The organism is Streptomyces spirodelae (genome assembly GCF_017676385.1).
Taxonomy (GTDB): Bacteria; Actinomycetota; Actinomycetes; order Streptomycetales; family Streptomycetaceae; genus Streptomyces; species Streptomyces spirodelae.
The window spans coordinates 1-56,398 of sequence record NZ_JAFFZN010000005.1 but is presented as its reverse complement, the minus strand read 5'-3'; the positions used below and the strand labels follow the sequence as shown (position 1 = coordinate 56,398).

Annotated in this window: 53 protein-coding genes and 1 pseudogene (1 of these 54 cut by a window edge); 38 read left to right on the top strand and 16 right to left on the bottom strand. The window is 71.3% G+C overall.

Annotated elements, in window-relative coordinates; genetic code table 11:
• Together JW592_RS07820 and JW592_RS07815 are read left to right on the top strand one after the other, a co-directional pair.
• A protein-coding gene (locus JW592_RS07820) for a nucleobase:cation symporter-2 family protein (RefSeq protein WP_229375399.1) crosses the window boundary here: on the top strand, positions 1-469 show its 3' end. Its footprint begins 887 nt before the window's first position; the window shows 469 of its 1,356 coding nt (coding positions 888-1,356); its start codon lies beyond the left edge, outside the window; its stop codon occupies positions 467-469.
• 239 nt (positions 470-708) lie between these two features.
• Positions 709-1,248, top strand: coding sequence for an RICIN domain-containing protein (locus JW592_RS07815; protein WP_209264187.1), 540 nt, complete (start codon positions 709-711; stop codon positions 1,246-1,248).
• A gap of 43 nt (positions 1,249-1,291) precedes the next feature.
• Here JW592_RS07815 and JW592_RS07810 read toward each other — a convergent pair whose 3' ends face one another.
• The 3 genes from JW592_RS07810 to JW592_RS07800 all read right to left on the bottom strand — a co-directional run bounded on the left by JW592_RS07810 (position 1,292) and on the right by JW592_RS07800 (position 4,449).
• On the bottom strand, positions 1,292-2,593 hold the full coding sequence (locus JW592_RS07810; RefSeq protein ID WP_209264186.1) for a hydroxymethylglutaryl-CoA reductase: 1,302 nt from the start codon (positions 2,591-2,593) through the stop codon (positions 1,292-1,294).
• Between the two features lie 182 nt (positions 2,594-2,775).
• Positions 2,776-3,471, bottom strand: coding sequence for a helix-turn-helix domain-containing protein (locus tag JW592_RS07805; protein WP_209264185.1), 696 nt, complete (start codon positions 3,469-3,471; stop codon positions 2,776-2,778).
• A 90-nt stretch (positions 3,472-3,561) separates the two neighbouring features.
• Positions 3,562-4,449 carry an NAD(P)-dependent oxidoreductase gene (locus JW592_RS07800; protein WP_209264184.1) on the bottom strand — a complete coding sequence of 296 codons (888 nt, stop codon included), beginning with the start codon at positions 4,447-4,449 and terminating at the stop codon, positions 3,562-3,564.
• Between the two features lie 106 nt (positions 4,450-4,555).
• Here JW592_RS07800 and JW592_RS07795 point away from each other — a divergent pair, with 106 nt between their 5' ends.
• Entirely contained in the window at positions 4,556-4,888 is a 333-nt protein-coding gene (locus tag JW592_RS07795; RefSeq protein WP_209264183.1) for a winged helix-turn-helix transcriptional regulator, read from the top strand.
• A gap of 98 nt (positions 4,889-4,986) precedes the next feature.
• Here JW592_RS07795 and JW592_RS07790 read toward each other — a convergent pair whose 3' ends face one another.
• On the bottom strand, positions 4,987-5,457 hold the full coding sequence (locus JW592_RS07790) for a GNAT family N-acetyltransferase (RefSeq protein WP_209264182.1): 471 nt from the start codon (positions 5,455-5,457) through the stop codon (positions 4,987-4,989).
• A 119-nt stretch (positions 5,458-5,576) separates the two neighbouring features.
• Here JW592_RS07790 and JW592_RS07785 point away from each other — a divergent pair, with 119 nt between their 5' ends.
• Together JW592_RS07785 and JW592_RS07780 are read left to right on the top strand one after the other, a co-directional pair.
• Positions 5,577-7,100 (top strand): YfcC family protein, encoded by a 1,524-nt coding sequence (locus JW592_RS07785; RefSeq protein WP_209264349.1) that lies wholly within the window; start codon positions 5,577-5,579, stop codon positions 7,098-7,100.
• Between the two features lie 114 nt (positions 7,101-7,214).
• Positions 7,215-7,886, top strand: coding sequence for a GOLPH3/VPS74 family protein (locus JW592_RS07780; protein ID WP_209264181.1), 672 nt, complete (start codon positions 7,215-7,217; stop codon positions 7,884-7,886).
• Positions 7,887-8,006: 120 nt separating this feature from the next.
• Here JW592_RS07780 and aceB read toward each other — a convergent pair whose 3' ends face one another.
• Together aceB and JW592_RS07770 are read right to left on the bottom strand one after the other, a co-directional pair.
• A complete protein-coding gene (aceB, locus tag JW592_RS07775; protein WP_209264180.1) occupies positions 8,007-9,635 on the bottom strand; it encodes a malate synthase A in 1,629 nt (542 codons plus the stop codon).
• A gap of 238 nt (positions 9,636-9,873) precedes the next feature.
• Positions 9,874-10,527, bottom strand: coding sequence for a nucleotidyltransferase family protein (locus tag JW592_RS07770; RefSeq protein WP_209264179.1), 654 nt, complete (start codon positions 10,525-10,527; stop codon positions 9,874-9,876).
• A 211-nt stretch (positions 10,528-10,738) separates the two neighbouring features.
• On the opposite strand from JW592_RS07770, the gene JW592_RS07765 reads away from it, so the two are divergent.
• Positions 10,739-11,080, top strand: coding sequence for a DUF5955 family protein (locus JW592_RS07765; RefSeq protein WP_372446463.1), 342 nt, complete (start codon positions 10,739-10,741; stop codon positions 11,078-11,080).
• Between the two features lie 39 nt (positions 11,081-11,119).
• Here the strand turns inward: JW592_RS07765 and JW592_RS07760 are convergent, their stop codons facing one another.
• The gene (locus JW592_RS07760; RefSeq protein ID WP_209264177.1) at positions 11,120-11,929 is read right to left on the bottom strand and encodes an IclR family transcriptional regulator; all 810 of its coding nucleotides are present in this window, start codon (positions 11,927-11,929) and stop codon (positions 11,120-11,122) included.
• A gap of 387 nt (positions 11,930-12,316) precedes the next feature.
• Between JW592_RS07760 and allB the strand changes: the two genes are divergently transcribed.
• The 7 genes from allB (at position 12,317) to JW592_RS07725 (ending at position 19,356) form a co-directional block, all read left to right on the top strand.
• A complete protein-coding gene (gene allB / locus JW592_RS07755; RefSeq protein ID WP_209264348.1) occupies positions 12,317-13,660 on the top strand; it encodes an allantoinase AllB in 1,344 nt (447 codons plus the stop codon).
• Positions 13,657-14,799 carry an allantoicase gene (gene alc / locus JW592_RS07750; RefSeq protein ID WP_209264176.1) on the top strand — a complete coding sequence of 381 codons (1,143 nt, stop codon included), beginning with the start codon at positions 13,657-13,659 and terminating at the stop codon, positions 14,797-14,799. The genes allB and alc overlap by 4 nt, the downstream gene beginning before the upstream one ends.
• A gap of 139 nt (positions 14,800-14,938) precedes the next feature.
• Complete coding sequence (locus JW592_RS07745; RefSeq protein ID WP_209264175.1) at positions 14,939-15,370, top strand: guanyl-specific ribonuclease; 432 nt, start codon at positions 14,939-14,941, stop codon at positions 15,368-15,370.
• 386 nt (positions 15,371-15,756) lie between these two features.
• Positions 15,757-16,686 carry a sugar kinase gene (locus JW592_RS07740; protein ID WP_209264347.1) on the top strand — a complete coding sequence of 310 codons (930 nt, stop codon included), beginning with the start codon at positions 15,757-15,759 and terminating at the stop codon, positions 16,684-16,686.
• 118 nt (positions 16,687-16,804) lie between these two features.
• Positions 16,805-17,458 carry a bifunctional 4-hydroxy-2-oxoglutarate aldolase/2-dehydro-3-deoxy-phosphogluconate aldolase gene (locus tag JW592_RS07735; protein WP_209264174.1) on the top strand — a complete coding sequence of 218 codons (654 nt, stop codon included), beginning with the start codon at positions 16,805-16,807 and terminating at the stop codon, positions 17,456-17,458.
• Positions 17,459-17,517: 59 nt separating this feature from the next.
• The gene (locus JW592_RS07730; RefSeq protein ID WP_209264173.1) at positions 17,518-18,747 is read left to right on the top strand and encodes a cytochrome P450 family protein; all 1,230 of its coding nucleotides are present in this window, start codon (positions 17,518-17,520) and stop codon (positions 18,745-18,747) included.
• A gap of 114 nt (positions 18,748-18,861) precedes the next feature.
• On the top strand, positions 18,862-19,356 hold the full coding sequence (locus JW592_RS07725) for a GNAT family N-acetyltransferase (RefSeq protein WP_209264172.1): 495 nt from the start codon (positions 18,862-18,864) through the stop codon (positions 19,354-19,356).
• A 63-nt stretch (positions 19,357-19,419) separates the two neighbouring features.
• Here JW592_RS07725 and JW592_RS07720 read toward each other — a convergent pair whose 3' ends face one another.
• On the bottom strand, positions 19,420-20,445 hold the full coding sequence (locus tag JW592_RS07720; RefSeq protein ID WP_209264171.1) for a Gfo/Idh/MocA family protein: 1,026 nt from the start codon (positions 20,443-20,445) through the stop codon (positions 19,420-19,422).
• Positions 20,446-20,588: 143 nt separating this feature from the next.
• Between JW592_RS07720 and JW592_RS07715 the strand changes: the two genes are divergently transcribed.
• The 9 genes from JW592_RS07715 (at position 20,589) to JW592_RS07675 (ending at position 29,817) form a co-directional block, all read left to right on the top strand.
• Positions 20,589-21,308: a GntR family transcriptional regulator gene (locus JW592_RS07715; protein WP_307805336.1), complete on the top strand. Its 720-nt coding sequence runs from the start codon at positions 20,589-20,591 to the stop codon at positions 21,306-21,308.
• A gap of 259 nt (positions 21,309-21,567) precedes the next feature.
• On the top strand, positions 21,568-22,554 hold the full coding sequence (locus JW592_RS07710; RefSeq protein ID WP_209264345.1) for a sugar ABC transporter substrate-binding protein: 987 nt from the start codon (positions 21,568-21,570) through the stop codon (positions 22,552-22,554).
• The gene (locus JW592_RS07705; protein ID WP_209264170.1) at positions 22,551-23,642 is read left to right on the top strand and encodes an ABC transporter permease; all 1,092 of its coding nucleotides are present in this window, start codon (positions 22,551-22,553) and stop codon (positions 23,640-23,642) included. Before JW592_RS07710 ends, JW592_RS07705 begins: the two co-directional genes overlap by 4 nt.
• A complete protein-coding gene (locus tag JW592_RS07700; RefSeq protein WP_209264169.1) occupies positions 23,639-24,463 on the top strand; it encodes an ATP-binding cassette domain-containing protein in 825 nt (274 codons plus the stop codon). The genes JW592_RS07705 and JW592_RS07700 overlap by 4 nt, the downstream gene beginning before the upstream one ends.
• 615 nt (positions 24,464-25,078) lie before the next feature.
• Positions 25,079-26,170 carry an ROK family glucokinase gene (locus JW592_RS07695; protein ID WP_209264344.1) on the top strand — a complete coding sequence of 364 codons (1,092 nt, stop codon included), beginning with the start codon at positions 25,079-25,081 and terminating at the stop codon, positions 26,168-26,170.
• Positions 26,167-26,829, top strand: coding sequence for a hypothetical protein (locus JW592_RS07690; protein WP_307805324.1), 663 nt, complete (start codon positions 26,167-26,169; stop codon positions 26,827-26,829). The genes JW592_RS07695 and JW592_RS07690 overlap by 4 nt, the downstream gene beginning before the upstream one ends.
• Before the next feature lie 194 nt (positions 26,830-27,023).
• On the top strand, positions 27,024-28,322 hold the full coding sequence (pcaDC, locus tag JW592_RS07685) for a bifunctional 3-oxoadipate enol-lactonase/4-carboxymuconolactone decarboxylase PcaDC (protein ID WP_209264168.1): 1,299 nt from the start codon (positions 27,024-27,026) through the stop codon (positions 28,320-28,322).
• Positions 28,312-28,989 (top strand): MBL fold metallo-hydrolase, encoded by a 678-nt coding sequence (locus JW592_RS07680; protein ID WP_209264167.1) that lies wholly within the window; start codon positions 28,312-28,314, stop codon positions 28,987-28,989. The genes pcaDC and JW592_RS07680 overlap by 11 nt, the downstream gene beginning before the upstream one ends.
• Before the next feature lie 48 nt (positions 28,990-29,037).
• A complete protein-coding gene (locus JW592_RS07675) occupies positions 29,038-29,817 on the top strand; it encodes an exodeoxyribonuclease III (RefSeq protein ID WP_209264166.1) in 780 nt (259 codons plus the stop codon).
• 64 nt (positions 29,818-29,881) lie between these two features.
• On the opposite strand, the gene JW592_RS07670 is transcribed toward JW592_RS07675, so the two are convergent.
• Positions 29,882-31,753, bottom strand: a complete 1,872-nt coding sequence (locus JW592_RS07670) for an SGNH/GDSL hydrolase family protein (RefSeq protein ID WP_209264165.1) — start codon at positions 31,751-31,753, stop codon at positions 29,882-29,884.
• A 177-nt stretch (positions 31,754-31,930) separates the two neighbouring features.
• Here JW592_RS07670 and JW592_RS07665 point away from each other — a divergent pair, with 177 nt between their 5' ends.
• The 5 genes from JW592_RS07665 (at position 31,931) to JW592_RS07645 (ending at position 35,757) form a co-directional block, all read left to right on the top strand.
• Entirely contained in the window at positions 31,931-32,374 is a 444-nt protein-coding gene (locus JW592_RS07665) for a DUF6278 family protein (protein WP_209264164.1), read from the top strand.
• A gap of 77 nt (positions 32,375-32,451) precedes the next feature.
• A complete protein-coding gene (locus JW592_RS07660; RefSeq protein ID WP_209264163.1) occupies positions 32,452-33,234 on the top strand; it encodes an amino acid ABC transporter ATP-binding protein in 783 nt (260 codons plus the stop codon).
• A gap of 13 nt (positions 33,235-33,247) precedes the next feature.
• Positions 33,248-34,183, top strand: a complete 936-nt coding sequence (locus tag JW592_RS07655; protein WP_209264162.1) for a glutamate ABC transporter substrate-binding protein — start codon at positions 33,248-33,250, stop codon at positions 34,181-34,183.
• Positions 34,184-34,210: 27 nt separating this feature from the next.
• Complete coding sequence (locus JW592_RS07650; protein ID WP_209264161.1) at positions 34,211-34,855, top strand: amino acid ABC transporter permease; 645 nt, start codon at positions 34,211-34,213, stop codon at positions 34,853-34,855.
• Entirely contained in the window at positions 34,852-35,757 is a 906-nt protein-coding gene (locus JW592_RS07645) for an amino acid ABC transporter permease (RefSeq protein ID WP_209264160.1), read from the top strand. The genes JW592_RS07650 and JW592_RS07645 overlap by 4 nt, the downstream gene beginning before the upstream one ends.
• Positions 35,758-35,780: 23 nt before the next feature.
• Here JW592_RS07645 and JW592_RS07640 read toward each other — a convergent pair whose 3' ends face one another.
• Positions 35,781-36,512: a hypothetical protein gene (locus tag JW592_RS07640; protein WP_209264159.1), complete on the bottom strand. Its 732-nt coding sequence runs from the start codon at positions 36,510-36,512 to the stop codon at positions 35,781-35,783.
• A gap of 110 nt (positions 36,513-36,622) precedes the next feature.
• Here JW592_RS07640 and ggt point away from each other — a divergent pair, with 110 nt between their 5' ends.
• Positions 36,623-38,611, top strand: coding sequence for a gamma-glutamyltransferase (gene ggt, locus JW592_RS07635; protein WP_229375375.1), 1,989 nt, complete (start codon positions 36,623-36,625; stop codon positions 38,609-38,611).
• 298 nt (positions 38,612-38,909) lie between these two features.
• Positions 38,910-41,279, top strand: a complete 2,370-nt coding sequence (locus tag JW592_RS07630; RefSeq protein WP_209264158.1) for a serine/threonine-protein kinase — start codon at positions 38,910-38,912, stop codon at positions 41,277-41,279.
• Between the two features lie 127 nt (positions 41,280-41,406).
• On the opposite strand, the gene JW592_RS07625 is transcribed toward JW592_RS07630, so the two are convergent.
• Positions 41,407-43,002, bottom strand: a complete 1,596-nt coding sequence (locus JW592_RS07625; protein ID WP_209264157.1) for a CocE/NonD family hydrolase — start codon at positions 43,000-43,002, stop codon at positions 41,407-41,409.
• A 243-nt stretch (positions 43,003-43,245) separates the two neighbouring features.
• Here JW592_RS07625 and JW592_RS07620 point away from each other — a divergent pair, with 243 nt between their 5' ends.
• The 4 genes from JW592_RS07620 (at position 43,246) to JW592_RS07605 (ending at position 47,975) form a co-directional block, all read left to right on the top strand.
• A complete protein-coding gene (locus JW592_RS07620) occupies positions 43,246-44,088 on the top strand; it encodes a nitrilase-related carbon-nitrogen hydrolase (protein WP_209264156.1) in 843 nt (280 codons plus the stop codon).
• On the top strand, positions 44,085-45,419 hold the full coding sequence (locus tag JW592_RS07615) for an aspartate aminotransferase family protein (RefSeq protein WP_209264155.1): 1,335 nt from the start codon (positions 44,085-44,087) through the stop codon (positions 45,417-45,419). The genes JW592_RS07620 and JW592_RS07615 overlap by 4 nt, the downstream gene beginning before the upstream one ends.
• Positions 45,420-45,521: 102 nt before the next feature.
• Positions 45,522-46,925 carry a dihydropyrimidinase gene (gene hydA / locus JW592_RS07610; RefSeq protein WP_209264154.1) on the top strand — a complete coding sequence of 468 codons (1,404 nt, stop codon included), beginning with the start codon at positions 45,522-45,524 and terminating at the stop codon, positions 46,923-46,925.
• Between the two features lie 30 nt (positions 46,926-46,955).
• On the top strand, positions 46,956-47,975 hold the full coding sequence (locus JW592_RS07605; protein WP_209264153.1) for a TIGR03842 family LLM class F420-dependent oxidoreductase: 1,020 nt from the start codon (positions 46,956-46,958) through the stop codon (positions 47,973-47,975).
• Between the two features lie 19 nt (positions 47,976-47,994).
• On the opposite strand, the gene JW592_RS07600 is transcribed toward JW592_RS07605, so the two are convergent.
• The gene (locus tag JW592_RS07600; RefSeq protein WP_209264152.1) at positions 47,995-48,300 is read right to left on the bottom strand and encodes a GNAT family N-acetyltransferase; all 306 of its coding nucleotides are present in this window, start codon (positions 48,298-48,300) and stop codon (positions 47,995-47,997) included.
• Positions 48,301-48,609: 309 nt separating this feature from the next.
• Here JW592_RS07600 and JW592_RS07595 point away from each other — a divergent pair, with 309 nt between their 5' ends.
• Positions 48,610-49,464 (top strand): SDR family oxidoreductase, encoded by an 855-nt coding sequence (locus tag JW592_RS07595; RefSeq protein ID WP_209264151.1) that lies wholly within the window; start codon positions 48,610-48,612, stop codon positions 49,462-49,464.
• 28 nt (positions 49,465-49,492) lie between these two features.
• Here JW592_RS07595 and JW592_RS07590 read toward each other — a convergent pair.
• The 4 genes and pseudogenes from JW592_RS07590 to JW592_RS07575 all read right to left on the bottom strand — a co-directional run.
• A pseudogene (locus JW592_RS07590) lies at positions 49,493-49,627 on the bottom strand (lipoate--protein ligase family protein); the annotation flags it as partial.
• Positions 49,628-49,661: 34 nt separating this feature from the next.
• Positions 49,662-50,138, bottom strand: coding sequence for a hypothetical protein (locus tag JW592_RS07585; RefSeq protein ID WP_209264150.1), 477 nt, complete (start codon positions 50,136-50,138; stop codon positions 49,662-49,664).
• Positions 50,139-50,179: 41 nt separating this feature from the next.
• Positions 50,180-50,734, bottom strand: a complete 555-nt coding sequence (locus tag JW592_RS07580; RefSeq protein ID WP_307805323.1) for a COG4315 family predicted lipoprotein — start codon at positions 50,732-50,734, stop codon at positions 50,180-50,182.
• 128 nt (positions 50,735-50,862) lie between these two features.
• A complete protein-coding gene (locus JW592_RS07575) occupies positions 50,863-51,627 on the bottom strand; it encodes a 3-oxoacyl-ACP reductase family protein (protein WP_229375389.1) in 765 nt (254 codons plus the stop codon).
• Between the two features lie 195 nt (positions 51,628-51,822).
• On the opposite strand from JW592_RS07575, the gene JW592_RS07570 reads away from it, so the two are divergent.
• The 4 genes from JW592_RS07570 to JW592_RS07555 all read left to right on the top strand — a co-directional run bounded on the left by JW592_RS07570 (position 51,823) and on the right by JW592_RS07555 (position 56,189).
• The gene (locus JW592_RS07570) at positions 51,823-52,512 is read left to right on the top strand and encodes a B3/B4 domain-containing protein (protein WP_209264147.1); all 690 of its coding nucleotides are present in this window, start codon (positions 51,823-51,825) and stop codon (positions 52,510-52,512) included.
• A 94-nt stretch (positions 52,513-52,606) separates the two neighbouring features.
• Positions 52,607-53,476 (top strand): inositol monophosphatase family protein, encoded by an 870-nt coding sequence (locus JW592_RS07565; protein ID WP_307805322.1) that lies wholly within the window; start codon positions 52,607-52,609, stop codon positions 53,474-53,476.
• Between the two features lie 34 nt (positions 53,477-53,510).
• A complete protein-coding gene (locus JW592_RS07560; RefSeq protein WP_209264146.1) occupies positions 53,511-54,941 on the top strand; it encodes a phytoene desaturase family protein in 1,431 nt (476 codons plus the stop codon).
• Between the two features lie 114 nt (positions 54,942-55,055).
• Positions 55,056-56,189: a glycerate kinase gene (locus tag JW592_RS07555; protein ID WP_209264145.1), complete on the top strand. Its 1,134-nt coding sequence runs from the start codon at positions 55,056-55,058 to the stop codon at positions 56,187-56,189.
• Positions 56,190-56,398: the final 209 nt, after the last annotated feature.

The following is a 56,398-nucleotide window of genomic DNA, read 5'->3' as shown; positions in this document are numbered from 1 at the left end:
GAACATCGGCCTGGTGGCGATGACGCGCATCCGCAGCCGGTTCGTGGTCGCCACCGGAGGCGGCATCCTCGTCCTCATGGGCCTGTGCCCGCTCGCGGCCGGCCTGGTGGCGGCCGTACCGCAGCCCGTCCTCGGCGGGGCCGGAGTGGTGCTGTTCGGCTCCGTCGCCGCGAGCGGCATCCAGACCCTGCTCAAGGCGGACCTCGGCAAGGACAACAACGTACTCATCGTCGGCACGGCGCTGGCCGTCGGCATCATCCCCATCGCGGCGCCGGACTTCTACCACGCGTTCCCCGAGAGCGCGAAGATCATCCTCGACTCCGGGATCTCCACCGGGTGTCTCACCGCCGTCGTCCTCAACCTGGTCTTCAACCACCTCGGCCGCTCCCGCCGCGACGAGGAAGTGGTGGCCCATCCGATGGAACCGGGTGAAGGCATCCCCCACCCTCGTGAGACCACCCCGGCCTGAGGGCAGCTCCCCACCGCTTCACCGCCGCGCCGTCTTGCGTCATGACGGCGCGGCGGCTCGATGACGACGCGTGCGACGGCGCGCGGGGAGCGTGCCCGCTCGCGAGGGACGTTCGAGCAACCAAATCACTCTTACGGTCAGTTCAGCGGAGAAGAAGGCTAAATGGTGTAAACACGGGCCAGTTATGCAGGTGTCTCGGCCAGACGGAAGCTCTGGCCCCACCTGAAAGGGTTGGTGAAGTGCCCAAGAAGCGACGCGTACTGCTGAGCGCCACCGCACTGCTCGGCCTCGCCATGACGGGACTGGCCACGTCGGTGCCCGGTGCCTCCGCTGACGACCGGGCGGCGGCTGAGGACACGGTGATCATCCACTCGGCGAAGAACTCCCGCCTCGTCATGGATGTCCAGGGTGCGTCCAAAGCGAACGGCGCCCGGATCATCCTCTATCCCCGGCACGGCGCCGCCAACCAGCGCTGGCAGATCGTCCGCGGCCAGGGCGACTGGTTCCAGCTGCGCAGTGTCAACAGCGGCCGGTGCCTGGTCAACGCCTACCACAGCGTGCAGAACGGCCATGGCCTGACGCAGATGGGCTGCAACTCCAACTACGAGGACCAGCTCTGGGCCCGGGTGCCGGTCGGCAACGGTGACAAGTTCACCCTCGTCAACAAGTACAGCGGCAAGTGTGCCGACCAGACGCTCGACGGCAGGCCGCGCACGCAGGTGACCCAGTGGACCTGCCACGGACTCTCGCAACAGCTCTGGACGGCCGAGAAGGTGTAGCTCCGCTGGAAGTCAACGGCGCCCCCGGTCCTCCGGCGGTGCCCTATCCGCCCCGGCACCGCCCAGGCCCCATCGGGGCGGCGGTGCCGGGGCGTCCGGCTGGACCGCGCGCGGGAGTCTCCGTTCGGGCGGGGGCCGTTGACGATGGGCGATTGCGTCCCAGGCGTTCATGCGCGGCCACGAATTCGTCGGCGCTGACGGCGGACATCGTGGACAGGTCGAGCGCCAGCGCGAACCCGGCGACGATCTCGGCGAGACGGGGTGATCCTCCGGGCCCGGCGCAGCCGAGCATGTCCAGGAGGGCGTGCTGGGCGGGAAGCCGGGTACCGCCGCCGACCGTGCCCACGATGAGGGCGGGGAGCACCATCGTCGCCCGTACGCCGTCGCCTGCGGGCTCCAACTCCAAGTGGCCCAGGCTGGATTCGTGCACCGAAGCGATGTCCTGGCCCAGGGCCGTGAACATCCCGCCGATGACATTGGCGATGCAGATGTCGTTGCCGACCATCCCGCCGTGCACAGCGCCGCCGCGCTGGAAGCGGTGCGTCTCCAGCAGCCTGTCCCGGGTGGTCTTGAGTACGCCACCGAGGACTTCGGCTGATACCTCGGCCTCCGCGACCACGCGGGTGCCGCGGCCGTTGAGGAAGCTGTGGTACGTGACCTTCTTGTCGCCGCTCAGGTTCCCCTCGACCCGGAACCGGACGATGTCCGTCGCGGTCTCCGCGGGGAAGCGGGTGAGAATCCACTGACAGGCGTGCCATGTGCACGCCGAGGTCATGTTCTGGCCGGCGGCATCGCCGGTCTCGTAGGAGAAGACCACATGCACGGTGCGGCCCGTCATGACCGGACGGACGTTCACGAGCGCGGCATGTCCGGAGACCTGAGCCGCCTGGGCACGCAGCTGAGCCACGCGGTCGCTGATCCACTCCGCGAACGCGGCGGCCCGGTCGAGTGAGCCGAGTTGGAATACCGGGGCCCGGGTCATGACCTGCGCGACCGCGTGCGTACGCACACCACCGGACTGTGAGAGGGCGGTGGCCCCACGCGAGGCCGACGCGACAAGAGCTCCCTCAGTTGTGGCCAACGGGGCATACAGACAGCCGGAGACGTGCGTCCCCGAGAAGACCAGCGGCCCGGCCAGTCCGACCGGGACCTCCACCGCCCCGATGAGGTTCTCCACGTTGCCGACCAGGTCTTCCGCGCGTGTCCGCATGTACTGCACCGGCGTCAGCGGCGCTCCCGCCTGCGTGCGCAGCCAGTCCAGCCGCCGTCGCCGTGCGGCCTCTGTGTGGCTGTCACGCTCGGGGATGGCGGACATGTCGCCAGGATCGGGCTCGGTGGGGCACATGGGGACTCCACGTCGTGTCGCTCGCTCTGCTCTGCATGAGCCCCTCGCCGAACGGAGACGGCTGAGCGGCCCTGTTCCCACCGCTCTCACATGCGGAAGCCGAAAAGGGAGCCACTTCAGGGCGCGAGTGCGTGAACGCGTTGAACGCGCCCTTGGAGAACCGCAGGAGGACTCCTCCACCCTCAGCCCTCGACGGCCTGCCAGAAGTGGGTGAGGATCTCCTCCAGGAAGGCGCGTCCCGCGTCCCGGGACGAGGCCGAGGCGGGCTGTCCCCAGCCCAGCGAGGCGGCGGTCGTGGAGTGGTACGCCCCGTGCAGGGCGCGCAGCCCCTCCTCGACGTACTCGCGCGGCAGCGGAACCAGTTCCCGGACGGCACCGACGTACGCCTGCCACCGGGTGGTGGCGGCCTCGCGCAGGAGCTGCGCCAGCTCCTCGTCCCGGCCGGTGAACTCGATCAGCGCGGGTACCGGCAGCCGCAGCACCTCGGCCAGTGCTTCGGCCTGCCGGGCGCTGCCGGTCCACGCGCCGGTCTCCTCGATGTGGGCGTACTCCTGAGGCGCCATACCGAGCTCACGGGCGACGTCGGTGGCCGAGGCGCCGCGTGCCAGCCGGTACTCCCGCAGGGTCCCGGGCCGGCCCATCAGGTCGGCCGCCGAGCACCACAGGGCGCCGGCGAGCGCGGTCAGCTGCCCTTCGTCGGGTGCGGCGTCGCCCGCCTCCCATGCCGCGACCGTCCGCGCGTCGATCTCCAAGCCGTACGCGGCACGCATCCCGTACGCGACATCCTCGGGCGACAGCCGCAGCCCTTCGCGCAGTCGCCGCGCGGCCGAGCCGTCGAACGAACTGCCTGCCTGCCCCCGTGACGTGCCGTAGTGCATCGGCACACCGTAGGGAGCGGGGCGACCGGCTGCCTACCGTGCGTTCAGCCGAAGCTCGAGGTCGTAGGAACCTCCGTCGCCGGGGCCGGCTCAGCGCTGTCGCAACATGTCCACCAGCCCGGCCAGTCCCTCGTCGCCGTATCCCGTCGCGACCCGCTCCCGCATGGACGCCATGAAGGGGTCCAGCAGTTTCCCGCTCACGCCCTGTTCCTCTGCGGTGGCCTCCAGGGTGGCGTTGCCGGCGGCCATCATGGCCAGGTTGGAGGTGACCCCCTCGGCGTAGTCGCCGCTCTCCAGCTGCTGGGCCATGGACTCGGCCATCCCGAGCATGGCGCGCAGCCACTCGGCCAGCAGTGGGGCGAAAGCCGTCGGCTTCACCTCCTGCTCGGGCCGCATCAGGGCGAAGGCGTGGGTGATGCCCGCGAACATACCCGTCATCGCGCTCAGCAGCGCCACATCGTGGAGCGCGGCGTGCCCGGGGTCGGAGCCGACGTAGCGGGTGGCCGCCGGGACGGCCAGCGTGTCGCGGTGCTGCTCGAACAGCGCGTGGTCGCCGCTGTAGAAGATGTAGCCGCCCGCCTGCGGTGTGCCGATCATCGGGGGTACGGCCATGATGCCGCCGTCCAGGAAGCGGGCTCCGCGCTGCCCGGCCCACGAAGCGCGCTCCCTGGCCTGCGCCGGGGTGCCGGTGGTGAGGTTGACGACGTCCTTGCCGGTCAGCTCGGCCGCCGCCAGGGCCTCGCCGACCGAGGCGTCGTCCAGCAGGCAGACGACGACGAGGTCGGCTGCCGCCACCGCCTCGGCGGCGCTCGCCGCGACCCGAGCGCCCTCCGCGACCAGGGGTTCGGCCTTGGCGGCTGTGCGGTTCCAGACGGTGAGGGGGTGGCCTGCGGTGAGCCAGGCGCGGGCCAGTGCGGTGCCCATGTCGCCGAGTCCGAGCAGGGCGAGCGGGCTTGCGGAAGTGCTGTCCGTAGTCATGCAGAACAGGCTCCTGCCGGCCCGGACCATGATCAAGTACGCACTGTTCCGTGCGTGGTTACCGTAAAGTGAGTGCTCGGCCGGAGGACCGGGGGAGGCGACAGCCATGACCAGGCGCGACACATACGTATGCGGCATCGACGCCGCGATCGATGTGGTCGGCGGCAAGTGGAAGGTCCTCATCCTCTGGGCGCTGGCTCAGCAGCCGTGCCGCTTCGGCGAGCTGCGGCGGGGCATCCCCGGGGTCACCGAGAAGGTCCTCGCTTCGCATCTGCGCGAGTTGGAGGCGGACGGGATCGTCTGTCGCGAGGAGTCCTACGAGGGGGCGGTGCGCCGGGTGACGTATGCGCTGACCCCACTGGGCGCCTCCCTCAACGAGGCGCTGGCACCCCTTGGCGCGTGGGGGAGAGAACATTTGCTGGGTGAGGGCGCCTTGTAAGGGCGCGGGGAACGGCGCGCGCGACCACCACCGGAGCCGCAGCCCGCATGCCTCGGACAGGGGCACCCCCTCGCCGGCCCGAGAGCGCAGGGCAAGCGCTACGCGCCCAGCGCCTTCAGCGCGTCGTCCGTCAGACGGTAGACCGTCCATTCGCTCTGCGGCCGCGCGCCCAGCGACTCGTAGAAGGCGATGGAGGGGGCGTTCCAGTTGAGGACCGACCACTCCAGGCGCTCGTAGCCGCGCTCGACGCACAGCCGCGCGAGCTCGGTCAGCAGCGCCTTGCCGTAACCGCCGCCGCGCGCCGTGGGGCGGACGTACAGGTCCTCCAGATAGACGCCGTGCACGCCGCGCCAGGTGGAGAAGTTGAGGAACCACAGGGCGAAGCCCACGGGGTTGCCCTCCGCGTCCTCGGCCAGATGCGCGTACGCGGCCGGACGCTCGCCGAACAGCGCCTCGCGCAGCTGCTCCTCGCTCGCCCTCGCCTCCTCCAGCGCCCGCTCGTACTCGGCGAGCTCGCGGATCATGGCGTGGATGACGGGGACGTCGGCGGGGACTGCGCTGCGAATCATGCCCACAGCGTATGCGGCGCGGCCGGCAGAGGCGCGGGCATTACACATGCCCGGCATGCAGTGCATTGCCCGTTATGCTGCGGTTTTCCCTGCAGGTGACCGAGGAAGGGGCGCGCGGCATGCCGACCGAGGCCGAGTCCCGAGAGGCTGAGCAGCAGCGCGGGTTCACCTTCCCGAGCGCGCTCACCGTGCTGGCGATCGTCACACTGGTCGTCTGGGTGCTGGCGTTCTTCGTGCCCTCCGGCAGCTACGAGCGCGGGCCCGACGGTGCGCCGAAGCAGGGCACCTACCATCGCGAGCCGGCCGGACTCGGTGTGCTGGGCCGGTTCGACGAGCTGTTCCTCTCCCCGGTCAATGGCCTCTACGGCGTACAGGACCAGCAGACCGGGCAGGTGGGCCCGGACCTCACCGGCGAACTCTACGGAGCCGCCGGGGTGTTCTTCTTCGTACTGGCCATCGGCGCCTTCATCACCGTCGTCTTCGCGACCGGCGCCATGGACCGGGGCATCGGCCGCCTCGCGCACCGGCTGCGGCACCGGGGCGCGCTGCTGATCGTCGCCGTGATGCTGGTCTTCTCGCTGCTGGGCACCGTGGAGGGGTTCGCCGAGGAGACCCTGGGCTTCTACGGGCTGCTCGTCCCGCTGATGCTCGCGCTGGGATACGACCGGATGGTGGCGACCGGCACCATCATCCTCGGCGCCGGGATCGGCGTGCTGTGCTCGACCGTCAACCCCTTCGCGACGGGGGTGGCCTCCTCGGCAGCGGACATCTCGCTCGGCGACGGAATCGGACTGCGGGCCCTGATGTGGCTGGTGCTGACGGCGGTCACCATCGGCTATGTCGTCCGGTACGCGCGCCGGGTACGCGACCACCCCGAACGCTCGCTGTCCGGCCACCGTCCCGGCGACCTGGACCTGTCCGCCGCACGCGACGACACCGACGAGCCGCCGCCGCTCACCGGGCTGCACAAGGTCGTCCTGGTGACGGTGGCGCTGGTCTTCGCCTTCATGATCTTCTCGGTGATCCCCTGGGCGAGCGCACTCAGCGGAGAGGCGGACGCGGCACCGTACGGCTGGGAACTGGGCTGGTCCTTCCCGCGGCTGGCGGCGCTGTTCATCTGCGCGGCGATCCTGGTGGGCCTGCTGACCCAGATGGGAGAGCAGCGCTTCACCAGCACCTTCGTGCGGGGGGTCGGCGAGTTCGCCTCGCCCGCGCTGGTGATCGTCCTGGCCCGGGGGGTGACGACGATCATGAACAACGCGAAGATCACCGACACCCTGCTGCACTCCATCGAAGGGGCGGTCACCGGAGTACCCTCCGCGCTGTTCACCGTCATGATCTTCATCGTCGACCTCCCCCTCGCCTTCCTCATCCCCTCCACCTCCGGCCACGCCACGCTGGCCATGCCGATCCTGGCGCCGCTCGCCGACTTCGCCGGCGTCTCGCGAGCGGTCGTCGTCACGGCCTGGCAGGCGGCCAGCGGCTGGATGAACCTGTGGGTGCCCACCACCGCCGTCGTCATGGGCGGCATCTCCCTCGCCAAGGTCCGCTACGACCGGTACCTGCGCTTCGCTGTTCCGCTGCTGGGTCTCCTCGCCCTGCTGATCACGGGCTTCGTCGCGCTGGGCGCGGTGCTGACGTAGGGCGGCAGCGGTACGAGACCGCCGTCCGAGCCGAGGGCCGTACGGCCACGTTTGCCCCGCCCGAACGTGGGCAGCGGAATCCGGATGAGTACGGGGACGGGCGAAGGGGGACTCATGGTGGTCACACTCGGTGAGGAAGTCACGCTGCTGGCGCTGGAGGATGACACCGGCGCCGCGAAGAGCCGTTCCGCCGCCGGGTGGGCCGTTGCCGGCGGCATCCTGCTGGACCTGAGGCTGGCCGGGCGGCTGGCCGTCACCGACGGACGGCTCACCGTGAGCGACCACACGCCGACGGGCGACGACCTGCTGGACGGCCGCCTGGAGAAGATCGCCGAATGGACCGCGCGTGACACCAAGAGCGCGGTCGGCGACTGGCTCGCCAAGGACCAGCCCAAGGCGCTCGACGCCGCCGTGGAACGCCTCTGCGCCCGGGGTATCGTCACCGAGCACAAGCGCCGTACGCTGGGGATCTTCACCACTCGCCGCTACCCGGAGGTGGACGGCTCGGCCGAACGCGAGCTGCGCCACCGGCTGGAGGACGTGGTGCGCTATGGCGCGGAGCCCGACGAACGCACCACAGGACTGATCGCCCTGCTGCACGCGGCGCGACTGTACGAGGTGGCCTTCCCCGGCGTCCCCCGCAAACAGGTTGCTCCGCGGATGGAGGCGATCGCCGAGGGGCAGTGGGTCACCGAGGACGTCCGCGAGGCCATCAAGGAGATGGAAGAGGTCCTGGTGGCCGTCATGGTGGCCACCACGGTCGCGACGACGGTGGCAACGATGTAGGACGCAGTGCCTCGCGCCCCGCCAGGGGCGCGAGGCACTGCGCGCTCGATCACAACTGAGACGCGGTCTGCAACGGCGGAACAGGAGCCCCTCGGCAGCCTCCCGACAGCAGCCCGGGATTCAGCCCCGCAGCATCTGGTACGCGGGGGTGGTCAGGAAGTCCTCGTACTGCTCGTCGAGGGCGACCCGCAGCAGCAGGTCGTGGGCCTCCTGCCAGCGGCCCGCGGCGAAGGCATCCTCGCCGATCTCCGCCCGTACGGCGGCGAGTTCCTCCGCGGCGACCTGCCGGGCCAGCTCCGCGGTCACCTTCTGGCCGGTGTCCAGGACGACCTCCGCGTTGATCCACTGCCAGATCTGGGAGCGGGAGATCTCCGCCGTCGCCGCGTCCTCCATCAGATTGAAGATGGCCACCGCGCCCAGTCCGCGCAGCCACGCCTCGATGTAGCGGATCCCCACCTGCACGGCGTTGCGCAGCCCCTCGGATGTCGGGCGGGCCTCCAGCGAGTCGACGGCGATCAGGTCGGCGGCCTTGACGTCGACGTCCTCACGCAGCCGGTCCTTCTGGTGCGGCCGCTCTCCCAGCACGGCGTCGAACGACGCCTTGGCCACCGGCACCAGGTCGGGGTGCGCCACCCAGGAGCCGTCGAAGCCGTCGCCGGCCTCCCTGTCCTTGTCGGCCCTGACCTTCTCGAAGGCGACCTCGTTGACCTTCGGGTCCTTGCGGGAGGGGATGAAAGCGGCCATGCCGCCGATGGCGTGCGCGCCGCGCTTGTGGCAGGTGCGCACCAGCAGTTCGGTGTAGGCGCGCATGAACGGCGCGGTCATCGTCACCGCGTTGCGGTCGGGCAGCACGAAGCGCGAGCCCGCGTCCCGGAAGTTCTTGACGATGGAGAAGAGGTAGTCCCAGCGGCCCGCGTTCAGCCCTGCGGCGTGGTCGCGCAGCTCATAGAGGATCTCCTCCATCTCGTAGGCCGCGGTGATCGTCTCGATCAGGACCGTGGCGCGGATGGTGCCCTGCGGGATGCCGCAGTAGTCCTGCGCGAAGACGAAGACCTCGTTCCACAGCCGCGCTTCGAGGTGCGACTCGGTCTTGGGCAGATAGAAGTAGGGGCCCTTGCCCAGGTCGAGCAGCCGCTGCGCGTTGTGGAAGAAGTAGAGCCCGAAGTCGACCAGCGCGCCGGGCACCGGCCTCCCGTCGCAGACCAGGTGCCGCTCGTCCAGGTGCCAGCCGCGCGGCCGCACCACGACCGTGGCCAGTTCCTCGGCGGGGCGCAGTGCGTAGCTCTTGCCGGTGCGGTCGTCGGTGAAGTCGATGCGCCGCTCGTAGGCGTCGGTGAGATTGAGCTGACCGCCGATCACGTTCTCCCAGGTGGGCGCCGAGGCATCCTCGAAGTCGGCGAGCCACACCCGCGCGCCGGAGTTGAGCGCGTTGATCGTCATCTTGCGGTCGGTGGGGCCGGTGATCTCGACCCTGCGGTCCAGGAGCGCGGGCGGGCAGTCGGCCACCTGCCAGTCGCCCTCGCGCACATGCGCGGTCTCCGGGAGGAAGTCCAGGGTGCTCGTACGTGCGATCTCGGCGCGCTTCTCGGCGCGGCGCGCGAGCAGTTCGTCGCGACGCGCGGCGAACTTCCGGTGCAGCGCTGCGACGAACTCCAGCGCGGCGCCGGTCAGAACCTCGTCCTGCCTGGCGGGCCGCTGCCCGGGGTCGACGCCGACGATTTCCAGCGGGGAGGGCGCTGGTGCGGACATGGTGGGTCACTCCTTCGACGAGCGGTGATCTGCGGCCGCCGGGCGATGTGCGGCGCGAGGCGGCGCGGTGTGGCACGGGGTGTCGCGCCCCGCGCCGGGCACGCGGGACACGTTCAAGGCACCTTCGGGACAGGAAGGTGCTTCTGATCAGTGGAGATTAGTTTCCTCATAGTGGAACTTCAAGAGTTTGTTGACGTCGAGATATCTCTCACGCCGATTCGCCCCCGGAACCGGCCCCTCACTGGCCCCGGGTGCCACCCCCGGGCCCGCGCAGTCGGTGCAGGTCCTGCGGGGTGTCGATGTCGGTGGGGTCGGCGATGTCGGTGCACTCGACCAGCGTCAACTCGCTCTCCCGCGCGCGCAGATAGCCGCGCGCCCCTGCGTCCGCCGACGCGCTGCGGGCGATCTCGTCCCAGTGCGCGGCGCCCAACAGCACGGGGTGGCCGCGGCGGCCGCCGTACGCGGCCGAGGCGAGCGTGTCCTGGGAGCGGTAGGCGGCCCGCACCCGTGCCACCGCTCGGGCGCCGATACCGGGTTGGTCCACCAGCAGGACCAGCACCGCGTCAGCTCCGGAGACCGCTGTCAGCCCGGCCCGCAACGAGCCGCCCATCCCCTCCGCCCAGTCCGGGTTGTCGACCAGGACGCAGCCGGACAGCTCCGCCGTCTCCCGCACCTGCTCGGCGCCCGCACCCACCACCACGTACACCGGTGTGCAGCCGCCCTCCCGCAGTACCCGCACCGCGTGCTCCACCAGCGGCCGGCCGCCGTGCCGCAGCAGCGCCTTAGGGCGGCCGCCCAGTCGCCGCCCGCCACCGGCGGCCAGCAGGAGCCCGGCCACGCGCTGCTGTGCGGCGACCCCGCGGTCATCCGATGTCTGTTCCCGCTGCGTCATATGTTCATGGATATCGCACGTGAGAGGGACCTCGGCCGTCATCCTTGGGGACGATCATCCGAAAAGGCACCCTGAAATCTCGCGTTCCGTGTGGCGCCACACGCGTAGAGTGGCGTTTACTGTCGGAATCTCCGACAGGAGCGGCCAACTCCTTGGAGGAAAGCGGTACTCGCGCTTCACGGGCGCGGGACATCCCATGTGGGGGGAGAACGTGCGAAGCGAGACTGTGGGGAAACGGCGGGTGGTGGCCGCCGGGCACGACGCCGGCGCCGACCCGCGTATCGAGGCGCTGAGCCGGGCCGTGCACCGGATGCGGCGCGCGTTGGACGGGCATCCCGCCGAGTTGCGTGACCGGCGAGAGGCCGAACGGGAGCTGGAGGCCCTCGCCGCAGCGGCCCGTTCCGAAGCCCCGGTGGCGGAGGAGCTGAGGCACTCGCTGCTGCTGCTGGCGGCCGCTGTCGGCTCGGTGAGCGCCCTCGCGCGCCCGCTGGCCGCGGTCCGTGAGGCCGTCGAGCTCTTCGGCACCGGCCGGCCTCCGACGGGCACCGGCTGACGGAGACGGCGGGCGCCGGGCGCGAAGGCCGGGGGCTCCCTACTGGCTCCCGGCTGAGCTGGCCAGCGCGGCCGAGAGGTCGGCGGCGACCTCGTGCAGAAGAGGGACGAACTTGTCGGTGGCCGCCTCGGTGACGCGGCCGGCCGGGCCCGAGATGGAGATGGCCGCCGAGGTGGGGGAGTCGGGCACGGAGACGGCGATGCAGCGTACGCCGATCTCCTGCTCGTTGTCGTCGGTGGCGTACCCGGCCTCGCGGACGTGGGCGAGCGCCTCCAGGAAGCCCTCCGGAGTGGTGATCGTCTTCTCGGTGGCCGCGGGCATGCCGGTACGGCTGAGCAGGGCGCGGACCTGGTCGTCCGGGGTGTGTGCGAGCAGCACCTTGCCCACCCCGGTGGAGTGCGGCAGCACCCGGCGGCCCACCTCGGTGAACATCCGCATCGAGTGCCTGGAGGGCACCTGTGCGACGTAGACGACCTCGTCGCCGTCCAGCAGTGCCATGTTCGCCGTCTCGCCCGTCTCCTCCACCAGCCGGGCCAGATAGGGGCGGGCCCAGGTGCCCAGCAGCCGTGCCGCGCTCTCCCCGAGCCGGATCAGCCGGGGGCCGAGCGCGTAGCGCCGGTTGGGCTGCTGGCGGACGTAGCCGCAGGAGACGAGGGTGCGCATCAGCCGGTGGATGGTGGGCAGCGGCAGCCCGCTGGCGGCCGAGAGCTCGCTGAGCCCGACCTCGCCCCCGGCGTCGGCCATCCGCTCCAGCAGGTCGAAGGCCCGCTCGAGGGACTGCACCCCGCCGGAGTTGGCGGGTGCCGTGGCAGCCTGGGGAGTGGTTGTGTGCTCTGCGGACGGCGGCACGTCGCGTTCCTTTCCTGGCCTGCGGTCAGGCGCATGGTATCGAGGGCGGGACGCCCGGGGGTCTTCCCCGGGAAGTTCGCCCTCCTTGTACACGCCCGGGCGCGGGCGCCGGTTTCCGTTCACGTCCCGTCTGTGTCGCGCACCTTGAGAACGCCCGGGGTCGCGCCGGTCTCCTGCTGTGCGGGCGGCCGGGTCTCCTCCGTATGACGGCCGCGCGTCCTTCGGTGGAGCGACGTCCTTTCCTTCTGTATGGCGAAATTCTAGTTCCATTTTGCGGACTTCTCCAGAGGGAACCCCTTGACGGGCTCACCTGGCCGCACGAAGATTCGTACGACCGAACCTTTCAACAGAACGTTGAAGGTGCTGCTGGATCCGGAGGAGGTCGGTTTGTCCGACGTGCGGCTCGTCCTGCGCTCACGGCGCGTACTCACCCCTGGGGGAGAGCGTCCGGCAACCGTGACGGTGAACGGCGAGGGCCGGATCGCCGCGGTGCTGCCGTACGACGCCGAGGTACCGGCCGGGGCGGCGCTGGAGGACGTCGGCGAGGACGCGCTGCTGCCCGGCCTGGTCGACACCCACGTCCACGTCAACGATCCGGGGCGTGCCGAGTGGGAGGGCTTCTGGACCGCCACCCGGGCCGCCGCGGCAGGCGGCATCACCACGATCATCGACATGCCGCTCAACTCACTGCCGCCGACCACCACGGCCGAGAACCTGCGGATCAAGCGCGCGGTCGCCGAACCCAAGGCCCACGTCGACGTCGGCTTCTGGGGCGGAGCCGTCCCCGGGAACGTCGCCGAGCTGCGGCCGCTGCACGAGGCGGGCGTGTTCGGCTTCAAGTGCTTCCTCTCCCCCTCCGGCGTGGAGGAGTTCCCCGAACTCGACCGCGCGCAACTGGCCGCCGCCATGGCCGAGATCGCCTCCTTCGACGGGCTGCTGATCGTGCACGCCGAGGAACCGGGCAGACTGGCCGCAGCGCCGCAGAAGGGCGGCCCCGCCTACGCCGACTTCCTCGCCTCCCGCCCCCGGTCGGCCGAGAACGACGCCATCGCGCTGCTCCTCGAACTCGCCGCCGAGCACGGCACCCGGGTGCACGTACTGCACCTCTCCTCCGCCGACGCGCTGCCGATGCTCGCCAAGGCCAGGGCCGAGGGGCTGCCCGTCACCGCCGAGACCTGCCCGCACTTCCTCACCCTCACGGCCGAGGAGGTCCCCGACGGCGCCACCGAGTTCAAGTGCTGCCCGCCCATCCGGGAGAAGGAGAACCAGGACGCGCTGTGGCAGGGCCTGGCCGACGGCACCCTCGACTGCGTCGTCTCCGACCACTCGCCCTGCACCACCGACCTGAAGACCGGCGACTTCGGCACCGCCTGGGGCGGTATCTCCTCCCTTCAGCTCGGCCTGCCCGCCGTCTGGACCGAGGCACGCCGCCGCGGGCTCACCCTCACCGACGTCGCCCGCTGGATGTCCGAGGCACCGGCCAGGCTGGCCGGCCTGCAGAGCAAGGGAGCCATCGCACCGGGCCTGGACGCCGACTTCGCTGTCCTCGCCCCCGAGGACAGCTTCACCGTGGACCCGGCCCGCCTCCACCACCGCAATCAGGTGACCGCCTACGCCGGCAGGACACTGCACGGCGTCGTCCGCTCCGCATGGCTGCGCGGCGAACGCGTCGCCGACCACGGGGTGCCCACTGGCAAGACCGGACGACTCATCGAAAGGAAGACCGCATGACAGCGGCGCAGACCGCAGGCATACCCGGCTACACCGGCTACACCGGAGACGCCGCGCCCTACCAGGGCGGCGACACCTACGCCGACTACCGCGCGCCACAGGGCGGTTTCCCCTTCGCACACCTCCCCGATCTGGCCGACCGCAGGCTGGGCGCCACTGTCATCGCCGCCAACGACGAGTTCTTCGCCGAGCGGGAGAATCTGCTCAACCCCGAGCGCGCCGAGTTCGACCCGCACGCCTTCCAGCACAAGGGCAAGGTCATGGACGGCTGGGAGACCCGCCGCCGCCGCGGAGCCTCGGCCGAGCACCCGCACCCGGCCGACGGAGAGCACGACTGGGCGCTGGTCAAACTCGGCGCGCCCGGTGTGATCCGCGGCCTGGTGGTGGACACCGCGCACTTCCGCGGCAACTACCCGCCCGCCGTCTCCGTCGAGGCCACCTGTGCTCCCGGCGCTCCCTCGCCCGAGGAACTGCTGGCCGACGACGTGAAGTGGACGACGCTCGTCCCGCGCACCCCCGTCGGCGGCCATGCGGCCAACGGCTTCCTGGTCACCGAGGAGCGCCGCTTCACCCACCTGCGGCTGCGCCAGTACCCCGACGGCGGCATCGCCCGGCTGCGGGTGCACGGCGAAGTGGTGGCCGACCCCGAGTGGCTGGCGGCGCTGGGCACCTTCGATCTGGTGGCGCTGGAGAACGGCGGACTGGCTGAGGACGCCTCCGACCGCTTCTTCTCACCGCCGGTCAACAGCATCCTGCCGGGCCGTTCGCAGAAGATGGACGAGGGCTGGGAGACCCGCCGCCGCCGCGACAAGGGTCACGACTGGGTCAGCTACGTCCTCGCCGGGCAGGGCCGCATCCGTGCCGTCGAGGTCGACACCGCCTGCTACCGGGGGAACTCCGCCGGCTGGGTGGGCCTGGTGGGCAAGGACGGCGAGACGGGGAAGTGGACGGAACTGCTGCCCCGTACCCGGCTCCAGCCCGACACCATCCACCGCTTCCTGCTGACCGACGCACCGCCGGTCACCCATGTGCGGATGGACATCTACCCGGACGGTGCGGTGGCCCGGCTGCGGCTGCACGGCTCGCTGACCGGGGAGGGCGCGAGCCGACTGCGCGCCCGCCACGCCGAGTTGAGCTGACGGCTGCGGTCCTCGACGGGGAGGGCGGCGGCCATGCGCCGCTCGCCTTCTCCGTCTCGTCTCTCTTACGTGTGAACGAGCGGCAAAATTCCGTGAGTTGGCGTTGACATGCCGTCTACGCGCGTCACCATAGGGTGACATGAGATTCCCCCCACGCCTCAGCCGTATCGGTGCCGTCTCAGCACTCGCCGCCGCCGTGTTCGTCGGCGGCCCCGCCCTCACCACCGGGCCCGCGTCCGCGGCGCCGGTGGCGCACTCCGCGGTCGCGGCACCGCAGATCACCGACGTTGGCGACATCTGTCAGTCCAAGCTTCCGCCGGAGGCCCACGACACGCTCGACCTCATCGAGCAGGGCGGCCCCTACCCCTACCCCCAGGACGGCACCGTCTTCGAGAACCGCGAAGGCATCCTGCCGGACCACGACCAGGGCTACTACCACGAGTACACCGTCAAGACGCCGGGCTCCGACGACCGTGGCGCGCGCCGCATCGTCACCGGCGAGAAGGATCAGGAGGACTACTACACCGCCGACCACTACGCGTCCTTCGACCTGGTCGACTACACCTGCTGATTCCGCAGACGTTGTGCTCCGCGGCTCTGCTGCGGAGCACACTCGTGTGTCGGGCGGACACGTGCCCCCTCAGGGGCGCGGGGAACTGCCCCCACAACCACGACGCACCGGCAGTCCGCAACCGACGGACAGGGGCGCCCCCTCCCCGGAGCCAGACGAGGCGCACCCTCCCCTCGCCACGAGGCCGTCACTCGGCGGTTGTCCTGAATGGGAGAACCGCCGCCACTTTGCGGGTAACGTACGGTCCTTACCCAGTGTCCCGCCCCCGGGGGGTGGCTTACCCGGCGTAAACGGGTAACGTTCCCCACAGAGAGTGATGCGTGGGCGGTAGATATGGGGAGTTACCGGTGAGAAACGGCCCGGAAGCGGTCACCTGCGGTGAGGCCATGCTGCTGATGCTCGCCGAGCCCGGCCTCCCATTGGAACGCGCGGCACACTTCCGGCGTTCCGTGGCGGGTGCCGAGTCCAACGTGGCGGCAGGACTCGCCCGGCTGGGCCACTGGGCCCGCTGGATCGGCCGCGTCGGGGACGATCCGGCCGGCGAGGCCGTGCTGCGGGAACTGCGCGCCGACGGCGTGGACGTCTCCTGCGCCGAGATGGACCCCGAATCACCGACCGGCCTCCTGCTGCGCGACAGCCATCCTCATCGGGCCATCGACGTGCAGTACTACCGCACCGGTTCGGCCGCCTCCCTGCTCAGCCCCGCCCAGATCACCCCCGAAGCCCTCGCCGGAGTGCGGCTCGTCCACGTCACGGGTATCACCCCGATGCTCTCCGAGGACGCCGAGCAGGCAACCTACGCGCTCATCGAAGGAGCCCGGCAGACCGGCGCCACCGTCTCCTTCGACCCCAACGTCCGCCGGAAGCTGGGCAGCGACCACGAGTGGATACGGCGCGTCGGTCCGCTGCTGCGCGAGGCCGACCTGGTCCTCGCGGGTGAGGACGAGATCGAACTGCTGCTGGGCGCGGGACCCGAGGAGGGTGCCAAGGCCCTGCTGACCCTCGGCCGCGCCGGCACGGTCGTCATCAAGCACCGCGACCACACCGCCGTCGCGCACACTGCCGAAGGCCAGTGGCGCCAGCCGCCCTTCGAGGTTCCGGTGGTCGACCCGGTCGGAGCCGGCGACGCGTTCGCGGCCGGCTGGCTCTCGGCCCGGCTGCGCGGACTCGACCACCAGCGGGCGCTCGCCGAAGCGGCCTGCGTGGCCGCGCTCGTCGTCCAGGCGCCCGGCGACACCGACGGGCTGCCCACGGCTGCCGCGCGCGACCGCGCCCTCGAGGCATTCACCCGGGGCACCGACCCGGTGCACCGCTGACCGCATCCCAGGCACCCCAAGCACCTCAGGCACCCCAAGCATCCAGGCACACCCCAGTAGGCCCGGTACGGCGAGGGCCGGCCCCCATCCGACAGATCAAGAGAGGCGGCGAACTGCCGTGTACCGCTGGGAGATCACCAGAGCGGCGCTGGAACAGCGCGTCATCGCCATCGTCCGCGCGGACAGCTACGAGAAGGCCACCGCGACAGCAGACACCCTGCTCGGCGCGGGGCTGACCAGCCTGGAGATCTCACTGACCACTCCCTACGCGCTGGACGCGATCAGCACCCTGCGCCGCGAGACCGGCGACGACTCGGTGATCGGCGCCGGCACCGTCCTCGACAGCGCCTCGGCCCGTCTCGCCATCGACGCCGGCGCCCGCTACCTGGTCTCGCCCAGCCTCGACGAGGAGGTCATACGCACCGGACACCGCTACGGCGTACCGGTCTTCCCCGGTGTCTCCACCCCCACCGAAATGGTCAGGGCGCTGGAGATGGGCGCCGACGGGCTGAAACTCTTCCCCGCCTCGCTGCACGGGCCCGGCTGGCTGCGGGACGTCACGGCCGCGCTGCCGCAGGCACCCGTGGTGCCCACCGGCGGGGTCACCCTGGAGTCGGCGCCAGAGTGGATCGCGGCGGGCGCCGTCGCCTGCGGAATGGGCTCGGCCCTCACCGCGGGGGACGAGTGGGAGCCGGTCGCCAAGCGGGTCACCGAACTCCTCCAGCGCCTGGAGGACGCCGCGCCGGGTGAGCGGGGACCGGGCGCTCACTGACGGCCCCTGGCCGAAAATGCCCCGGTGAAGTTCCGGAAGACCGCTCCTACGCTCACCGTATGGCCGACCGGAGCGTGCTGGAAAAGATCCCGGAAACCGACGGCATCGTCGATCTCGCCGCACTGGGGGACGACTACGTCCGCGACCCCTACCCCGTATACGCCGCCCTGCGCCGCCGCGGGCCCGTCCACCATGTACGCACCCCGGAAGGGGTGCTCGCCTGGCTGGTGGTCGGCCACGACGCGGCGCGGGCGGCCCTGACCGACGAACGGCTCTCCAAGAACTGGGCCAACGCCTCGCCCGAGGCCGGCCCCCTCACGGTCTCGCCCGGCCGCCACATGCTGATCAGCGACCCGCCCGACCACACCCGGCTGCGCAAGCTGATCGCCAAGGAGTTCACCCCGCGCCGTATCGCCGCGCTGGAGCCGCGTATCCGGGAGCTGACCGACGGGCTGCTGGACACGATGCTGGCACACCCCGGGGGACGGGCCGACCTGGTCGCCTCCCTGGCCTTCCCGCTCCCGATCGCGGTGATCTGCGAGCTGCTGGGCGTGCCCGACCTGGACCGGGAGGCATTCAAGAAGTGGTCCGACCACGTACTGAGCTACGCGCCCGAGGAGGAGAAGCGGGACTCGGTACAGGCACTGGCCGGATATCTGACGCAGCTGCTGGACCACCAGCGCGCCCACCCGGGCGACGACCTGCTGAGCACGCTGATCCGCACCAGCGACGAGGACGGCGACCGGCTCTCCACGAACGAACTGCTCGGTATGGCATGGCTGTTGCTGATCGCCGGATACGAGACGACCGTCGGGCTGATCGCCAACGGCACCCTGGCGCTGCTGCGCCACCCCGACCAGCTCGCCGCGCTGCGCGCCGACCCCGCGCTGCTGCCGGACGCCGTCGAGGAGATGCTCCGCTACGACGGGCCTGTGGAGGTGTCCACCTACCGCTTCACCCTGGAACCGATCGAGATCGGCGGCACGCTGATCCCCGGGGACGGCCAGCTCGTCCTGCCGGTGCTGGCCGACGCGGACCGCGACCCGGACCGCTTCCCCGACAGCGACAGCTTCGACATCCGCCGCCGGACGCGCGGCCACCTCGCTTTCGGCCACGGCATCCACTTCTGCCTGGGCGCCCCGCTGGCCCGACTGGAGGCGCGGGTCGCCTTCGAGTTGCTGCTGAGGCGCACAGCCCGGCTGGAGCTCGACGCCCACCCCGCCGCTCTGGAGTGGCGGAGGGGCACGGTGCTGCGCGGGGTGAAGAGCCTGCCGGTGCGTTTCGGGTGAGTACGCTCCACTTGTCCCGGTGGGGTACGGGTGAGGTGCGTCGGTGGGGTGTCGGCCGGGGAACGTGGTGTGAAGCCTGGACCACCGCCCGGACCTGGCTCGTAGGCTACCGGCATGCGGATCAGTCAGTGCCGGCAAGAAGACCTCGAGCTGCTCGACCAGCACCTGCCGTTCCGCGGGGCGGCCGCGCAGTACGAGGCACGCTACGCGCGGCAGCGGGAGGGGCGCGCCACCGTTCTCGTCGCTTGGCGGGAGCGGCGGCCGGTCGGCAGCTGCGAGGTCCGCTGGGAGGGGTGCGAAGCGCCCGAGGTACGGGCTGCACACCCCGGCTGCCCCGAGGTGAACGGGCTCAGCGTATGGCCCGAGGCGCTGCGTTCGACGGGCGTCGGCACCGCCCTCATCCGTGAGGCTGAGCGGCTGGCCGCCGAGCGGGGAGCTCGCGCCATCGGACTCGGCGTCGAGAAGAACAACCCGCGCGCCAGCGCGCTCTACGGCCGCCTCGGCTACCGCGCCTCCGTGCCGTATCTGGACTGCTGGAGCTACCAGGACGGTGCCGGGGTCGCGCACCGGGTGGCCGACGCGTGCGTCTTCATGGTGAAGCCGCTGTAGCCACCTCGTGCTGCGGCGCCCCCCGGTCCGGGGCGAGCCGGACCGGGGCGCGCCGCAGCAGGTTCAGTCGGCAGGCGCCGGCTCGGGTGCGTTCGCCAGGGTGGCGACCTCCACCGGGGTGCCCGTCGCACGGGACACCTCGCAGGCTTCAGCGGTCAGCAGAGCGGCGAGGGCTTCCCGGCCGTCGCAGGGGTTGGGCACCTCGCCGCGTACGGCCCGGATGAAGGTGGCGATCTCCGCCTCGTACGCGGGGCCGAAGCGGTCGAGGAAGCCGGGCCAGGGCTTCTCAGGCGCCCAGGGCGCCGTCGGCTCCAGCGAGGTGAGGGGCGTACGCGCGTCCAGGCCGACGGCGAACTGGTCCAGCTCGCCCGCGAGTTCCATGCGTACGTCGTACCCGGCGCCGTTCATCCGGGTCGCGGTCGCCGTGCACAGGGTGCCGTCGTCCAGAGTGAGGAGCGTGGCGGCGGTGTCGACGTCGCCCGCCTCGCGGAACATCGCGGGCCCCGCGTCGGAGCCTGCCGCGTAGACGGAGACGATCTCGCGTCCGGTCACCCAGCGGACGGCGTCGAAGTCGTGGACGAGGCAGTCCCGGTAGAGCCCTCCGGAGTGCGGCAGGTACTCGGCGGGCGGCGGCGCCGGGTCCGAGGTGAGGGCCCGCACGGTGTGCAGCCGTCCGAGCCGGCCGCTGCGTACGGCCTCCCGCGCCGCCGAGTAGCCGGCGTCGAAGCGCCGCATGAAGCCGATCTGCAGCAGGGTGCCGGCCGTCTCGACTTCCGCCAGCGCCTCCCGGGTGCCCGCCAGATCCAGGGCGATCGGTTTCTCGCAGAAGACGGGGAGTCCGCGCCTGGCCGCCGTGCGGATGAGTTCGGCGTGGGAGGCGGTGGCCGAGGCGATGACCACGGCGTGGATGTCGAGTGAGAACAACTCGGCGACGTTGGGTACCGAGGTGGCGTCGAGTGCGGCGGCGACCTCGACGGCGCGCATCGCGTCCGCGTCGGTGACCACCAGCTCGGTCACCTCGGGATGCGCGCTGAGCGTGCGGGCGTGAAGGGTTCCGATCCGGCCGGTGCCGATGAGTCCGATGCGCATGGCCCTACGCTGGCGCGGATCACTCAGCCCTGTCAACGTTTTGTCTTTTCGTCCTGACAATCGAATGTACGGTTCCCGAGCGAACGGAAGAGCACTACGCTCCTCCCGTGGCCAAGAATGATCCGGTGGACCTGCAGCTCAGTGTGGACCGCGCCAGCCCCGTCCCGCTCTACTTCCAGCTCTCCCAGCAACTGGAGAGCGCCATCGAGCGCGGGAAGCTCGCGCCGGGAAGCCTGCTGGGCAACGAGATCGAGCTCGCCGGCCGCCTCGGGTTGTCCCGGCCCACCGTCCGGCAGGCCATCCAGTCCCTCGTCGACAAGGGACTGCTCGTGCGCCGCCGCGGGATCGGCACCCAGGTCGTGCACAGCCAGGTCAAGCGGCCCATGGAGCTGAGCAGCCTCTACGACGACCTGGAGGCGGCGGGTCAACGCCCCGCGACCCAGGTGCTGCGGCAGTGCGTCGAGGAGGCGACGGCCCAGGTCGCCGCCGCGCTGGCGGTGCCGGAGGGCACCGAGGTGCTGCTGGTCGAACGGCTGCGGCTGGCACACGGCGAGCCCATGGCCCATATGCGCAACCATCTCCCGGCCGGCCTGCTCACCCCGCGGGAGGGCGAGCTGGAGAACACGGGGCTGTACCGGCTGATGCGCTCAGCGGGCGTGACCCTGCACTCGGCGCGGCAGACCGTGGGCGCCCGGGTCGCCGACGCGGCCGAGGCGAAGCTGCTGGGGGAGACCGAGGGGGCCCCACTGCTGACGATGGAGCGCACGACGTACGACGACACGGGGCGGGCCGTCGAGTACGGCTCTCACCTCTACCGCGCTTCCCGCTACTCCTTCGACTTCCAGTTGCTGGTCCGTTCCTGAGGTCCCTGAGAGGTGTCATATGAGTGTGAGAGAGCCTGGCGCAGGTCCCGTTGACGGTCACCCCCCTCGCCGCTGCGTGTCCGGGGCAGGCCGGACGCCGGCGGACCCGTCGGGCGGTTTCCGGCCACCGTGGCGGATACTTGTGCGAAGATCCGCCGCGGTCCGCGGCCGCGGCCGTACCGACCGTGTCCCTACCCAGAGAGCAGAACAGGTGGCCAGCGTGCAAAGGTCCCGTACGTCCCGCAGATCCATACGCGCGATGGGGGCCGCGGTGGCGGCGACGCTGGTCGCTGTGGTCGCGCTCGCCGGATGCAGCAGCACCGGCGGCAAGCGGGCCGAGGAGGCGCGCGAGAAGGCGGCCTCCGGCAAGGCCAATGTCACCACCCCGCGCTGGAAGTTCGCGATGGTCACCCACTCCGGTGACGGCGACACCTACTGGGACATCGTGCAGAGCGGCGCCAAGCAGGCCGCGGCCAAGGACAACATCGAATTCCTCTACTCGCACGACAAGGAGGCCGGCCGCCAGGCGCAGCTCGTCCAGACGGCGATCGACAAGAAGGTGGACGGCCTGATCGTCACCCTCGCCAAGCCCGACGCCATGAAGCGCGTCGTAAAGAAGGCCGTAAAGGCGGGCATTCCGGTCATCACCATCAACTCCGGTCAGGAGGTCTCGCAGAAGTTCGGCGCCCTGACCCATATCGGCCAAGACGAGGTGCTGGCCGGCGAGGCCATCGGCCGGGAGCTGAACAAGCGGGGCAAGAAGAAGGTCCTCTGCGTCATCCACGAGCAGGGCAACGTCGGCCACGAGCAGCGCTGCGACGGCATCGACAAGACCTTCGACGGCAAGGTGAAGAACCAGTACGTGGACGGCACCAACATGCCGGGCGTGCAGTCGTCCGTGGAGGCCAAGCTCCAGTCCGACAAGAAGATCGACGCTGTCGTGACGCTGGGCGCGCCCTTCGCAGCCACCGCGGTGAAGGCCAAGGAGAACGCCGACAGCGACGCCGAGATCGACACCTTCGACCTCAACGACAAGGTCGTCGCCGGGCTCAAGGACGGCACGGTCGGCTTCGCCGTCGACCAGCAGCCCTACATGCAGGGCTATGAGGCCGTCGACCTGCTGTGGCTCTACCGCTACAACGCCGACATGCTGGGCGGCGGCAAGCCGGTGCTCACAGGGCCGCAGATCCTCACCAAGAAGGACGCCGGCAAGCTGGAGGAGCTGACGAAGCGGGGGACCCGATGACGGTCACGACCCAGCCCGGCAACCCCGAGGGCTCCACCGAGCCGCAGGAAGCGGCCCCGGGCCCCGCCGCCATCGACGACCGCCTGGTGCACCGCTCCCTGCCGGTGCGCCTCCTGCGCCGCCCCGAGCTGGGCGCCGTGGTGGGCGCCGTCGCGCTGTTCGTCTTCTTCGCCCTGATCGCCGACAGCTTCCTGCGCCCCTCCAGCCTCTCCACCGTCCTCTACTTCTCCTCCACCCTGGGGATCATGGCGGTGCCGGTCGCGCTGCTGATGATCGGCGGCGAGTTCGACCTGTCGACCGGCGTGATGGTGACGTCCTCGGCGCTGGCCTCCTCGATGTTCAGCTACCAGATGACCGCCAACACCTGGGTGGGCGTCGGGGTCTCGCTGCTGGTCACACTGGCGATCGGATTCTTCAACGGCTTCATGCTCACCCGCACCAAGCTGCCCAGCTTCATCATCACGCTGGGCACCTTCCTGATGCTGACGGGCCTCAATCTCGGCCTCACCAAGCTGATCAGCGGCACCGTCACCACCAAGAGCATCAGCGACATGGAGGGCTTCGAATCGGCCAGAGCCGTCTTCGCCTCCACCCTGACCATCGGCGGCGTCGACCTGCAGATCACCATCCTGTGGTGGCTGGCCCTGGTGGCGCTGGCCACCTGGATTCTGCTCCGCACCAACGTCGGCAACTGGATCTTCGCCGTCGGCGGCGGAGTCGACGCGGCCCGCGCGGTCGGTGTCCCCGTCGCCCGCACCAAGATCGGCCTCTATCTGGGCGTCGCTTTCGCCGCCTGGATCTCCGGCCAGCACCTGCTGTTCAACTACGACACCGTCCAGTCGGGCGAGGGCGTCGGCAACGAGCTGATCTACATCGCCGCTGCCGTCATCGGCGGCTGTCTGCTGACCGGCGGTTACGGCTCGGCGGTGGGCGCCGCCGTCGGCGCCCTGATCTTCGGCATGGCCAACAAGGGCATCATCTACGCGCAGTGGGACCCGGACTGGTTCAAGTTCTTCCTCGGCGCGATGCTGCTGCTCGCCACGCTGCTGAACGCGTGGATCCGGAAGCGGGCGGAGGCGACCCGATGACTGAGACCGACAACCAGCCCACGCAGGACCCCAGCCCCGACGCGGCGACCCCCCTTGTGGAACTGGCCGAGGTCGGCAAGTTCTACGGCAACATCCGCGCCCTCGCGGGCGTCTCCCTGCGGGTGCAGGCAGGCGAGATCACCTGTGTGCTCGGTGACAACGGGGCCGGCAAGTCCACCCTCATCAAGATCATCTCCGGGCTGCACCAGCACGACGGCGGCACCTTCCGCATCCAGGGCGAAGAGACCCGTCTCACCTCCCCGCGCGAGGCGCTGGAGCGGGGCATCGCCACCGTCTACCAGGACCTCGCCGTGGTCCCGCTCATGCCCGTCTGGCGCAACTTCTTCCTCGGCTCCGAGCCGACCGTGGGCCGGGGGCCCCTGCGCCGCCTCGACGTGCAGTACATGCGGCGCACCACACACAGTGAGCTGCTACGTATGGGCATCGACCTGCGCGACGTCGACCAGCCCATCGGCACGCTGTCGGGCGGTGAGCGGCAGTCGGTGGCCATCGCCCGCGCGGTTCACTTCGGGGCGAAGGTCCTGGTTCTGGACGAGCCGACCGCGGCGCTCGGTGTGAAGCAGAGCGGCGTCGTACTGAAGTACGTTGCCGCTGCGCGGGATGCCGGGTTGGGGGTGGTGCTGATCACGCACAATCCGCACCACGCGTATCTGGTCGGGGACCGGTTCGTGCTGCTCAAGCGCGGGGCGATGGCCGGCGCCTACGAGAAGGAAGAGCTGGAGCTGGAAGAGCTGGTCCGCCAGATGGCGGGCGGCAGCGAACTGGAAGAGCTCACCCACGAACTCCGCTCCGCGGGGTAACTCCGTTGGTGCCCCGCCCCTTGGTGCCCCCTCTCTTCGGGGTGCCGTGGGTTGTGGACGCACGCCCCGTTTGTGTCCCGGCTCGCCGCCGAGTGGTCGTGTCGGGGGGCTCCGCCCCCCAACGGCCCCCCGCTAGGTGGGCTTCGCCCCCCTAGGACCCCCCTGCCGCCTGGGACCGCCCCATTGCCTTTCGAGCATCCCCTCAGTGGTGCGGGTCCTTGGACCGGCCGGTGACGACCCTGCGGGAGTCACCGGCCGGACCAAGGGCCTCAGGCATGAGCCGGGAGGAGCGAACGTGAACAGGGGTGCCGTTTTGCGGAAGGGGGCTCCTAGGGGGGCGAAGCCCCCGTAGCGGGGGGTGGTTGGGGGGCGGAGCCCCCCAGCGCCTGTCCGGCGAGGACCCGGGGGTTTGGGGGCGGAGCCCCCATCAACGACAGACGGTCAGCGGGCTGAGCCCTCAGTCAATGGAGGCGGCACCACCCCCGGAGGGGCATGGCAGAATCGGGCGGGCGGCCCATAAGACCCCTCCCAGAGAGACGACCACTCTTGAACGCGGACAGCTTTCAGCGAGCAGACAGGGTCTACCGACGGCGGACGGGCCCCAGCCCCAGCGTCCTGCGCACGGTCAGCACCCGCGAGCGGCGCTCGCACCTGTCGGCTCCCCGCGTTCCCACCGTCGGCATCGACATCGGCGGCACCAAGGTGATGGCCGGCGTGGTCGACGCCGACGGGACGATCCTGGAGAAGGTCCGCGCCGAGACGCCGGAGAAGTCCAAGAGCCCGAAGGTGGTCGAGGACACCATCGCCGAGCTGGTCCTGGACCTCTCGGACCGGCACGATGTGCACGCCGTCGGCATCGGCGCGGCGGGCTGGATCGACGCCGACCGCTCACGGGTGCTGTTCGCCCCGCATCTGGCCTGGCGTGACGAGCCCCTCAAGGACGCGCTCACGGCGCGCCTCGCCGTGCCGGTGATGGTCGACAACGACGCGAACAGCGCGGCCTGGGGCGAGTGGCGGTTCGGCGCCGGGCGCGGCGAGGACCATCTGGTGATGATCACGCTGGGCACCGGCATCGGCGGGGCGATCCTGGAGGACGGCCGGGTCAAGCGGGGCAAGTACGGGGTGGCCGGGGAGTTCGGTCATATGCAGGTGGTGCCCGGCGGCCACCGGTGCCCCTGTGGCAACAGAGGGTGCTGGGAGCAGTACAGTTCGGGGAACGCGCTGGTGCGGGAGGCCCGCGAGCTGGCGGCCGCCGAGTCGCCGGTCGCGTACGGGATCATCGACCGCGTCGGGGGCCAGGTCGGCGACATCACCGGGCCGCTCATCACGGAGCTGGCCCGCTCCGGTGACGCCATGTGCACGGAGCTCTTCCACGAGGTGGGGTCCTGGCTGGGGGTGGGTCTCGCCAACCTCGCGGCGGCTCTTGACCCGTCGTGCTTCGTGATCGGCGGCGGGGTCAGCGCGGCCGACGAACTGCTGATCGAGCCCGCGAGAGAAGCGTTCCGGCGGCAGCTGACCGGGCGCGGCTACCGCCCCGAGGCCCGTATCGTGAAGGCGCAGCTGGGTCCCGAGGCCGGTATGGTCGGTGCGGCGGACCTCGCCCGGCTGGTGGCACGCCGCTTCCGGCGCGCCAACCGCCGCAGGCTGGAGCGCTACGAGCGCTACGAGCGCGCGGCGGACAACCTGCGCCGGGCCGTCGGCCAGTGACCAGGGCCGACGGCCGCTTCGACGACATCCACCCACCTTTCGAGACGCCTAGCGCCATGCCGCACACGGACGACAGTTCCCCGCCCCGCGATCCCGAGCACCCGGGCAGCTCCTGGCCGGTCGCCGGTGGCGAGCGCCCTCCGCACAAGCCACGTCACCGGGTCTTCGTGCTGCTGATCGTGGTTCTGCTGATCGCACTGCCCGCTGGTTACCTGGTGCAGTCCGCCTTCCAGAGCCGTGCCAGCGGCAAGGACAAGGAGCGTGCCGCCGCGGCGACGAGCCTGGTCTACGGGTATCCCCCCAAGGTCAGCCAGCGCATCTACCACGTCCCGGTGCCGGTCTCGGCGACCCGGGTGGCCTTCTTCGAGGCGAACGCATGGCAGAAGAGCACGATGTGGGTCCAGTTCCGCACCAGCCCCAAGCGGCTCACGGAGTTCCTCGGCGACATCGGCAGCAGCCCCTCCGAGCTGACGAAGGGGGAGGTCGCCATCAGCGACAAGTACGCCAGGAAGGTGGGCTGGCTCTTCGACGAGCCGAAGAGCCACTACCGGAGCCTGCGTATCGAGCAGCCGAAGAGCAAGCCCGATCTGTCGGTCACGGTGGATACGACGTACCCGAGCAGACCACGCGTCTACGTCGTCTCCACCGCCGAATTCTGAGCCCTCACGGTATCTCCACGGCCTGCCCACGCCCCTCGCACGCCCCGCGCACACCGTCTGTACGGCCGCTTCCTGCGGCACCACGCGGGCGCCCCCGCGCGGTGCGCCCCGGATGCCGCTCGATAGCGTGAACGGGTGAGTAACGGCCGTCCTTCCCCCACCCTGTCCCGAACGCCTGCCCGAGGTGAATCACGGTGACCCCCGCCCAGACGCTTCAGCACCGGACCGACGGACCCGACAACGCGCCCGTACTCGTTCTCGGCCCCTCCCTCGGCACCACCTGGCACATGTGGGACCGGCAGATTCCCGAGCTGACCCGCAACTGGCGGGTGCTCAGGTTCGACCTGCCAGGACACGGCGGCTCCCCCGCCTACTCCGCCGACTCGGTGGACGCCTTCGCCGAGCGGCTGCTGGCCACGCTCGACCGGCTGGGCATCGAGCGGTTCGGCTACGCGGGCTGCTCCCTCGGCGGCGCCATCGGCGTCCAGCTGGCGCTGCGGGCCCCGGAGCGCGTCACCTCGCTGGCGCTGATCTCCTCCTCGCCCAGGTTCGCCACACCCGACAGCTGGCGGCAGCGCGGGGTCGTCATCCGGACCAACGGGCTCGACCCGATCGCCCGCACCACCCCGGAGCGGTGGTTCACGCCCGGCTTCGCCGCGGCGCAGCCCGCCATCGTCGAGTGGGCCGTGCAGATGGTGCGCACCACGGACCCGGGCTGCTACATCGCGGCCTGTGAGGCGCTGGCCTCCTTCGACGTACGCGAGTCGCTGGACCGGATAGGAGTGGGAACGCTGGTCGTCGCCGGCGCCGAGGACGAGACGACGCCGCCCGCTGAGGCCCGCGCCCTCGTCGCCGGTATCCCGGACGCCCGGCTGGCCATCGTGCCCGGCGCCTCGCACCTGACGCCCGTCGAGCAGCCCGGTGCCGTCACCGATCTGCTCATCCGGCACTTCACCACCACGTGGCAGGAATCGGCCGCCGGCCCGCCGGCCCCGGCCCCGGTCATCAGCCCCGTACCGCAGCAGGCGTCAGCGGTGGCCGAGCTGGAGTCGGGGGAGCGGGCCGCGCTGCGCACGGACGCGTACGACGCGGGGATGAAGGTGCGCCGCGAGGTGCTCGGGGACGCTCATGTGGACCGCTCCCTGGAGGAGACGGACGACTTCACCGAGGACTTCCAGAACTTCATCACCCGCTACGCCTGGGGCGAGGTGTGGACCCGCACCAGCGTCGACCGGCGCACCCGCTCGGTGATCAGCCTGACCGCGCTGGTGGCCCGCGGCCACTACGACGAGCTGGCCTCCCACGTCCGCGCCGCGCTGCGCAACGGACTGACCCCCGAGGAGATCAAGGAAGTGCTGCTGCAGACGGCGGTCTACTGCGGGGTGCCCGCGGCCGGCTCGGCCTTCGCCGTCGCCCAGCGCGTGATCCGCGAGGAGACCACTCCGGAGGACCGCCGAGGGGCCCGGGAGGATAATGAACCGCATGGGAACTGACGCCACCGACACCCCTGTGAAGCTGACCAAACAGGGCCACGCCTGCGTCCGCCTGGAGAAGGGCGGCCGCAGCCTCGTCATCGATCCCGGAGGCTTCAGCGAACAGGAGGCCGCGCTGGGCGCGGACGCGCTGCTGGTCACCCACGAGCACCCGGACCACTTCGACGAGCTGCGGCTGCGCGCCGCCATGGAGGCCAATCCGGAAGCGCGGATCTGGACGCTGCGCAGCGTCGCCGACCGGATCTCGGGTGCCTTCCCCGGGCGTGTCCACACCGTCGGCAACGGCGACACCTTCGAGGCGGCGGGCTTCGAGGTCGAGGTGCACGGCGAGCTGCACGCCGTCATCCACCCCGACATTCCGCGTATCACCAACATCGGCTTCGTGGTCGACGGCCTGGTCTTCCACCCCGGCGACGCGCTCACCGTGCCCGAGCGGCCCGTAGGGACGCTGCTGCTCCCGCTGCACGCCCCGTGGAACAAGTTCTCCGAGGTCCTCGACTACGTGCGTGCCGTCAGCCCCGCGCAGGTCTACGACATCCACGACGGCCTGCTCAACGACAACGGCCTCGGCGTCCTCGGCCGGATGCTGGGCGAGGGCGGTCCCGGAACGGGTGGCGCGGCTCACCACCACCTCCACCCTGGCGAGGGTGTCCGACTGGCGCGGTAGCCTGCATGCTCCCGGGGGACGACCCCCGTGACCCCCGACGGAGTCTGCATGCGTATTGCCACCTGGAACGTCAACTCGATAACGGCCCGGCTGCCCCGCCTGACCCAGTGGCTGGAGTCGGCCCAGCCCGACGTGCTCTGTCTGCAGGAGCTGAAGGTGTCCGACGACGCCTTCCCGCAGCAGGAGCTGCGCGCGCTCGGCTATGAGTCGGTCGTCAGCGCGCAGGGCCGCTGGAACGGTGTCGCCGTCCTCTCCCGCGTGGGCATCGAGGACCCGGCGCTGAGCCTGCCGGGCGCGCCCGCGTGGGAGGGCGCCGTCGAGGCCCGCGCCGCGGCCGCCACCTGCGGCGGGGTACGGGTGTGGTCCCTGTACGTGCCGAACGGGCGCGAGGTGGGGCACCCGCACTACGAGTACAAGTTGCAGTGGCTGGCGGCCCTGCGGGACGCGGCGGAGAAGTTCGCCTCGGCGGCGACACCGTTCGCGGCGCTGGGTGACTTCAACATCGCCCCGACCGACCGCGACGTCCACGACATCGCGGAGTTCGAGGGGTCCACCCATGTGACCTCGCGGGAGCGGGAGGCGCTGGCGGCGCTCGAGGCGGCGGGGGTCTCGGATGTGTACCCGCGGCCGCTCAAGTACGACGTGCCGTTCACCTACTGGGACTATCGGCAGCTGTGCTTCCCCAAGAACCGCGGCATGCGCATCGACCTCGTCTACGGGAACGAGGCATTCACCACCGCCGTCTCGGACGCCTATGTCGACCGGGAGGCCAGGAAGGGCAAGGGCGCCTCGGATCACGCCCCGGTCGTCGTCGACCTGGAGCTGTGAGGGTTGCACCGTGCGCCTACCCGCCCCTCACGGGACGGGTGGGCGCACGGTGCTCCCGTAGTGCTCAGCTCGCGAGCAGCCGCAGGTCCACCGACTCGCCGATGGCTCGCAGCCCCGCGTCGCCCGGGTGCAGATGGTCGCCCGAGTCGTACTTCGGCAGCATCCGCGCGGGGTGCGAGGGGTCGCGCACGACGGCGTCGAAGTCGAGAACGGCGTCGAAGCGACCGCCGTTCTCCCGGACGAAGGCGTTCACCTTCGTCCGCTTGGCGTCGACCTCGGCCGTGCAGTCGTGGTACCCCTCACACGGAGTGATCGTCGCCACGACGACCCGCAGCCCGCGCTCCTTCGCCCGCGCGGCGATGGCCTTCATCCCGGTGATGACCTCCTCGGCCGAGGCGCCCCACCGCACGTCGTTGATGCCCTCGAACAGCACCACGGTGCGGGCGCTGGTCTGGGCGAGCACGTCGCGCTCCAGGCGGTGCTGGGCGCTGACGCCCGCCGTGTCGGTGCTGACGCCGTCGCCGGGGTAGCGGTCGGTGACGATGCGGTTGGCGGAGATGCCGTGGTTGAGGACGCCGAACCGCGGTACGTCGCTCTGCGCCAGCAGCCGACCCGCCAGTATGTCCGGCCAGCGCCGGTTGGCGCCCTCGGTGGAGCGGACGCCGTCGGTGATGGAGTCGCCCAGGGTGACCACGGAGCCGGGGCCGCCCTGGACATCGACGCCGGTCAAGAACGGCCACATGATCAGCGAGCGGGTGAAGGCGCCGCCGCCGGCCTCACCGGTGCGGTCGCCGCTGCCGCCCTCGCTCAGATACGAGCGCTGCAGCGCCTTGCTGTGCACAGGTGCGGCCGGGACGGGGTCGGGCAGATGGATGCTCACCAGCAGATTGGTGTCGGAGGGCACGTCGAAGCCCACGGGGTCGCTGACGGCCCGGGCGCCCGCGGGGATGCGGGTTCCCTCGTGCCCCCCGTCGAAGGTGAGCGGGGTGGGGCGCCGGTGCGCCGCGGCGCCGTCCTTCTGTACAGCGATGGAGGCGTGGCCGATGCGGACGGGCTCGGCGGCGAAGGTGTTCTCCAGCCGGATGCGCGCCCGGGGGCCGCCCGCCGAGGTGTGGACGACCAGCCGCAGCGTCTGGTCACGCCACTGCCCGGTCCCGGTGTAGCCGCCGGTGCTCGCGGCCCAGCTCCCGGTCCAGCCGGTGGCTTCCGGGCGTACGGCGACGTCGAAGATGTGCAGATCGGAGTCTGGTCCCGGGTCCTTCGGGAGGGTGACGGAGTGGACGTCGCGACCGCGTTCGAGCGGCACGGTGACCGCGTAGAGCTTCACCTTCTCCTCCAGCTGGTCGCCCTGCCGGGTGTTGAGGTGGGGGAGCGCGACGGCCTTGGTGGCGAGCGGGCCGCCGCGCCAGTCGCCCGCCGTGAGGGTGTAGGAGCTGCGCGAGCCGTCCCGGTAGCGCACGGTCCCCTTGCCGCTCGCGGCCTCGGCCGGCCCGCGCGGTGAGGTGGCGGCGACCAGGAAGGAGAGGGCGTTGCCGTGGCCGCCGACGCGTACCCGCTGTCCGTCGGCGATGACGTTGTCGGGGCGGCCGGGGGCCCGGTCGGGCAGGCGCAGCGGGGCCGCGTCCAGATCGAGGCGGGTGCCGGGGGCCCAGCCCGCGGCCCTGAGGTCCTGCGCGGACAGGGAGCGGCCCGCGCCGTCGAAGTCGGCGGCTGAGGGGTCGGCGTCGTTGCTGACGGCGCGGTTGTCGAAGAGGCGTTCCAGGGGGAGTGCGTGATCGGTGGGGGCGGTCGGCTGTGCTGTCTGTGCTGCCTCCGCTGTCTGTGCCGGGTGCCGCGTGCGGTCCTGCGCGGTGGCGGTCGCCACCAGGGTCGGTGCCGTCGCGGAGACGGCGGCCACCAGGATGGTGAGGGATCTGGTCCAGGTACGTCTGCGCACGTGATGCCCTCTCGTGGGACTCCAACGGCCGTGTGTGCACCCCGGATTCCACCGAGGCGGGGTGAAATTAGGGAGGCGCTGACGCGGCGTCAAGATGTCCTGCAGCCCAAACCGGGCAGGCTCTTCACACAGCGCGCCTATGGTGCCCAGTGGCGTGAGAATGCCACGCTGATGCCCATGCACTTCCCCTTTCTGGACAACTGGCGCAAGCCCCACCCGGATGCCGAAGGGGCGGCCGCATCGACCGGCCGGCTTTCGGAGGACCCGGAGAGCGCGGCGCAGCTCTTGTCCGAATGTGAACTGCTGCGCGAGCAGGCGCGGGGGGCCGGTGTCGAACTGGACGACTCCGTCGAGTCCTTGAGGGCGCTGGACCAACTGCTGCCGCACTGGCGCGAGGACCCGGAGGTCACTCCGTGGCTCGGCGCCGACGCCGGGCTCTACCTGGGGACCGTGGTGGTGCGCACAGTGCCCGGCGCCCGGTGGGTGCTGTGGCCGGACGGACAGCCGGTGGTGCGGCTGCCGTCCGGGCGGGAGGTGGATGTGCTGGAGGAGGGCGGGGCCTGGGCCGAGACGGGGTCACCTGAGCTGTCCCAGGCGTACGCGGAGGTCAGCGAGGGCTGAGGTACTCCATCAGGTGTACCGTCTTGTAGCGTGTCATCCCGGTGATGACCCATTCGGCCCGATAGTTTCCCTTTCTTATGGGATCGCTGCCTACCGACTCGCCGCCCACGCACTCGCCGCCGGGCGAACCGCTCATCGAGCTGCGGGGAGTCAACAAGCACTACGGCGCTCTGCATGTGCTCAGGGACATCGACCTGACCGTGGGCCGCGGTGAGGTCGTCGTCGTCATCGGTCCCTCCGGCTCCGGCAAGTCGACGCTGTGCCGCACCATCAACCGGCTGGAGACGATCGGGTCCGGCACCATCACCCTGGCGGGGCGGCCCCTTCCCGCCGAGGGACGGGAGCTGGCCCGGCTGCGCACCGAGGTCGGCATGGTCTTCCAGTCCTTCAACCTGTTCGCGCACAAGACCGTGCTGGCCAATGTGGCGCTGGCGCCCATGAAGGTGCGCGGCAAGAAGAAGGACGAGGCGCATACGCGGGCCCGGGAACTGCTGCGCAGGGTCGGCCTGGCCGAGCACGCGCACAAGTACCCCGCGCAGCTGTCGGGCGGTCAGCAGCAGCGGGTGGCGATCGCCCGTGCGCTGGCCATGGACCCGCAGGCACTGCTCTTCGACGAGCCGACCTCCGCGCTCGACCCGGAGATGATCAGCGAGGTGCTGGACGTCATGCAGCAGCTGGCCCGGGACGGGATGACGATGGTCGTCGTCACCCACGAGATGGGCTTCGCCCGCTCGGCCGCCAACCGTGTGGTGTTCATGGCCGACGGCAGGATCGTCGAGGACCGCTCCCCGGAGGAGTTCTTCACGGCGCCGCGCAGCGAGCGCGCCAAGGACTTCCTCTCCAAGATCCTCAAGCACTGAGAGGGGCCCGGTCGTGCGCACGTCCGTTCCGTCCAGCGGTACCACGGCTGCCCGCGGTGCGCTGCTCGTCGCGTTCCTGCTGGCCGCCGCCACCGCCTGCGGCGCCGCGGGCAGCCCGCCGGCGCGCGGTCCGCAGCCGGGCGAGCTGCCGCACTACGCCGTCGCCGAGGGCTTCTCCCTCCCCTCCTCGTCCACCTGGCGGAGTGCCCACCGGAGGGGGAAGCTCACGGTCGGCGTCAAGGAGGACCAGCCCGGCATGGGCGAGAAGAACCCGGCCACCGGCGAGTACACCGGCTTCGATGTGGAGATCGCCAAGATGATGGCCGCCTCGCTCGGCTTCGACCCGGACGAGCAGATCACCTACAAGGCCATCGCCTCGGCCAACCGGGAGACGGCCCTGCAGAACGGGCAGATCGACTACTACGTCGGCACCTACACCATCAACGAGGGCCGCAAGAAGCTGGTCGGTTTCGCCGGCCCCTACTACATCGCCGGGCAGCGGCTGCTGGTGCGCCAGGACGAGAAGCACCTCAAGGGGCCACAGGACATGGCGGGCAGGAAGATCTGCTCGGCCGTCGGCTCCACACCGCTGCAGCGCATCGAGTCGGACTACCCGCGCGCTGTCGCCGTCGCCTACGACAGCTACGCCATCTGCGTCGACAACCTCCTCAACGACCAGGTCGACGCGGTCACCACGGACGACACCATCCTGCTCGGCTACGCGGCCAAGGACCCCGCGCACTTGAAGGTGGTGGGCAGGGCGTTCTCCGAGGAGCCGTACGGCATCGGCGTTCCGCGCCAGGACCGGGCCCTGGCCAGGGCGCTGGACAAGGCGTTGACCGCCCGCGAGCGCAACGGCGACTGGAAGCGGGCGTATGAGGCCACACTCGGCCTCTCCGGCCGGCCGGCGCCGAAGCCCCCACGCATCGACCCCTCGCTGACGCGCTGACGGGCTGAGAGGAACGCGAACGGCTCCATGGACGTACTGACAGAGAACTTCTCCCTCTATGGCGAGGGCTTCTGGGGGACGGTGAAGCTGACCGTCTACTCCTCGCTGCTGGCGCTGGGCGTGGGGGTGGTGATGGCGGGGTTCCGGGTGGCACCGGTGCGTGCCCTGCGTGTGGTGGGCACCACCTGGGTGACGGTGCTGCGCAACACCCCACTGACGCTGCTGTTCTTCGCGATGCTGCTGGGGCTGCCCCGCTTCGGGGTGGCACTGCCGTTCGAGCTGTTCGCGGTGCTGGCACTGGGCTGCTACACCTCCTCGTTCATCTGCGAGGCGGTGCGCTCGGGCATCAACACCGTGCCGGTCGGGCAGGGCGAGGCGGCCCGCAGCCTGGGGATGACCTTCGGCCAGACGCTGGGCACCGTGGTGCTGCCGCAGGCATTCCGCAGCGTCATCGCGCCGATCGGCTCCACCCTGATCGCGCTCGCCAAGAACTCCGCGATCGCCGGCTCCTTCAGCGTCGTCGAGCTGCTGAGCACCTACAAGACGCTCAGCGAGAACGGCTACAGCGTGGTGTGGAGCTTTGTGTGGATCGCGCTGGGGTATCTGATCCTGACCCTGGCGATCAGCGCCCTCTTCCATGTGCTGGAGCGGCGCTGGGGGGTGCCCCGATGAGCCTGAGCGCCCTCAGCCCGAAGCGTGCGCCGGCCACCGGACAGGCGGCGCCCTCGGCGCTCTACGACGTCCCCGGGCCCAGGGCGCGGGCCCGCCACCTGGTGTACGGCGTCGTCGCGAGCCTCGCCCTGCTCGCCCTGGCGGCGTGGGTGATTCATCTCCTTGTCGACACCGGTCAGTTCGCGTATGTCAAATGGCGGCCGTTCGGCTACGTGGGCGTTCAGGAGCTCCTGCTGCGCGGCCTGGGCAACACCCTCAAGGCGTTCGCGCTCGCCGCCGTCCTCGCGCTCGCGCTGGGTGCTGTGCTGGCCGCCGGGCGGCTGTCCGAGCACCGGCTGCTGCGCTGGGGCAGCACGCTGCTGGTGGAGTTCTTCCGGGCCATGCCCGTACTCGTCATGATCTTCTTCGTCTTCGTGGCCCTCCAGGTGCCGGCGCTGCCCGCGCTGGTGACCGGACTGACCCTCTACAACGGCTCCGTCCTCGCCGAGGTCTTCCGCTCCGGAGTGAACTCCGTCGACCGGGGCCAGCGGGAGGCCGCCTACGCGCTCGGCATGCGCAAGACCCAGGTCATGGTCCATGTGCTGGTGCCCCAGGCGGTGCGGGCCATGCTGCCCACGATCATCAGTCAGCTCGTCGTCGCGCTGAAGGACACCTCGCTGGGCTTCCTGATCACCTACGAGGAGTTCCTGCACGCCGGGCGGCTGATCGCCATCAACATGGACTACACCATGCCGTTCATCCCCGTGGTGATGGTGGTCTCGGCGATCTACATCGGGCTGTGCATGCTGCTGTCCTGGTTCGCCAACTGGGTCGCCCGCCGCGAGCGCGGCAACGTCAAGAACGAGGCCGTCCCGGTCGCCCCGGCCGAGGCGGCCTCCACCATGCCGGGTACCCGTATGTGAGCGGCTTTCCCGTCCAGGGCCGGTCACTCCCGAGCTGTCGTCGCGGCGCGAGTCACATCGGCGACCAGCTCCACCACGTCCGGGCCGTACGCCTCGGAGTTGACGACCCTCAGCAGCAGGCAGAAGTCACCGCCCCGCCCGTACTTCCTGGCGAGCCGCACATGGTGCCGCACCAGGTACCGTGCCGCCGCCTGGTTGGTGATGGACCGCTGGCCGCAGATCAGGAAGACCGGCCGCGGGTCCTCCCGGTCCTGACTGCCGGTCAGCCGCGCGAGCAGCACGTACTCGACGGCCCCCTTCTGCGCCCGGTACCGCTCCTCACCGACGACGAAGACGCCCGGCTTGGCCTCGTCCGGCTCCACATCCAGCTCCACGGAGAACCCCGGCAGCAGCGACCCGAGATGCGCCGCTGTGCGCCGGTTGGAAGCAGGCCCCCCCAGACAGATCTCCGTACGCTCACCGAACCCCTGCCGAGCCGCGTCATGGCCGACGACCTCCGCCCTCGCACCGCAGTCCTTGATGAGCGCGGACAGCTCCAGCAGCGCGAAGACGTCGTTGGGCGCCACCGTCCACTCGTCGACGCCGGGGTCCCTGTTGATCACGAGCAGACACGTCGAGTTCGCCGGCATCCCGAAGAAGCGCTGCTTACGGCGGAGTCGGCGGCGCCACAGGGTGGAGCGGGCCAGCCAGCCCGCCGATGCCGTGATCGCGGCGGCGACCAGACCGAGCACGATCTCCCGCAGGTTCTCGTCCATGACGGGGCAGCGTAGGCCCTCCCGGGCGGCGCGGGCCGACCGGGTGACCGATGGCCGCCACCCGCCGCGCGGTACTGACGCATTCGCGTCAACCGCATTACGCTGCGCGGATGATGTCCAACGAGAGGGCCACGCACCGCCAGGGGCGCGGGAAGCTGCTCCCCTGGGGGCACCTCCCGGCCGGAGGCCGGGGGACTCCGGTCGGGAGGCACCCCCACAAGCCACAGAAATCCGCCAGTCCGCGGGCGTCGGGCAGGGGCAGCCCCTCTCGGCGCTCCCGTGCGGCACGCCGTGTCATCGCCGTACTCGGCACCGGGGCCGTGGTCGCCGGGGTCCTGGGCGCCGCACCCGCACACACGGCGGGGGAGCGCGGCGCGGGAAGCGGGCCCTCGCCCGCCAAGACGCCGGTGGCCACCGGCTACGGCGGCGCCGTCTCCAGCGTCGACGCCGACGCGTCGGCCGCCGGCCTCCAGGTGCTCAAGCGGGGCGGCAACGCCGCGGACGCGGCCGTGGCGACGGCCGCCGCCCTCGGCGTGACCGAGCCGTACTCGGCGGGCATCGGCGGCGGCGGATACTTCGTGTACTACGACGCCTCCGACCGCCAGGTGCACACCATCGACGGCCGCGAGACGGCGCCGCTGAGCGCGGACAAGCACCTGTTCACGGAAGACGGCAAGCCGATCCCGTTCGACGAGGCGGTCACCAGCGGTCTCGGTGTGGGCACCCCGGGCACCCCCGCCACCTGGGAGAAGGCGCTGCGGACGTACGGCACCACATCGCTCGCGAAGGCCCTGCGGCCCGCCACCAAGCTGGCCAGGCGCGGATTCACCGTCGATGAGACCTTCCGCGAGCAGACCGCGCAGAACGAGGACCGCTTCCGCGACTTCCCGGCGTCGGCCGACCTGTTCCTGCCGGGTGGCAAGCTCCCCGAGGTGGGCTCCACGCTCAAGAACCCCGACCTGGCCCGCACCTACCGGGAGCTGTCCCGCAAGGGCACCAAGGCCCTCTACCGGGGCGAGTTGGGCCGCGACATCGTACGGACGGTACGCAAGCCCCCCGTGGCCGAGGGCGCCGGGCGCACGGTGCGGCCCGGCGACATGACGGCGAAGGACCTGCGGGCCTACCGGGCACTGTCCCAGCAGCCGACCCGTACCGCCTACCGCGGCCTGGACGTGTACGGCATGGCGCCCTCCTCCTCCGGCGGCACCACCGTCGCCGAGGCGCTCAACATCCTCGAACGCGGCGATCTGGGCTCCCTCAGCGAGAAGCAGTACCTGCACCGCTATCTGGAGGCGAGCCGTATCGCGTTCGCCGACCGGGGGCGCTGGGTGGGCGACCCGGAGCAGGAGGACGTGCCGACCAAGGGACTGACCTCGCAGCGGTTCGCGGACTCCCGGGCCTGTCTGATCGACGATCAGAAGGCCCTGCGGAGCCCTGTCGCACCGGGGGACCCGCGCGACCCGGAGGAGTGCGAGCGCGGCGACGCCGACCAGGCGGCACCCACCACGTACGAGGGGGAGAACACCACGCACCTCACCGTCGCCGACAAGTGGGGCAACGTCGCCGCCTACACGCTCACCATCGAGCAGACGGGCGGCAGCGGCATCACCGTGCCCGGCCGCGGATTCCTGCTCAACAACGAGCTGACCGACTTCTCCTTCGTGCCCGTCAGCCCCGGCGTCCACGACCCGAACCTGCCGGGACCGGGGAAGCGTCCGCGCTCCTCGATGTCGCCGACCATCGTCCTTCGGCACGGTGAGCCGGTGCTCGCGCTGGGCTCACCGGGCGGCTCGACCATCATCACCACAGTGCTGCAGACCCTCACCAACCACCTCGACCGCGGGATGCCGCTCCTCGACGCCATCGCCGCACCCCGCGCCAGCCAGCGCAACGCCGCCCAGACGACCATGGAACCGGAACTGATGAACAGCCGGGTGCGGAAACAGTTGGAGGCGCTGGGCCACTCCTTCGAGCAGACTCCGGAAATCGGCGCGGCCACCGCGGTGCAGCGGCTGTCCGGAGACCGCTGGCGGGCTGCGGCTGAACCGGAGAGGCGCGGCGGCGGCTCGGCGATGGTCGTCAGGCCGACGGGAGGCTGACGGGGACGGCACACCCGCTCGGGCCCGGCGCACGCGGGCCCGGCGCACCACCTCGACGAGGTCACCGAATGCCGGGCGGCTCCGACGTATTACGTACCACGGAGTCGCCCGGCATACTTCGACCGTACGATTTCGACAGGGGACTCCGCGGGCCTGCCCGCCGCACAGGCCGAGGAAGGGCGAACGTGCCCTTCTCCGTACGCACCGCGCGTGGTTGCCACCTGATCACAGGCCGTACGATCGCTCTCCATCAGCTGTGTGACGGCCCGAGGTGGCCGAACGAACCGGGGGAGAGGCCATGAGGTCGCTGCGCGCGGACGACCCTGAACGCATCGGTGACTACCGGCTCTTGGGGCGGCTCGGTGAGGGAGGGATGGGCAGTGTCTACCTCGCCCAGTCCCCGCGCGGCCGCACCGTCGCCGTCAAGCTCGTGCGGCGGGAGCTGTCCGAGCACGCGGAGTTCCGGCACCGCTTCGAGCAGGAGGTCGGCGCGGCGCGCCGGGTCGGTGGCGAGTGGACGGCACCGGTCCTGGACGCGGACACCGAGGCCGATCCGCCGTGGGTGGCCACCGGCTACATACCGGGCATCACGCTGTACGAGGCCGTCGCGGGCCGGAAGTCGCCGCTGCCCGTACGGACGCTGCGCATCCTCGCCAACCGGCTTGCCCGGGCCCTGGGCGCCATCCACGAGGCCGGACTGATCCACCGCGATGTGAAGCCCTCGAACATCCTGGTCACCATCGACGGGCCGCGCGTCATCGACTTCGGGATCGCCCGCGCGCTGGAGACCGTCGCCGACGCCCATCTGACGCGGACGGGTGCCGTCGTCGGCTCGCCGGGCTTCATGTCGCCCGAACAGGTACGCGGCGACCGGCTGACCGAGGCCAGCGACATCTTCTCCCTCGGTTCCGTGCTGACCTTCGCCGCGACCGGGCGCGCCCCCTTCGAGCGCACGGGGGTCGCCGGGCATGTGCAGATGTACCGCATCACCCAGGAGGAGCCCGATCTCGAGGGGGTCCCCGAGGAACTGCGGGAACTGGTCGCCGCCTGCCTGGCCAAGGACGTGGCCCAGCGGCCGGGGCTGCCGGAGATCCTGGAGCGCACGGCGGACCCGGACGACGAGCCGGGCCCTGGCGCGGCCGGGTCCGACGGCTCCGAAGCGGCCGAACCCTGGCTGCCCGGCGGTCTGGTGGCCCAGCTCGGTCGGCACGCGGCACGGCTGCTGGACGCCGAGGTTCCCGGGGCGCAGGCGGCCGCCGAGCGCGCGGCCGAGGCCCCCGCCGTGCCACCGCGCCCCGGCGCTGAGCCCTCGCTGACGACCGTGGAACCCCTCCCCGGCGCCTCGTCAGCGGCGGAAGCGGCCGAGGGCGCCTCGGACACCGGCGCGCAGCCGGAGCAGGACGGCTCCCCGGACGGGTCGGAGCCGGAGCAGGACGGCGCTTCGGGGCAGAACGCCCCCGACGGCGATGAGCCGGGCGACGCCGAGCCGGGTGAGCACGCCTCCGGCGACCAGCCTGCCGGGCAGGGCGCCGCACCGGACCGGACGGGCACCGGGCAGGCAGGGCGGGTGCCGCCCCCGCCACCGGCCATGGGCGAAGCCGAGATGCACGGCATGGCGACCGTCACCGGGGCCGCGGCGCACAGCACCCCGCCGTCCGGCCAGTGGCCGCCGTACACCGGCCCGTACGGGCCACAGGCCGGGTCAGGTCCGCAGCCGGCGTACGCGCTGCACGGTCCGGCGGCACCGCAGCCGCACGCACCCGACCGCCGGCACGGCCGCGCGGTGCTGCTGGGAGCGCTCGGGGTGGTGCTGGCGTTGGTGTCCGGCGTCGGCACGTTCGTCGCGCTGCGCGTGTACGACAAGGGCGACGACGGCAAGTCCGGCTCCGCGGCGAAGCAGACACCGGGCCAGGAGCGCGAAGCGTCCCGCAGGCCCTCTCCCAAGGACATCAGCAGTCCGGCGCCCGGCGGCGCGCTGCCCAAGGGCTATCTGGGCGCCTGGCAGGGCAGTGTCCAGGACTCCGACGGCTCCACCCTCACCCGGCGGTTCGAGATCCGGCAGGGTGAGGAGGGCGAGGTCGTCGCCAAGACCGTCAACATCCGGGCCGGCATGATGTGCGAGGGGGAGGCCGTCCTGGTGGCCTTCGACGGGGGCGCCGCCGGGCTGCGGGTCACCAGCCGGATCACCGACAGCCATCCCGCGTCCAAGCCCTGCTCCCCGTACAAGGAGCAGAGGCTGAGACTCCGCAGCGACGGAACCCTCTCCTGGGTCTACCCGTCCGGCTCCCTCTCGGCCAGGCTCCGCAAGGTGGGCGATCCGGCGACTCCGGTGCCCGCTCGGATGGCGGGCGAGTGGCGCGGCCGCAACCAGCGGGGCGAGGAGCGGACGCTGACCCTGGACCGGGGCCGGGTCGGCACCGCCACTCTGCGGGTGTCCGGCGAGTACGCGGGCAACAACTGCGTGTGGCAGCACACGCTCGGCGGCGCGGACGGGGACACCCTGGTGTACGGGCCCGACAGGGTCGTCGAGGCCATCTCAGGTCAGGGCTGCACCTCGTCCGCCAGTTCGCTGACGATCACGGCGGCCGGTGACGGCGAGATCCGCGTCTCGGCCGTACGGGAATCGGACGGCGCCCCGCGCACTTATCGCCGGGCCGCCGCTGATTAGGGCTTGCCCCTCCCTCGGATCCGGGGAGGGGCTGCCCCTTGTCGTCCGTTGCGGACTGCGGCGCCGTTGTGCTTGCTCGCGCAGTTCCCCGCGCCCCTGAATGGCTGCCCGGCGAAGCTTGGGCAGCTCAGTCCCGTGTCGGCACCGTGACCAGTGACGGGTCCCCCTTCGGGGAGGAGAAGCTCAGATGCGCGCCGTCCGGGTTGTACTCGGCGTAGAGCGGGTCGACGGTGTCGATCACGACGGCGAGCCGGTGACCCCTGGGCACGTCGTACGCGGTCGAGAACAGCTCCAGGTCCACGGCGAACGGCTTGCCGGGGGTGCGGCCGTGGAAGGTCTGCGGCGCGTGGCTGATCAGCTTGCCGATGCCCAGGGGACCGACGTCGTAGAGGTAGGCGTAGTAGGTGCCGCTCTCCTTGTCGCTGGTCACCGTCGTGTGCAGCTTCGGCGTACCGCGCACCTGGGTTCGCCGCGCGTAGCGCTCGGACTGCCATACGGCCGCACGTGAGCGGGGCAGCAGCGGTACGGATACCAGCGGCGGCAGCTCGAGGAACTGGTCGAGGATGCCGGTCAGGAAGATGGTGCCGCCGTTGGCGCCGGAGTCCTTGCCGGTGGCCAGCTGCTTGGTGCCGTCCAGGGAGACGGTGCGGTTGCCGGACGGGACGTCCCGCCAGCTTCGGTACCCCTCGTAGTCCCCGTTGGACCGGGGCTTGAGCTGGACGGGCGCCTCGGTGTCGATGCCGTTGTGCTCGCCCTTGAGGTAGCGGTCGAACCAGCGGCGGGCGTGGGACCAGGTGTCGTTGGGCAGTCCGAGCAGTCCGGTCGCCTCGGCGGTCGCGTGGTCGCCGGGGCGGAACTCCAGCCGCTTGGGCCCGCGCAGCTTCTCGTAGAAGTCGGCGTACTGGTTGGGCGGGAAGATCGAGTCGTTCCACGCGTTGCCGAGCATGATGGCGGCGCCGTTGTCGTTGATCTGGTCGAGGTAGGTCGCGGGGGAGCGCTTCTTGCCCCACGCGAGCATCTCGTCCTCCTTGTCCAGGTTGGAGGAGAGGAAGTTCTTCATGATCTCCCGCAGTTCAGGGCTGGGCCGGCCGGTGAGTTCGCCGGAGGCGCCGAGCATCCCGGCTGCCTGAAGGTGCTGGGTGCGGCCGCTGTAGATGGCGCCGATCAGGTCGGCCCAGCCGCTGAGCGCGGTGACGGCCTTGATCCGCGGGTCGTGCCCGGCCGCCAGCAGGCTGATGCCGGCGCCGTAGGAGACGCCGCCCATGCCGATCCGGTCCCTGTCGGCGGGCGTGTGGGCCAGGGCCCAGTCGATGACGCGGGAGGCGTCGGCCACGTCCTTGGGGCCCGCTGTCTCGATTCGGCCGCCGGACTGCCAGAAGCCGCGGGAGTTGTAACTGACCACCACATAGCCGGAGTCGGCGAGCTTCTTGGCCTGGGCGAGGTATTCGACCTGCGGGCTGGCCCAGCTGGTGGGCAGCACGATCAGCGGATAGCGGCGGGCGGAGTCCATGGTGGCGCCCTCGGGCAGGAGCACATTGCCCTTGAGGGTGATACCGCCGTCGCCCTTGATGTCGACGAAGTCCACGCCTGCGGCGGCGGACGCGGCTGCGGCGGTCGGCTGCGCCGTCGCGGCCGGTGCGGCGGCGAGACCTGTGGCGGCGAGCGTCCCGGAGAGGAGGACGGCGGCCGTACGAATGTGCCCTGAGGTGGGGGAGGGGCGCATGCACTGCTCCAGTTGTCGAGGGTGTCCCAGGGGTGGGGAGAGAAAGTGACTGGAGAGTAAGCGCGTTGGGCTACCGGGGGTAACCCGTCGGTAGGTTACGGACCAGTAAAGAGGTGGGCCGCTCGCCGCTCCGCACGGGTTCTTGTCACGCGGGCAGGGGGGACTTACGGTCTCAACCTCACGTATATCTACGCGTGTCGAACAGGCTGCCGTATCCGAGAACCCCTCGCGAAGGAGCCGCTCATGCCCGACCTTGTACGTGCCGCGCTGGTTCAGGCGACCTGGACAGGCGACACCGAGTCGATGATCGCCAAACACGAGGAGCACGCCCGCGAGGCCGCTCGCCGGGGCGCGAAGATCATCGGATTCCAGGAGGTCTTCAACGCCCCCTACTTCTGCCAGGTCCAGGACCCGGAGCACTACCGCTGGGCCGAGCCGGTCCCGGACGGGCCCACCACCCGGCGGATGCGGGAGCTGGCACGGGAGACCGGGATGGTCATCGTCTCCCCGGTCTTCGAGATCGAAGGGTCCGGCTTCTACTACAACACCGCGGCCGTCATCGACGCGGACGGCACCGTGCTGGGCACCTACCGCAAGCACCACATCCCGCAGGTCAAGGGGTTCTGGGAGAAGTTCTACTTCCGGCCCGGCAACCTCGGCTGGCCGGTGTTCGACACAGCCGTGGGCAAGGTCGGCGTCTACATCTGCTACGACCGGCACTTCCCCGAGGGCTGGCGCGCGCTCGGCCTGGCCGGAGCGCAGCTCGTCTACAACCCCTCCGCCACCTCGCGCGGTCTCTCCGCCCATTTGTGGCAGCTCGAACAGCCCGCGGCAGCCGTCGCCAACGAGTACTTCGTCGCCGCCATCAACCGCGTCGGCACGGAGGAGCTGGGCGACAACGACTTCTACGGGACGAGTTACTTCGTGGACCCGCGCGGCCAGTTCGTCGGTGATGTCGCCTCGGACAAGGAGGAGGAACTGCTGGTGCGGGACCTCGACATGGGGCTGATCGACGAGGTCCGGCAGCAGTGGGCCTTCTACCGGGACCGACGGCCCGACGCCTACGAAGGGCTGGTGCGGCCGTGAGCGGCGGCCGGGAGGGCGAGCACCCCGGCGTCCACCGCGCGCTCCGCGACCGCCACCGCGCCGTACTCCCCGACTGGCTGGCGCTCTACTACGACGAGCCGCTGGAGCTCACCCACGGCGAGGGCCGGCACGTGTGGGACGCCGAAGGGCGCCGCTACCTGGACTTCTTCGGCGGCATCCTCACCACCATGACGGCCCACGCCCTGCCCGAGGTCACCAAGGCCGTCGCCGAGCAGGCCGGCCGGGTCCTGCACACCTCCACCCTCTACCTCAACCGCCCCATGGTGGAGCTCGCCGAACGCGTCGCCGCGCTCTCCGGTATCCCCGACGCGCGGGTCTTCTTCACCACTTCGGGTACCGAGGCCAACGACGCCGCGCTGCTGCTGGCCACCGCCCACCGCAGGTCCAACCAGGTCCTGGCGATGCGCAACAGCTACCACGGACGGTCGTTCTCCACCGTGGGCATCACCGGCAACCGCACCTGGTCGCCCACCTCCCTCTCGCCCCTGCAGACCCTCTACGTACACGGCGGAGTACGCAGCCGGGGCCCGTTCGCACACCTGGACGACGCGGAGTTCATCGAAGCCTGCGTCGCCGACCTGACGGACATGCTCGGCCAGACGCGCGGAGAGGTGGCCGCGCTGATCGCCGAACCCGTCCAGGGCGTCGGCGGATTCACCTCGCCGCCCGACGGGCTCTACGCCGCCTTCCGCGAAGTCCTCCAGCCCAACGGCATCCTGTGGATCAGCGACGAGGTGCAGACCGGCTGGGGCAGGACCGGCGACCACTTCTGGGGCTGGCAGGCCCACGGCGCCGCCGGGCCGCCCGACATGCTCACCTTCGCCAAGGGCATCGGCAACGGCATGTCAGTCGGCGGCGTCGTGGCCCGCGCCGAGATCATGAACTGTCTGGACGCCAACTCCATCTCCACCTTCGGCGGCAGCCCCGTCACCATGGCGGCGGCCAACGCCAACCTCGGCCACCTCCTCGAACACGACCTCCAGAGCAACGCGCGCCGTGTCGGCGGTCTGCTGCTGGAGCGGCTGCGCGCCGCTTCCGCCGGACTCGGCGTCGTCCGTGAGGTCCGCGGACGAGGGCTGATGGCCGGGATCGAACTGGTGGTGCCCGGCACGGATACGCCTTCGCCCGAGGCTGCGTCAGTTGTGCTGGAGGCGGCACGTGAAGGCGGGGTCCTCATCGGCAAGGGAGGCGGCCACTCCACCTCCAGCGTGCTGCGGATCGCGCCGCCGCTGACGCTGACCGTCGAGGAGGCGGAGGAAGGCGCCACCGTGCTGGAGCGCGCGCTCCGCGCCGCCGACAGCGCGATGTGAGGGGCTGCCCCTGTCCGCCGTAGACCTCGTGCGGGCGGATTGTGGCTTGTCGCGCAGTTCCCCGCGCCCCTTCGGGCGCAGAGCTTTCAGGAGGGCAACCGTATGACCCGGACGACCCTGATCAAAGGCGGCCTCGTCATCACCGCCGCTGAGGAAATGCCCGCGGACGTCCTCATCGAGGACGGCCGCATCGCCGCGATCGCCGCCCAGAACAGCGCTCTCGCGGCATCGTTCAGCGCCGACCGCACCCTGGACGCCACCGGCCGCTATGTCGTCCCGGGCGGTGTGGACGCGCACACCCATATGGACTTCCCCTTCGGCGGCACCTTCTCCAGCGACGACTTCGAGACCGGCACCCGCGCCGCGGCCTGGGGCGGCACCACGACCATCGTCGACTTCGCCGTCCAGACCAAGGGCCACGCTCTGCGCGAGGGGCTGGACCAGTGGCACGCCAAGGCGGACGGCCGGTGCGCCGTCGACTACGCCTTCCACATGATCCTCTCGGACGTGAACGAGGGCACGCTCAAGGAGATGGACGCCCTGGTCGAGGAGGGCGTGACCTCGTTCAAGATGTTCATGGCCTACCCGGGCGTCTTCTACAGCGACGACGGCCAGATCCTGCGCGCCATGCAGCGCACCGCCGCCAACGGCGGGCTGACGATGATGCACGCCGAGAACGGCATCGCCATCGACGTCCTGGTCGAGCAGGCCCTCGCCGCCGGCCGCACCGACCCGCGCCACCACGGCGAGGTCCGCAAGGCGCTGCTGGAGGCCGAGGCCACCCACCGTGCCATCCAGCTCGCCCGGGTCGCGGGCTCACCGCTGTACGTCGTACACGTCTCCGCGAGCGAAGCCGTCGAGCAGCTCGCCGCCGCACGGGGTATGGACCTGCCCGTCTTCGGCGAGACCTGCCCGCAGTACCTCTATCTGAGCACCGACAACCTCGCCGAGCCCGACTTCGGCGGCGCCAAGTACGTGTGCAGTACACCGCTGCGGCCACGGGAGCACCAGGCAGCGCTGTGGCGGGCGCTGCGCACCGACGATCTCCAGGTCGTCTCCACCGACCACTGCCCCTTCTGCTTCACCGGTCAGAAGGAGCTGGGCCGGGGCGACTTCTCCAAGATTCCCAACGGGATGCCCGGCGTCGAGCACCGGATGGACCTGCTCCACCAGGCCGTCGTGGAGGGGAATCTGACCCGGCGCCGCTGGATCGACCTGGCCTGCGCATCCCCCGCGCGGATGTTCGGGCTCTATCCGAAGAAGGGCACGCTGGCGCCGGGCGCGGACGCGGACATCGTCATCTACGACCCGCACGCCCAGCAGACCCTCTCGGCCGAGACCCACCATATGAACGTCGACTACTCCGCCTACGAGGGCAAACGCGTCACCGGCCGCGTCGAGACCGTGCTCTCCCGGGGCGAGCCGGTCGTGGAACGGGGCGACTACACCGGACGGGCCGGGCACGGGAGTTACGTCCCGCGCGGGATCTGTCAGCTGCTCGGCTGAACACGGAAACGGACTCAAAGGGGCATGCCCATGGACTTCGGACTCGTCCTCCAGACGGACCCTCCCGGTTCCGCGACCGTCGCGCTGATGCGGCACGCCGAGCGCAACGGCTTCCGGTACGGCTGGACGTTCGACTCGCCGGTGCTCTGGCAGGAGCCGTACGTCATCCACAGCCGCATCCTCGCCGAGACGGAACGGCTGGTCGTCGGGCCCATGGTGACCAACCCCGGCACCCGCTCCTGGGAGGTCACCGCCTCCACGTTCGCCACTCTCAACGAGATGTACGGCAATCGCACGGTGTGCGGTATCGGGCGCGGCGACTCGGCGATGCGGGTCGCCGGTCGCCCGCCCACCACCCTGGCGAGGGTGGGCGAGGCCATGCGTGTCGTCCGTGACCTGGCCGAGGGCCGCGAGGCCGTGGTGGACGGCACCGCGCTGCGGCTGCCCTGGGTCCGCGACGGGCGGCTGCCGGTGTGGATGGCTGCCTACGGGCCCAAGGCGCTGGCGCTGGCCGGGCGGGAGGCGGACGGCTTCATCCTGCAGCTCGCCGACCCGCTGCTGACGGCCTGGATGGTCGGCGCCGTACGCGAGGCCGCCGCGCGCGCTGGGCGGGACCCGGGCGCCGTCACCATCTGCGTGGCCGCGCCCGCCTATCTGTGCGAGGACACCCCCGAGGCGCTCGCGCACGCCAGGGAGCAGTGCCGCTGGTTCGGCGGCATGGTCGGCAACCACGTCGCCGACCTCGTCGCGCGCTACGGCGAGCACTCCGACGCCGTGCCCCCCGCGCTCACCTCCTACATCAAGGAGCGCGCGGGGTACGACTACGCGCACCACGGCCGGGCCGGCAACCCCGACACCGCGTTCGTACCGGACGACATCGTGGACCGGTTCTGCCTGCTGGGCCCCGCACAGGCGCATCTCGCCCGGCTGCGGGAGCTCGCGGAGCTGGGCGTTGACCAGTTCGCCCTCTACGCGATGCACGACGCCAAACAGGACGTCGTGGACGGCTACGGCACCCGGATCATCCCGGAGCTGGCCCAGATGTGCTGACGGGGCGCGTCCCCCCGGGTCAGCCGTTCTGCTTCTCGATGACCAGTGGCTGGTAATCAGGGTGCTTGCGGATGTAGTTCGCGAAGAACGGACAGATCGGTGCCACCTTCTCGCCCGCCTCCTGTGCCGTCTCCAGGATGTGGCGCGAGAGGGCGCCGCCCACCCCCCGGCCCTCGTACTCGGGCTCGACCTCCGTATGGGTCACCGCGATCACGCCGGGCGCCCTGAGGTACTGCGCGATCCCCGCGAGGGAACCGCCGATCCGGGCCTCGTAGCGGCTCTCGGCGGGGTTGTCGGAGATCTCCGGCTGCTGCTCCCCGGCCATGCTGCTCCTCGCTGTCGTCGGCTGCCGGCTGTCACTCGGCGGCGTCATGGAGCTGTCCCGTGAACTGCTCGGGCGGCACGGGCTCCGACTCGCTGTCGTCCAGCCTCGCGCCGCCTGTGCCGCGCGGCAACGGGGGAGCGCCCAACGGGGTGGCCGCCCGTCCGCTGCGGCACCCGGCCCACGAGAAGTTGACTTGAACCTCGCTTCAACTTGCAGGGTGTGAGCACACGGCGGCGCCCGGCCCCCCGGCCGGCAGCCGCAGACCCAACCACCCCGGGTACAGCCCGGACATGTTCAAGGAGCGCGGTCGTGATTCTGGTAACCGGAGCGACAGGCAAGGTCGGCGGACAGGTAGCAGCTCAGCTCGTGGCAGCGGGAGCGCCCGTACGCGCACTCGTCCGCGACCCGGCGGCCGCCGTGCTGCCCGACGGCGTCGAGGCCGTGCGCGGCGACCTCGCGGACCCCGCGAGCCTGACCGCGGCCCTGGCCGGGGACGTGCGGGCCGTCTTCCTCGTTTGGCCGCTGGCCGACCGGCAGGGTGCGGCCGAGGTCGTCGCGACGCTCGCCGAGCACACCCGGCGCACCGTCTACCTGTCGGCCCGCGGGGTGACGGACGACGAGCAGGCCGAGCCCGGCCACGACATCCTCGGCAACCACACGGCGCTGGAGCGGCTCGTCCGCGCCTCCGCCGCCGAGTGGACCCTGCTGCGGCCCGGCGGATTCGCCACCAACACCCTGCGGTGGGCCCCGCAGGTGCGCACGGGCGGTCCCGTCCGCACGGCGTACCCCAAGGCGGCACGCACCCTGGTGCACGAGGCCGACACCGCGACAGCGGCCGTACGCGCGCTGCTGACCGACGACCTGGTGGGAGCTGCTCCCGAGCTCACCGGGCCCGAACTGCTCACCCAGGCCGAGCAGATAGCCACCATCGGCGAGGTCGTCCTCGGCCGTCCCCTGGCGGTCGAGGAGCTCTCCCGCGAGGAGGCCCGCGCAGAGTTCCTCTCCGCCGGCCTGCCGCCCGCCTACGTCGACGCCATCCTCGACGCGCACGCCGCGATGGAGACCGACCCCGAGACCGTGGCGCCCGGGGCCGCGGAACTGCTGGGGCGCCAACCGCACACCTACCGCGAGTGGGTCGCCGACCACATCGCCGACTTCCGGTGACCGGCGGTCGCCGCGCGGGGGAGCGGGGTCACGGTACTCGCGCGGTCCACTCCTCGCTGCTGTACTTGGTCAGCGCCAGCTCCTCGGCGTGTGCCAGCTCCTCGGGCGTCACATGGCCCTCGGTGAGGCCGTAGCGGGCGCGGAAGGAGCTGATCATCCGCTCGGGTCCGCGCTGTCCGTCCCGGCCGCTGATCAGCCTACGCCGGTGTGGACACCTCGGTGACGAGCCGTCGGGAGCGCCGCGTATGGCTGATCAGCAGGAAGGTGGACATCACCAGCGTGACCGCCTGGGCGACGACGGCGAGCCGTTTGTCGTCGTACCAGACCGGCTCGTACATGTCGGGGAACGGCCCGAGCTTCCCCACGTCGACATAGGTGTAGATCAGCAGCAGCGCCAGCCCGCCCGCTGAGACCAGCCAGGCGAAGGCGTCCGAGGCGGTGCGCCACCACACGGCCACCAGCAGCGCCGCCAGCGCCGCCACCCCCGCCTCGATCCGGAAGAGGTCGCCCTGGCTGATGCCCGCGCTCACCGCGTCGTACTGGTCGGCGAGAGTGGCGTGCAGATAGGCGTTCACGCCGAGCCCGCCTGCGGACAGCGCGCGGGCACCGCCCTGCACGATGCGGTACGCCTGCCCGTGTGGTGCGGGTGGTGGCGCGGAGGTGTTCGCGCTCATCGCCTCTCCTGCCGTGCGGGTGTGCGGGGCACCGGCCGTGCTCAGTAGCCGCCGTCGGTGTTCTTCGGCTTCTCGGAGGGCTTCTCCTTCCGCTTCTTCTCCTGCTCACCCTTGGTGATCTTCTTGCCGGACGGTGCCAGGACGAACCACTCGGCGCCGAACTGGTCGAGCGCCTGGCCATTGGTGTCCCCGGGCTTGTCGTCGCCCGCGTAGAGGTAGAGCGGGTGACCCTGGTAGGTGACCTGCCGTTCGCCGTCGTCCCGCTTGCTGGTCCCCAGCAGCCCGCTCTTGACGCCTGCGCCGGCCTTGGGCTCCGCCTTGCCCTTGACGACGACGGGCGGCCAAGCCTGGGCACAGCCCCCGTCGCACGTCGACTTGCTCGACTTGTCCGCCTCGAAGAGGTAGATCGTGCGGCCCGAGCCGTCGACCAGGATCTTGCCCAGGTCGGTGGAGCGCAGCTGCACCGTCGCTCCGTTCTTGGCCGTGGGCGAGGGGGAGGGGGACGAGCCACCTTCGCCGTCGCCGTCCGAGCAGCCGCCCAGAGCGGTGACCCCCAGCAGGGCTGTCACGGCGAACACGGCTGTCCTGGCGGTCATTCTCATGAGGTCCTCCGGCTCGGCTGTCCCGCAGCCTGGAGAGGGCTGCGGGACCAGAGCAGCATGCGCCCGGACCGGCGGCCATTCGGCGGGGTCCGTTCCGGGTAACCGGACCTGCTGCCGCCGCGTCAGGCGGCGAAGCCGCCGTCCACCGCGAGCACGGCGCCGGTGACGTACCGGGCGCTGTCGCCGACGAGGTGGGCCACCGAATCGGCGACCTCCTCAGCCGTTCCGTACCGGCCCAGCATCGTGAGCGCTGCCTGCGCCGAGGCACCCTCGGCGTCGGCGGGGTTCATATCGGTGTCGATGGGACCGGGCGAGACCTGGTTGACGGTGATGCCGCGCGACGCCAGCTCGCGCGCCAGCCCCTTGGTGAGGCCGGTGACGGCCGACTTGCTCATGGCGTACAGCGTCATCCCTGGGAAAGGCACGCGCGCTGACACACAGCTGCCCACGTTGACGATCCGGCCGCCGTCGGACAGCCGGGAGGCCGCCGCCTGTGCGACGAGGTAGGCACCGCGCACATTGACCGTCAGCACCCGGTCCAGCTCCGCCGGCCGCACCGTCTCCAGCTCCCCGAAGGCGCCGGTACCGGCGTTGTTGATCAGGATGTCCAGCCGTCCGAACTCCTCGGCTGCGCCGTCGACGGCGGCCCGTACGGATTCCTCGTCGGCCAGTGCGGCGCGTACCGTCCACGCCCGGCCGCCGCGCTCCTTGATCCGCTCGGCCACCTCGCGGGCCGACTCGGCACCGGACTCGTACGTCAGCGCCACATCCGCGCCGTCCGCCGCCAGCCGCAGCGCCACGGCGGCGCCGATTCCCCGGCTGCCGCCGGTCACCAGAGCGGCCTTTCCGCTGAGGGGTCTGCCGTGGGAGCCGCTGCCGTCGCGCATGATTTCCGCCTGCCTGTCCGAGGTCGTCTCTGTCGTCGTGTCACTCGTCGTTCCGGTTGACATGACTCGATCCTCGGGCGGCGGGTGAGGGCGTGCTGGCGCTATTCGGACCGCGCATTCTGGTCCCGTATGCTGCACCTGTTGGTACGGTCAAATGAACCGAATCGAACCGGACCCCAGGAGCGACACACCCCCATGAACGCCACCGAGGAATGGCTGGCCGCCGCCTCCATCGACCCGTCGGTCGGCGCCCTGCGCCCCGACTACCGCGCGCTGCTGATCGTCGCCGAAGGGCTGCGGCCCGGACCGAGTGACGACTTCAGCGAGAAACTGCTCGCCGAGGCCGAGGCAAAGGCGTGCGACCCCGACCAGCACCCGCACATCGCCGCCTGGCGGGAGGCGTTCCGGGCCTTCGGCGCCAAACCCAAGCGCACCCGCCCCAGCGCCGACGCGCTGCTGCGCCGCGCCCCCGAGGGGCTGCCCCGTATCGACCGGCTGACAGACGTCTACAACGCGGTCTCCGTCGCCCACGCCGTACCGCTCGGCGGCGAGGACCTGGACCGCTACACAGGACCGCTCCGGCTCACCCGCGCCGAGGGAACAGAGCCCTTCGTGCTGATGTCGGGCGGCGAGCCGGTGACGGAGAACCCGCGCCCGGGCGAGGTGATCTGGCGTGACGACGAAGGCGTCACCTGCCGCCGCTGGAACTGGCGCCAGTGCGTACGGACCAGGCTGACGACCCGGACCACCCGCGCCGTCTTCATCCTCGACGCGCTCGGCGCCATGGACGACTCGGCACTGGAGGCGGCCGGCCGCGCCCTGACCGACGGGCTGCTGGCCGGCAGCCCGGGGGCGGTCACGCTCTCCCGCCTCCTGAGCGCCTGAAGCACACCGTGCCGGGTAGGCGGCATGCGGCGGCCGGGCCCGGGTTCCCGTTCCGGACGAGCGTCGGGGCACGGCTCCGTGCTTCCATGGGGGCGTGATCGACGACGAGCTGATGGCAGCGGTGGAGCAGGCGGTCCTGAAGACCGTGGAGGATCAGGTCATGCCGCGCTGGCGGCAGCTCGCCGAGCACGAGGTCGAGACCAAGACCGGCAGCCACGACCTGGTCACCGTCGCCGACCAGCGGGCCGAACAGCAACTGTCCGGGGCGCTGCGCCGGTTGCTGCCCGGTTCCGCCGTCGTCGGCGAGGAGACCGTGCACGCGCACCCGGCCACCTACGCCGCGCTCGAAGGGCCCGACCCGGTCTGGATCATCGATCCCATCGACGGCACCCGCCAGTTCGTCGCGGGCGACGAGGGCTTCTGCACCATGGTCGCGCTCGCCCACGACGGCGAGACCCTGGCCGGCTGGATCGTGGCGCCCGCGCTGCGGATGACGGCCACCGCGCGGCGAGGCGCCGGAGCGTTCCTCAACGGCATGCCGCTGCGGGCCGGTTCACCCGAAGCGGGCGCCCCGCTGCGCGTCGCCGTCTCGCACCCGGACTACACCGACGAGTTCCAGGAGCGCGCGTTGCGCAGCCTGCGTACGGACGGCGTGGACGTACGGCCCACCGGCTCCGCGGGGCTCGAATACGTCGCGATCGCCCACGGACGGCTGGACGCCGTCGCCTACACCTGGGAGTCCGCCTGGGACCACGCCGCCGGACTGCTGACGGTGGCCGAGGCGGGCGGCGCCAGCAGCACCGTCGCCGACGCACCGTTCCGCCTCGCGGGCGGCAACGCGCTGCCGTTCACCGCGGCGCGTGACCCGGAAACGACGCGGCGTATGGTGGGGCTGCTGCGCGACGAGAGCGACGATCCGCCGCACACCGACAGCGACGACAGCCACCGGGGCCGACCCGCCTGACCGGGCGGGGCGAGCCGGGCGAGGGGAGCCGCAAGTGCCATCGATCCGGGACGCGGTGGTCGTGGGAGCCGGCCCCAACGGACTGACGGCGGCCGTGGAGCTGGCCCGGCGCGGCTTCGAGGTCGAGCTGTTCGAGGCCCGTGACACCGTCGGTGGCGGCGCACGCACCGAGGAGCTGACACTGCCCGGCTTCCGGCACGACCCCTGCTCCGCCGTCCACCCCACCGGAGCCGTCTCACCCGCCTTCCGCGCCATGCCGCTGGAGCGGTACGGACTTCAGTGGCTGCACCCCGAACTCCCCATGGCGCACCCGTTCCCGGACGGCAGCGCCGCCGTACTGGCCCGCTCGGTCGGTGAGACGGCGGCTTCCCTGGGCCCGCGCGACGCGGGCGCCTACCGCCGCCTGATCGGCCCGTACGTCCGGCGCTGGGAGACGCTGGCAGAGGATTTCTTCGGCTACGGCTCCGCGCTCAACGGCCGCTTCCCCACCGACCCCGTACAGCTCGTGCGCTTCGGTCTCGCCGGGCTCCAGCCCGTCACCTGGTCCCGGATCCGCTTCCGCGACGAGAAGGCCAGGGCGCTGCTCGCCGGAATGGCGGGGCACGTCATCGCGCCCATGAACAACCCGTTCATGACGGCTCCCGCTCTCGTCTTCGCACTCGCCGGACACGTGGTCGGCTGGCCGGTGCCGCGCGGCGGCTCGCAGTCCATCTCCGACGCGCTGGCCGGATATCTGCGGGCACTCGGCGGCACGATCCACACCGGCGCCGAGGTCAAACGCCTGGACGAACTCCCGCCCGCCCGCGCCTACATCTTCGACACCTCGCCGACCGCGCTCGCCCGGATCGCGGGACTGGGCAGCGCCTACGACGGCGTCCGCTACGGCGCCAGCCTCTTCAAGATCGATTACGCGCTGGACGGCCCCGTCCCCTGGACCTCCCACGACGCCGCCCGCGCCGGAACGGTGCATGTCGGCCCCACCCTGGGCGACATCGACACCGCGATGCGCGACGCCGTCGTACGCGGCCGGGCCCCCGAGCGGCCCTTCCTCATCACCTCCCAGCCCAGCCTCGTCGACCCCAGCCGCGCCCCCGAGGGCAAGCACGTCTTCTGGGCGTACGGCCACCTGCCGAACGGCTGGGAGGGCGACGCCACCGAAGCCGTCGAGCAGCAGCTCGAACGGTTCGCGCCCGGATTCCGCGACCGCGTACTGGCCAGGGCCACCGCCGGACCGCCCCAGCTCGCGGCCCGCAACGCCAACTACGTCGGCGGTGACATCGCCTGCGGCTCCGCCGCCGGACTGCGGCTGCTGATCCGGCCCAAGCTCAAGCGCGTCCCGTACGAGACCGCACACCCGTCCGTCTATCTGTGCTCCTCCGCGGCTCCGCCGGGACCCGGCGTCCACGGCATGGCGGGCCACCACGCGGCCCGGGCCGTCTGGCGACGCCTCCGTCACGTACGGTGAGCAGTACACGCGTCCCCTCAAGAGGTGGCCCATGGTCGAGGAAGGCGTCGGAAAGATAGGGTCCCCAAGGCGCGACTGCCTGTTCGACCAACAGAGAGACCCAGGGGCAGAACAATGACAACGACGGCCCGGACCACACCGGCGCGCGTGCTGATCGCCGCGGACAAGTTCAAGGGATCGCTGACGGCCGTCGAGGTCGCAGAGCATCTCACGGCCGGAATCCGCAAAGCGCGCCCCGAGGTGGAGGTCGAGGCCCTGCCGGTGGCCGACGGCGGCGACGGCACCGTCGCGGCAGCCGTCGCCAACGGCTTCACCCGCCACGAGGTCGAGGTCACCGGCCCCCTCGGCGCCCCCGTCACCGCCGCGTTCGCGCTGCGCGAGGGCACCGCCGTGGTGGAGATGGCCGAAGCCTCCGGCCTCCAGCACCTGCCGCCCGGGGTCTTCGTACCGCTGACCGCCACCACCTACGGCGCCGGCGAGCTCCTGTTGGCCGCCGTCGAGGCCGGAGCGCACACCATCATCTTCGGCGTCGGCGGCTCGGCCACCACCGACGGCGGCGCCGGCATGCTCGACGCACTCGGCGCCCGGCTGCTGGACCAGGACGGCGACTCCATCCCGTGGGGCGGCGGCGGGCTGCGCGAGCTGGCCTCAGCGGACCTCTCCGAGATGGACCCGCGGCTGAAGAACGTCGAGGTCGTCCTCGCCAGCGATGTCGACAACCCGCTCACCGGGCCCAAGGGCGCCGCCGCCGTCTACGGCCCGCAGAAGGGGGCCGCCGAGGAGGACGTCAAGCTCCTGGACGCCGCCCTCACCCACTTCGCCGAGGTCCTCGGCGAGCAGGAGGCCGCCGCCTCGCCCGGCGCCGGTGCCGCGGGCGGCATCGGCTTCGGCGCCCTCGTCGGCCTCCGCGCCCGGTTCCGGCCCGGCATCGAGATCCTCATGGAGGAGCTCGGCGTCGAATCCGCGATCGGGAGGGCCACTCTGGTGATCACCGGAGAGGGCTCCCTGGACGAGCAGACCCTTCACGGGAAGGCCCCTGCGGGTGTCGCGGCTGCTGCGCGCCGCGACGGTAAGCCTGTGGTTGCCGTTTGTGGGCGGCTCGCCATCGGTGCCCGCAAGTTGCGGGCCGCCGGCATCGAGAGGGCGTACGCCCTTACGGAGATCGAGCCCGATGTCGACCGCTGCATTGCCGAGGCCGGCCCCCTCCTGGAAACCCTCGCCGAACGCCTCGCAGCCAACCACCTGTGACCGCCCTTGGCTGAGGGCCCGGCCCTCTGACCTTCTTCCGTTGCTGGGGGGCTCCGCCCCCGACACGACCTGTCGGCGGCAGCCGAAGCAACAAACGGGGCGCGCGTCCACAGCGCGGTGGGCCACCCCGTGAGGGGCGTGCGTCCACAACGCGGCGGGGGGCACCCCGTGAAAAGGGGAGCGGCAAGGCAAGAGGGGCCCGCCACGGT

Excerpts from the sequence above, each read along its gene's own strand:
- JW592_RS07810 (WP_209264186.1), bottom strand. The coding sequence starts at position 2,593 with ATGTGCCCCACCGAGCCCGATCCTGGCGACATGTCCGCCATCCCCGAG.
- JW592_RS07805 (WP_209264185.1), bottom strand. The coding sequence starts at position 3,471 with ATGCACTACGGCACGTCACGGGGGCAGGCAGGCAGTTCGTTCGACGGC.
- JW592_RS07800 (WP_209264184.1), bottom strand. The coding sequence starts at position 4,449 with ATGACTACGGACAGCACTTCCGCAAGCCCGCTCGCCCTGCTCGGACTC.
- JW592_RS07795 (WP_209264183.1), top strand. The coding sequence starts at position 4,556 with ATGACCAGGCGCGACACATACGTATGCGGCATCGACGCCGCGATCGAT.
- JW592_RS07790 (WP_209264182.1), bottom strand. The coding sequence starts at position 5,457 with ATGATTCGCAGCGCAGTCCCCGCCGACGTCCCCGTCATCCACGCCATG.
- JW592_RS07785 (WP_209264349.1), top strand. The coding sequence starts at position 5,577 with ATGCCGACCGAGGCCGAGTCCCGAGAGGCTGAGCAGCAGCGCGGGTTC.
- JW592_RS07780 (WP_209264181.1), top strand. The coding sequence starts at position 7,215 with ATGGTGGTCACACTCGGTGAGGAAGTCACGCTGCTGGCGCTGGAGGAT.
- aceB (WP_209264180.1), bottom strand. The coding sequence starts at position 9,635 with ATGTCCGCACCAGCGCCCTCCCCGCTGGAAATCGTCGGCGTCGACCCC.
- JW592_RS07770 (WP_209264179.1), bottom strand. The coding sequence starts at position 10,527 with ATGACGCAGCGGGAACAGACATCGGATGACCGCGGGGTCGCCGCACAG.
- alc (WP_209264176.1), top strand. The coding sequence starts at position 13,657 with ATGACAGCGGCGCAGACCGCAGGCATACCCGGCTACACCGGCTACACC.
- JW592_RS07745 (WP_209264175.1), top strand. The coding sequence starts at position 14,939 with ATGAGATTCCCCCCACGCCTCAGCCGTATCGGTGCCGTCTCAGCACTC.
- JW592_RS07740 (WP_209264347.1), top strand. The coding sequence starts at position 15,757 with ATGCTGCTGATGCTCGCCGAGCCCGGCCTCCCATTGGAACGCGCGGCA.
- JW592_RS07730 (WP_209264173.1), top strand. The coding sequence starts at position 17,518 with ATGGCCGACCGGAGCGTGCTGGAAAAGATCCCGGAAACCGACGGCATC.
- JW592_RS07725 (WP_209264172.1), top strand. The coding sequence starts at position 18,862 with ATGCGGATCAGTCAGTGCCGGCAAGAAGACCTCGAGCTGCTCGACCAG.
- JW592_RS07720 (WP_209264171.1), bottom strand. The coding sequence starts at position 20,445 with ATGCGCATCGGACTCATCGGCACCGGCCGGATCGGAACCCTTCACGCC.
- JW592_RS07710 (WP_209264345.1), top strand. The coding sequence starts at position 21,568 with ATGGGGGCCGCGGTGGCGGCGACGCTGGTCGCTGTGGTCGCGCTCGCC.
- JW592_RS07705 (WP_209264170.1), top strand. The coding sequence starts at position 22,551 with ATGACGGTCACGACCCAGCCCGGCAACCCCGAGGGCTCCACCGAGCCG.
- JW592_RS07700 (WP_209264169.1), top strand. The coding sequence starts at position 23,639 with ATGACTGAGACCGACAACCAGCCCACGCAGGACCCCAGCCCCGACGCG.
- JW592_RS07680 (WP_209264167.1), top strand. The coding sequence starts at position 28,312 with ATGGGAACTGACGCCACCGACACCCCTGTGAAGCTGACCAAACAGGGC.
- JW592_RS07675 (WP_209264166.1), top strand. The coding sequence starts at position 29,038 with ATGCGTATTGCCACCTGGAACGTCAACTCGATAACGGCCCGGCTGCCC.
- JW592_RS07665 (WP_209264164.1), top strand. The coding sequence starts at position 31,931 with ATGCACTTCCCCTTTCTGGACAACTGGCGCAAGCCCCACCCGGATGCC.
- JW592_RS07660 (WP_209264163.1), top strand. The coding sequence starts at position 32,452 with ATGGGATCGCTGCCTACCGACTCGCCGCCCACGCACTCGCCGCCGGGC.
- JW592_RS07650 (WP_209264161.1), top strand. The coding sequence starts at position 34,211 with ATGGACGTACTGACAGAGAACTTCTCCCTCTATGGCGAGGGCTTCTGG.
- JW592_RS07645 (WP_209264160.1), top strand. The coding sequence starts at position 34,852 with ATGAGCCTGAGCGCCCTCAGCCCGAAGCGTGCGCCGGCCACCGGACAG.
- JW592_RS07640 (WP_209264159.1), bottom strand. The coding sequence starts at position 36,512 with ATGGACGAGAACCTGCGGGAGATCGTGCTCGGTCTGGTCGCCGCCGCG.
- ggt (WP_229375375.1), top strand. The coding sequence starts at position 36,623 with ATGATGTCCAACGAGAGGGCCACGCACCGCCAGGGGCGCGGGAAGCTG.
- JW592_RS07630 (WP_209264158.1), top strand. The coding sequence starts at position 38,910 with ATGAGGTCGCTGCGCGCGGACGACCCTGAACGCATCGGTGACTACCGG.
- JW592_RS07625 (WP_209264157.1), bottom strand. The coding sequence starts at position 43,002 with ATGCGCCCCTCCCCCACCTCAGGGCACATTCGTACGGCCGCCGTCCTC.
- JW592_RS07620 (WP_209264156.1), top strand. The coding sequence starts at position 43,246 with ATGCCCGACCTTGTACGTGCCGCGCTGGTTCAGGCGACCTGGACAGGC.
- hydA (WP_209264154.1), top strand. The coding sequence starts at position 45,522 with ATGACCCGGACGACCCTGATCAAAGGCGGCCTCGTCATCACCGCCGCT.
- JW592_RS07605 (WP_209264153.1), top strand. The coding sequence starts at position 46,956 with ATGGACTTCGGACTCGTCCTCCAGACGGACCCTCCCGGTTCCGCGACC.
- JW592_RS07600 (WP_209264152.1), bottom strand. The coding sequence starts at position 48,300 with ATGGCCGGGGAGCAGCAGCCGGAGATCTCCGACAACCCCGCCGAGAGC.
- JW592_RS07585 (WP_209264150.1), bottom strand. The coding sequence starts at position 50,138 with ATGAGCGCGAACACCTCCGCGCCACCACCCGCACCACACGGGCAGGCG.
- JW592_RS07580 (WP_307805323.1), bottom strand. The coding sequence starts at position 50,734 with ATGACCGCCAGGACAGCCGTGTTCGCCGTGACAGCCCTGCTGGGGGTC.
- JW592_RS07575 (WP_229375389.1), bottom strand. The coding sequence starts at position 51,627 with ATGCGCGACGGCAGCGGCTCCCACGGCAGACCCCTCAGCGGAAAGGCC.
- JW592_RS07570 (WP_209264147.1), top strand. The coding sequence starts at position 51,823 with ATGAACGCCACCGAGGAATGGCTGGCCGCCGCCTCCATCGACCCGTCG.
- JW592_RS07555 (WP_209264145.1), top strand. The coding sequence starts at position 55,056 with ATGACAACGACGGCCCGGACCACACCGGCGCGCGTGCTGATCGCCGCG.